We start from the raw sequence: 55,252 nt of genomic DNA, 5'->3' as shown, positions 1-55,252 counted from the left end.
GGCAAAGGTGCCGTCGTCGTTCAGGCGGCTGTTCGCCTGCGCGATGGCGTAGCGGTCCTCGATGTCGGCCGTCATGTAGATGACGTCATCGCTCACCCGGCCGCCACTGACCTTGCGGTACGGCGCCATGATGAAACCCAGGTCGTTGACCTTGGCGTAGCTGGAGAGACTGCTGATCAGACCGATGTTGGCGCCTTCCGGCGTCTCGATCGGGCAGATGCGGCCGTAGTGCGTACGGTGCACGTCGCGCACGTCGAAGCCGGCGCGCTCGCGGGTCAGACCGCCCGGCCCCAGCGCCGAGATGCGGCGCTTGTGCCGCAGGTCGGACAGCGGGTTGGTCTGGTCCTTGAACTGGCTGAGCTGGCTGCGCCCGAAAAACTCGCGCATGGCCGCCACGATCGGGCGGTTGTTGACCAGCTTGGTGGGGGTGGCCGCGTCGGGGTTGCCCAGCAGCATGCGCTCGCGCACGCCACGGGCCATGCGGCCCAGGCCCACGCGCAGCTGGTCGGCGAGCAGCTCGCCCACGGTGCGCACCCGGCGGTTGCCCAGGTGGTCGATGTCGTCCTCGCCCACCGGCACGTTGGTCTCGGTGATCACGCCGTCGTCGTCCACCGTCTGGACGTTCAACGTCTCCAGGCCGTGGTTCAGCGCCATCAGGTAGCGGATGGTGTCGATCAGGCCCGCGTCGGCGAACTTGCCGTCCTCGAAGGTCAGCAGGGTCCGCTCCTGGCGGCTGGTGCCCAGCTTGCTGTTCATCTTGAAGCGGCCCGGCTCGCCCAGGTCGTACCGCTTGGGGTCGGCCAGCAGCCCGAACAGGTACTGGATCGCCTTGTCGCGCTTCGGCGGATCACCGGGGCGCAGCACCGTGAAGAGCCGCAGCAGCGCCTCGTCGGCGTTCATGCCGGCGGTCTTGTCCTCGGGCAGCTCCACGTTCGGGTCGAACTCGGTGTACAGCGCGCGGATGGCCGCGTCATCGTAGCCGAGCACGCGCAGCAGCATGCTGACCGGGAACTTGCGCTTGTTGACCTTCATTTCCAGCACGCCCGCGTTCAGCTCCAGCTCGATCCAGGGACCGCGCTTGGGCATCGGGATGATGGCGCCGGTGTACATCTTGCGCACACCCTTGTAGCTGGAAGTGAAGTACACGCCGGGCGAACGGTGGATCTGGCTGATCACCACGCGGTCGGCGCCGTTGATGATGAAGCTGCCGTCGCCGGTCATCAGCGGCAGGTCGCCCAGGAACACCTGGTCTTCCTTGATCAGGCCGCTGTCCTTGTGAATGAGCTGCAGCTTGGCGTAGAGCGGCGCGTCGTAGGTCAGGTCCTTCTCGCGGCACTCCTCCGGGGTGTACTCCGGCTCGCCCAGGCGGTATTCGAGGTAGTCGAGCACCAGGCCGGTCGAGCGGCCCTTCTCGGTCTCGTCGATCGGGAAGATTTCGCGAAAGGCGCCCTGAAGACCGGCATTCTCGCGGGCGTCAATCGGCACGCCATCCTGCAAAAAGGTCTTGAATGAATTGACCTGCACTTCGGTCAGGTCGGGAAGCGGGATCACTTCGGTGATTTCACCGAAACGCTCAATACGTGGCTGCATGTACACCTCGCTGAACTGACTTGCTCGGGGCTTCCCTGCCTGCCATTGCCGATCCTGGGTAACAAGGCCAAGGAGGAGCCAGGGACCATCCCTGCCTCCACTACGAAAACTTAATTGTGGGTGGACTCGATCAGAAATTCCCTTGCATGAGCAGAATGCTGGACCGTACACTCCTGGACAGCCCCAGCCGAGCTGGTTCCTGTCTGCCGCCCCACGCCAGCCCATCCTGGCTGACCAAACTCAAGTATGAGGGGGAGGGGCAGAAATGTCAAGGGGAGGAGCGCAGGCCCAGTCAGATGGTCTGCGCTCCTCTCTTTGCCCTGCTGTCAGCTGGTGGGCACCACCGCCGCCCGCTCCAGCCGCTGCGCCCCAGAGCCCAGCGCCCGGACTTCCACCGTCTCGGCTCGCAGGTCCGGCGCGCTCAGCAGGCGCGTCTCACCCGGGCGCAGGTCAATAAAGTTGTCGTTCCAGCGGAGCGGCTCGCTCGCATCCAGCCACACGCCCTTGGTCGGCCGCGAGGCACTCAGCCGCACGCCCCCCTCCACCCGCTCGGCCCGCAGGTCGGCGCCGCCGTAGTCGTGGTACTTGTACGGCTCCGGAAAGTCGCTGCTGCGGCCCAGGAGCTCACCGTCCGCGCTCAGCTCCGCGAAGTAGACGAGCGTCTCCCCGGCTGCCGTCCAGACCGGCAGGTCGGTACGGCGGCCCGGCAGCGCCCGGACGGTGCGACTCTCCTGCGCCATCAGCTCACCGTCCAGGGTGTAGGCATACAGCTGCACGCTCAGGGTCCGCGCCTGAGCCAGCAGGTTGCTGACCCACACCTCAACGCCGTCCACCTGCCGGCGCAGCGCCACCGCCAGCGGGGCCAGCTCGCGGCGGATGGTGTGATAGGCGGGCTTGACGATGCCGGCCGAGTCGATGATGGCCCAGCTGGTGCCCGGCCAGCAGTCGTTGAGCTGCCACACCAGCGCCCCCGACACCGCGTAGCGGCCCGGCTGCTCGAAGCGGCTGCGGAAATCGCGGTAGGCGTAGCGCATCGCCTCGGCCTGCACGAACTGAGTGGCGTACACGTACCCGGCCAGGTCGGGGGTGGCCCTCAGGTTGTCGGCGAGGTACACCGCCAGCCGGCGGTGACCGTCGGGCGCGCTGGTGGGGCCGTGGGTGGCTTTGTTGTGATGCACCACCGTGCGGCTCTCCGGGTAGCGCTCCCCTTCCGAAAGCACCGAGAGCAGGGTGCTGAGCGCCGGCGCCGACTGCAGCCCGAACTCGCTGACGAAGCGGCCCTGGTACTGCAGGTAGTCCTGATACGGGGCCATTGGCCCGTGCCAGACCTCCCAGCTGTGGCGGTCGCCGATGGTGGGGTCGGCGGAGGTGACGCCGCCCCACGGACTGCCGGGCCAGTACAGCCGCTGCGGGTCCAGCTGGGCGCACACTTCTGGCAGGACGCCTTCATAGATGGCGCGGGCCGGGAACGCCTCCGGAGCGATGCCGGGGCCGGCCACCCCCACTGACTCGGCAATGGCGTAGTCCTCGTTGTTGCCGGCCCAGATCGCCAGCGACGGATGGTGACGTAGCCGGGTCACCGCCGCCACCGCCTCGGCCCGCACCGACGTCAGGAATTCCGGGTGCGCCGGGTACAGACCGCAGGCGAACATGAAGTCCTGCCAGACCAGCAGCCCCAGTTCGTCACAGAGGTCGTAGAACACGTCCTGCTCGTAGATGCCGCCGCCCCACACCCGGATCATGGTCAGGTTGCCGTCCCTGGCCTGCTGCAGCCGGGTCCGGTAGCGTTCTGGGGAGATGCGGTTGAGCAGCAGGTCGTCGGGAATCCAGTTGGCCCCACCGATAAAGAGCGGCTGATTGTTCACCTCGAAGGTGAAGCTGCGGCCCGGTTCACCCTGCACCGGGTCCTGCACCAACCGCAGCCGGCGCAGACCGATGCGCCGCGCAGAGTGGTCAAGCCAGGTCTCTCCGTTCAGCAGCACCACGCTGGCGGTGTAGAGCGGCTGTTCCCCCAGCCCGTTGGGGTACCACAGCTGCGGGCGGTGCACTTCGAAGAGGGTGCGCGCCTCGCTGGCCGGCACCTGTCGCGCCTCGATCAGCTGGCCATCCGGGGCACGCAGCTCGATCTGCAGTTCGCTGCCCTCCGCCTCCCCTTCCAGCGTCACCTCCACCGGCACGAAGGCCGTGGTCAGGTCCGGTGTCACCTCGGACGGCACATGCACGTCCCGGATGCGCTGGCGGAACGCCCGCAGCGTCACCGGCTGCCACGGCCCGGCGGTCAGCAGCACCGGGCCCCAGTCCCAGCCATAGTGGTACTGCGCCTTGCGGATGTACACGCGGCTCCGGTCACCGTTCCAGGCCGGCTGCACGCCATACCGGGCTTCCAGGGCATGACCGGCTTCCAGCACGTTCTCGAACAGCAGCACCAGGGTGTTGTCTCCGGCGTGCAGCCGACCGCCCACATCCACCGTCTGCGGCACGAACATGTTGTTGCTGGTGAGCAGCGGCTCACCGTTGAGCCACACGGTACACAGGGTGTCCAGGCCAGCAAAGTGCAGCTGGAGGTGCGGTTCCTTCAGCAGGGCCGAGTCGGCCGCAAAGGTCAGGCGGTAGAGCCAGTCCTGCTGGCCCACCCACTGCACCTGGGTCTCATTCTGCCCGTGGTAGGGGTCCGGAATCCGGCCCTGGGCCAGCAGGTCCTGGTGCACGCTGCCCGGCACGCTGGCCCGGGTCCAGCCGTCCTGGGCGGCAACGTCGTCACGGACGGGGCGGGACGGGTCGCGGGGCTTGAACTGCCAGTTGCTGTTCAGGGGGTGCTCAATCATAGAAGGTCCTTGCAGGTGGCCCGGTGGGGCGCGTGGCCGCTCAGCCTTTCAGGCCGGTGAAGGTGACACCCTCCACAAAGTAGCGCTGGGTGAAGAAGAACAGCACGAACAGCGGCACGGTGAAGACGGTGGCGCAGGCCATCAGCAGCGCCCACTCCTGGCCGTTGGCCGACTGGAACTGCTGCAGGCCCAGCGAGAGGGTGTACTGCGAGGGGTCGTTGAGGTACAGCAGCGGCCCCAGAAAGTCCTTCCAGGCGTTCAGGAACTGGTTCAGGAACACGACCGCCAGCGCCGGTTTGATCAGCGGAACGATGATGGTCCAGAACACCCGGAACTCGGTGCAGCCGTCGATGCGGGCCGCGTCGGCCAGCTCGTCCGGCAGGGTCCGGATGAACTGGCGCATCAGGAAGATGAAGTAGGCGTTGCCCAGGAAGGCCGGCACGATCAGCGGCAGCAGCGTGCCGGTCCAGCCGATGCTGCGGAAGATCAGGTAGGTGGGGATCATGGTCACCTGATACGGCAGCAGCATGGTGATCAGCACCAGAAAGAACACCGCCTCGCGCCCCGGCCACTTCACCTTGGAAAAGCCGTAGGCCACGATGCTGGCCGACAGCGCCGCCCCGATGGCCGAGAGGATGGCGTACAGCAGCGAGTTGCGGACGTACGACCAGAAGGGAATCTGCGACAGCGAGGTGAGGAAATTGCTCCACACCGCCGGGTGCGGCACGAAGGTGGGCGGGCTCTGGAACACCTCGGCGTCGCCCTTGAGCGCGGTGATGACCATCCAGTACAGCGGAAACGCGAAGAACAGCGTGACCACCAGCGCCACCACGAAGGCCATCACCCGCCCGGCGCGCTGGGTACGCCGGATGGAGGCGTTGGACGGCGGGGCCGACGGGGCGGTGGACGACGGGGCCGGCTCAAGAGCGGTCATAGAACACCACCTTCGCGCTGCTGCGGAACACGATCAGCGTGACGATCAGCACCGCGATGAACAGCAGCCACGCCATCGCGGAGGCGTACCCCATGTTGAAGAAGCGGAAGGCCTGCTGGAACAGGTACAGCGAATAGAACAGCGTGGAATTAACCGGCCCGCCCTCGCCGCCCGACACGATGAACGCCTCGGTGAACACCTGAAACGCGCTGATGATGCCGGTGATGCTGATAAAGAACACCACCGGCGAGATCATCGGCAGCGTCACGTTCCAGAACTTCTGCCACAGGCTGGCCCCGTCGATCTCGGCGGCCTCGTACAGCTGACGCGGCACGTCCTGCAGCGCGGCCAGCAGCAGCAGCACGCTGCCGCCCACCCCCCACTGCGCCATGATGATCAGCGCGATCTTGGACCAGCCGGGATCGCCCAGCCACGTGGGGCCCTGGATGCCGAAGAACCCCAGCACCGCGTTGAGCAACCCCACCTGCGGGTTGAAGATCCACTGCCACAGCAGCGCCGTGGCCACCGGCGGCACAATCAGCGGCACATACATCAGGGTGCGAAAGATCGGCCGGCCCGGCATCTTCTGGTTGTAGATCAGCGCCAGCGCGATGGCCAGCACCACGCCCAGCGGCACGGCAATCACGGTGTAATAAAAGGTGTTGCCGATGGACTTCAGGAACTTGGGATCATGCACCAGGTTCTGGTAGTTCTGCAGGCCCACCCACTGCGGCGCGCTCAGGATGTTGTAGCGGGTGAACGAGAAGTACAGCGACGAGAAGAACGGATACGCTGTCAGCATCAGAAAGCCGATCAGCCACGGGGCAATGAACAGCAGCCCGAGGCCCAGGTTGTTCCAGAACTTCCGGCGCCGCCGGACGCGGAGTGTGGGCACGGACGAACCGGGGGTCAACAGGGACATACAGGTGCCTCCTCGGCATGGAGCGGCCGGACGCGCCGCAGGGACGGACGCCTGTGGCCTCCGCCCCCGAACGGCTCAGCGCCCCTGGGCGGCGGCCTGATCCAGATTCTGCTGGCCCGTCTGCAGGGCTGCCTGGGCCGTTTTGGTGCCCTGCTGTACCGCTTCAAAGGCGGTGTTCAGCTCGGTCTGCAGGTTCAGGATCTGCGGCGTGACCGGCGAAGTGAATACCTTGCCGGTGAAGAGCCTGGTGGCGAGCTTCACCACCGGCTCGTTCAGCGTCTTCTGGAACTTGCTGGCGCCGGTGATCGGCGAGATGTTGTACACCGCGTCGGCGTGTTTGGCGCTCACTTCCGGCTGGCTCATGTACGCGATGAACTTCAGCGCGGCCTCCGGGTTCTTGGAGCCTTTGGGCACCAGCCAGGCATTGCTGTTGATCCAGGTGGCGTTCGGGGTGCCGCCCACCGGGTACGGAATCGGCACCACGCCATAGTTCAGGTTCGGCTTGTAGCGCTTGAGGTAGTTGCCGTGCCACTGCCCGTTGACTTCCATGGCCACCTTCTCCAGCAGGAAGGGATCCGAGCCGGACGACGTGGTGGTGGAGCCGATGCTGCTGATGAAGCGTGTAAGGTTGGCCGCCCCGTACTTCTTGACGTAGCCCTCCTCCCACTGCAGCGCCTTCAGCGTGCCGCTGTTGAGCATGTTGACCTTGCCGTCCGCGCCCACCAGCTTGCCGCCGAAAATGCCGGTGTAGGCCAGCGGCAGGCCCTGCTGCAGCCAGGGAATGAAACCGGCGCGCACCAGTTCCTTGCCCTTGTAGACGGTAAGTTTCGCGGCGGCGGCGTCCAGTTCGGCCATGGTCCTGGGCGGCTGCAGACCGGCCGCCTTGAACATGTCCTTGTTGTAATACAGCATCAGGTCGCTCGACATCTGCGGAATGCCGTAGGTCTTGCCGTCCACCTTCATGGCATTCAGCGCCGTCTGGTTGAAGGTGGCGGGCTTCAGGCCAGCCGCCGTGAAGTACGAATCGAGCGGGAGCAGGGCGCCCACATTCTGCAGCCCTGGAATCACGTCCTGGCCCCAGTACAGCACGGCGTCCGGCACCTGACCGCTGGTCACCGCGGTCAGAAATTTGCCCTGGGTGGTGCCCTGAATACCGGAGCCGGACACCAGCACCGGATTCACATGAATGTCCTTTTGCATCGCATTGAACTCGTTGGCCCGGTCCACCACCGCTTGGCCGTCCGGCGGACCCCACGGGTACCAGACGGTGATGTTGGTGACGGCGTGCGCGCTGCTGCCCAGCATCAGCGCCGTGACGAGCGTAAGACCAGACCTGTACATCTGCATACCATCCTCCGTGTGATGCCGCAGTGGCATCCGGTGCTGTTTTGTAAACTTGAAGTCACGTTACCCCTTCGTTTCCTAAACTGTCAAGGGACAGAAGTCAAAAATTTGACGCAGAGCTGATATCGCTCGCAATGAAACATCGCGAAACACGAGGGCCAGCCGGACACTTTCCAAGAATGCCCCCGGCTGCCCTTCCCGTTGTTTCTGTAACGTTCAACCTCTACACTGCGGACACGGAGGTGAATGGACATGACAGGCAGCCCTACTGTTCGTGATGTGGCCCGGCACGCAGGCGTGTCTGTGGCCACCGTGTCACGCTCACTCAACAATCAGCCGGGGATTTCTGCCGATACCCGGCAGCGGGTGCTGGATGCCGCGTCGTCCCTGGGGTACAACCTGGGCAATCTGCGCCCGGCCCGGCCCCGCCGGGTCGTGTTTCTGCATCGCCGGGAATCGCAGACGGTCAGCGACAATCCCTTCTATTCGCACGTGCTGCACGGCGTCGAGGACGCGTGCCGCGCCGAGAAGCTGGGGCTGTCGTTCTGCTCGGTGGCCCACGACGACCCGGTGCCAGAGCTGATCGCCCGCCAGGAGGCCGACGGCGTGGTGTGCGTCGGGTACTTCGAACCGCATCAGCTGCGCAGCGTGCTGGAGCTGAACGTGCCGGCCGTGCTGGTGGACCACTGGTTTCCCGGCATGACCTGCGTCAACAGCGACAACTTCGCCGGAGCGTACCTGCTGACCCGGCACCTGATCGAACTGGGCCGGCGTCGCATCGCCTTTATCAACGGGCCACTGACGCACTACAGCATCGCCCAGCGCCAGCAGGGTTACCGTCATGCCCTGTTGGCCTACGGCCTGACCCCTGACAGTGCCCTGGAGGTCCCGCGCGATCCGCTGGATGACGAGGCCGGCACCGACAGCGCCGTGCAGCGGCTGATGCGGCTGCCGCAGCCCCCCGACGCCATCGTGGCCTACAACGACGCCACGGCGCTGTCGGTGCTGCGGTCCTGCCAGCGTCTGGGCCTGTCGGTGCCCTCAGACGTGGCGGTGGTGGGCTTTGACGACCTGGCAAGTGCGGCACAATCCATCCCGCCGCTGACCACCATCCGGGTCGACAAGCAGGCGCTGGGTCGGCAGGGGGTGGAGTATCTGCTCAACCGCACGCCCGAGCCGCAACAGCTGGTGCTGCCGGTGGCTCTGGTGGTGCGTGGCAGCAGCGTTTCGCAGCCCTGAGGAAACAGAAGCGGGCAGGAAGCACATCGCTTCCTGCCCACCTGCTGACGCCTGTGCTTACACGCTGATTTCAGCGAAACGGGCGTTCTCTTGGATAAACAGCTTGCGTGGCGCCACGTCGGTGCCCATCAGGGCGTCGAAGACGCTGTTGGCGTCCACCAGGTCCTCGATGTTGACCTGCTTCAGCACGCGCTTCTCCGGGTCCATGGTGGTTTCCCACAGCTGCTCGGCGTTCATCTCGCCCAGCCCCTTGAAGCGCTGGATCTCGTACTTCTTGCCGTCGCGGTTCGCCTGGGCCACGTGACGCTTCAGCTCCTCCTCGGTGTAGAGGTAGGTGCCGCGCTTCTCCCGGCCCACCATGATGCGGTAGAGCGGCGGCTGCGCGATGTACAGGTGGCCCTGCTCGACCACCGGGCGCATGTAGCGGTAGAAGAAGGTCAGCAGCAGCGTGGCGATGTGGCCGCCGTCCATGTCGGCGTCGGTCATGATCACGATCTTGTGGTAGCGCAGGTTGCTGAGGTCGAAGTGCATGTTGTCGCCGGTGCCCTCGACGCCCGCCCCGATGGCCCCGATGAGCGAGCGGATCTCGGCGTTCTTGAGGATCTTGTTCAGCTCGGCCTTCTCGACGTTCAGGATCTTGCCGCGCAGCGGCAGGATCGCCTGGAAGCGCCGCTCCCGGCCGCCCTTGGCGCTGCCGCCTGCCGAGTTCCCCTCCACAATGAACAGCTCGCTCTCGGCCGGGTCCTGCGAGGAGCAGTCGGCCAGCTTGCCCGGCAGGTCGTCGTTCTCCAGCGGGTTGCTGCGGCGCACGATGTCGCGGGCCTTGCGGGCCGCCTCGCGGGCGCGCGCGGCCTCGGCCGCCTTCTCCACGATGATCTTGCCGACCTTGGGGTTCTCTTCCAGGAACTCCGCGAACTTCTCGCCCACCACGGCGTTCACGGCGGTCTGGGCCTCGCTGTTCAGCAGCTTGACCTTCGCCTGCGACTCGAACTGCGGCTCGGGCAGCTTGACGCTCACCACGCAGTAGATGCCTTCCAGCAGGTCGTCACCGCCCGGCACCGGGTTGCCGTTCTTGATCAGGTTCTTGTCGCGGGCGTACTTGTTCAGGATGCGGGTGTACGCCGTCTTGAAGCCGGTCAGCGGGGTGCCGCCGTCCCGGGTGCGGATCATGTTGGCGTAAGTCAGGATGTTGTCGGAGCTGTAGGTGTTGGCGTGAATGAACGCCACCTCCACCTCCACCTCGCTGTGGGTGCCGCGCATGGTGATCGGCTGGTCGTAGAGCAGCTTGGTGTCGTCGGTGACCAGGGCGCGCGCGAAGTTGGCGATGCCGCCCTGCTCGTGGAAGACCTCCAGCTTGGTCTGCCCGCCGTGCAGGTCGGCGCGCTCGTCCGCGACCACGATCTTCAGGCCGGTCAGGTAGCTCAGCTCGCGCAGACGACGGCGGATGCGGTCGTAGTCGAACTGGTTGACAAACTCGCTGAACACGGCCGGGTCCGGATGGAAGCTGACCTTGGTGGCCCAGGTGACGCTGCTGGGGGTCTTGCCCACCACCTCGAGCGGCACCGTCACGGCGCCCTTCTCGAAGCGGATGTGGTGCAGCTTGCCGTCCTTGTTGACCGTCACGTCCAGGTAGGTGCTGAGCGCGTTCACCACGCTGCTGCCCACGCCGTGCAGCCCGCCCGACACCTTGTAGGCGCCGCCGCCGAACTTGCCGCCCGCGTGCAGCTCGGTGAAGATCACCTCGATGGCGCTGCGGCCCTCGCTCTTCATCATGTCCACCGGAATGCCACGCCCGTTGTCGGTCACGGTGGCGCTGCCGTCGGCGTGCATCGTCACGGTCACTTCGCTGGCGAAGCCGCCCAGGCCCTCGTCAATGGCATTGTCAATGATCTCGGTCAGCAGCTGGTGGTAGCCGTCAATGCCCGTTCCGCCCTGCACATACATGCCGGGGCGCTTGCGAACTGCCTCGAGGCCCTTCAGGATGCTGATGCTGTCGGCGGTATAGTCAGATTGGGTCATGCCTCTCCTCGGTGACGCCCGCTGCTGCCACAGGGCAACCGGGCGCAGTGAAAACGCTGAAAACGTCGTGTAATCGGGCAGTGGTGCTGCCCCGTTCAGACAGTATAGCGTATCATAAATTTCGTAATTCATCAACTGTGTTTGTGCAATAACAGAATGAGTCCCTGCGGTTTACGGCGGCCGTCACGTCGCCCGGAACGGCAGGCGAGGATATATTAAACTGGAGCAAAATGTACAAACCGACCATTCAGGATGTAGCCAGGCGGGCCGGAGTGGGTGTCGGCACGGTGTCGCGCGTGCTCAACAACCACGTTGCGGTGCGGACCGCCACCCGAGAAGCCGTGCTCAGCGCCATTTCCGAGCTGAACTACATCCCCAATCCGCACGCGCGGCGCATTGCCGGAGGGCGCTCCTACACCATCAGCGTGCTGCTGCCGGTCATCACCACCGAGTTCTATGTGCGCCTGCTGGACGGGCTGGAGCAGGCGTTTCAGGAGGCCCGCTACGACGTGGCGATCTTCCCGCTGCTGGACCGCTCGCGGCTGGAGCGCTACCTGGGCAGCCACACCCTGGCGTATCAGGCCGACGGGCTGGTGATGACCACCTACAACCTGACGCAGCTGTTCCAGCAGCGGCAGCAGGTGGATCAGCCGATGGTGCTGGTGGACGCGCACGGTGACGACGTGGACTGCGCTTACATGGACAACGTGATGGGCGGGCACATCGCGGGCGAGTACGCCGCGGCGCTGGGCGGCAACCTGTACGCCGTGTGGGTGGAAACCGAGCTGGATCAGCTGTTCACCACCCGGGTGTTCACCGAGCGGCGCTCCGGCTTCCTGCAGGCCATTCACGACCGCAGGCTGACGGTGGCCGGCGAGTACACCAGCAGCTTCGACTCGCTGAACGCCCGCACCGTGGCCATGCAGATGCTCGACGACCTGCAGTTTCCCGCCACCATCTTCGCCTCGGCCGACCTGCTGGCCGGCGCGCTGCTGGACGAGGCCCAGGCGCGCGGCCTGACGGTGGGCGACGAGCTGAAGATCATCGGCTTCGACGACCAGCCGTGGGCGGCGCGGCGCGGCCTGACCACCCTGAACCAGCCGATCGAGGCGATGGGCTATGAGGCGGCCCAGCTGCTGCTGTCGCGGCTGGCCGGCGAGACCGGTCCGGCCCGCGCCCGGCGTTTTGAACCCCGGCTGGTGATCCGCAGCAGCACCGGCAACCGCTCGTTCCAGGACTGACGGCCGGGGCCGGCGGCTCTACACTGCAGGCACATGAAACCGGATTATGTGGTGGTGGGGGCTGGAGCCGCCGGGTGCGTGCTGACCCGGCGGCTGCTCGACGCCGGCGCGCGGGTGCTGCTGCTGGAGGCGGGCGGCCACGACCGCCACCTGTTTGTTACCGCGCCGGCCGCCTTTTCGCGGCTGTTCCGCACCCGCTTCGACTGGGCCTTTCAGACCGAGCCGCAAGCCCAGCTGAACGGCCGGCGGCTGTACTGGCCGCGTGGCCGGGTGCTGGGCGGGTCCAGCGCCATCAACGCGACCATCTATATCCGGGGTGCCCGCCAGGACTATGACGGCTGGGGAGAGGGCTGGCGCTGGGACGACGTGCTGCCGGCCTTCCGCGCCATCGAACGCCACCACGCGGGCGAGAGCGAGACGCGCGGCGGGACCGGCGAGCTTCCCGCGGGGCACCGGCCGCAGTCGCACGCGCTTTCGGAGGCGTTCGTGCAGTCGGCGGTGCACGCGCTGGGCATGCCAGCGGCCCGCAGCTTCAACGACGGGGTGCTGGACGGCGCCGGCCACTTCGAGTCCAACCACCTGCGCGGCGAGCGCTGGTCAGCGTTTCGGGCCTTCCTGCGCCCGGTGCTGCAGCATCCGCGCCTGACGGTGCTGACCGGAGCCCAGGTCCACCGCCTGCTGTGGGACGGGCGGCGGGCTTGCGGGGTACAGTTCCGGCACGACGGCCGGCTGCGCGAGGTTCAGTCGGGCGGCGTGGTGCTGGCGGCCGGCACGGTCCAGACACCGCAGCTGCTGATGCTCTCGGGCGTGGGGCCACGGGCGGAGCTAGAGCGACATGGTCTTCCAATGCGGCAGCACCTGCCGGGGGTGGGCCAGCACCTGCAGGACCACCCGGCGGTGCCGGTGATCTTCCGCAGCCGTCTGCCGAGCCTGGACGCCCAGCTGACCGACCGCGCCGCGCTGCCATACCTGCTGAACCGCAGCGGGGCGCTGACCAGCAACCTAGCCGAGGCCGGGGCCTTCGTACGCAGCGACCCGGCGCTGGCGCACCCGGACCTGCAGTTCCACTTCGGGCCGCTGTACTTCCGCCAGCATGGTTTCGTGAGAGAGCCGGGGCAGTTTTTCTCGCTGGGACCGGTGCTGGTGGCCCCCAGGTCGGTGGGCCAGATCACCCTGGCGAGCAGCGACCCGGCCGCCGCGCCGCGCATTGATCCCCGCTACCTCTCGGACCCGGCCGACCTGGAGGCGCTGAAAAACGGTATTCGGTTGGCCCGCGAGATCGCGGCGAGCGGGCCGCTGGGGCAGGCCAATGCCGGCGAACATCTGCCGGGACCGGCGGCACTGGATGGCTACGTGCGACAGGAGCTGGAGACGCTGTATCACCCCACCGGCAGCTGCCGCATGGGCGACTCGGAGCAGGACGTGGTGGACCGGCGGCTGCAGGTGCATGGCCTCCAGGGGCTGTGGGTGGCCGACGCCAGCGTCATGCCGCAGATCATCCATGCCAACACCAACGCCACCAGCATGATGATCGGGCAGCGGGCGGCCGGGCTGATCCTGGGGTCGGGGGGCGCCTGAATCGGCCGCGCCAGCTGAACTGGAGCTGACGGGCAACGGGGGGTTTCTCATGGTTCCCACACGGACTGTTCCCTGAAACACCCTAGCCTGCACCAAATGAAGCGTCACTCTGCCCTTCTGTTGACCGCGTTGGCTGTGCCCGCGATGTCCTCCGTGCTGGCGGCCCCGGCCAAGCTGGGCAATCTGCCGCTGACCGTCGAGCCCAACGCCCAACTGCTGGTGCTGAACGAGGCCGGCATCCAGAAAGCCTTTCCCAGTGGCCACCGCCCCGACGCCGTGTTCCTGAGCAACGACCGCAAGGTCAGCGTGGCCTTCGAGTGGCGCGACACCCCGTTGTCGCCCGGCGACGTGCAGCCGCTGGTGACGCAGTTTCCGGCCGTGATCCGCGCCCAGGTGCCGGGCATCAAGAGCCTCAAGGAGCAGCTGCTCACCTACAACGGCAACAGCTGGGCGCAGTTCGTGTTCGTGGCCAGCGGCAAGAACGGGGACGTGCGCCGCGAGATGCTGATCACCAGCGCCCAGAACCGCATGCTGGTGGTGACGGTCAGCAGCACCGTGGCCGATTACACCAAGAACGCCACGCCGATCAACGCGCTGACCGGCAGCCTGCGCCTGAACTGAGCACGTCAGCGTAACGGGCCAGCGACATGCTCGCTGGCCCGTCTTGCATTGCCAGACAGCTCACTTGTGGAAACCTGAATCCAGAGTATGTTGATTGAGTATATGGTTGACACCACCCTGGATACGCTCTCGCCCGGTCAGGTGGCCCATGTGGTCCGGCTGGACCCTGCCCACCCGCTGCGCCGCCGGATGCTGGAGCTGGGTTTCGTGCGCGGCGCGCGCGTGACGGTGCTGCGCCGCGCCCCGATGGGTGATCCGGTGGAACTGCGGCTCGGCAGCACCGATCTGGCGCTGCGGGCCGCCGACCTGCGGGCCGTGCAGGTGCGGCCATGACCGCCGTGGCGCCCCCGCCGCAGACGTTCCAGCACGGGCTGGACGCGTGCCTGGATACGGTGGCCCGGCTGCGCGCGGCCCGCACCCCGCGCGCCGTGATCGTGGGGAACCCCAACGTGGGCAAGACCACACTGGTCAACGGGCTGGCCGGCACCAACCTCAAGGTCGGCAACTGGTCCGGCGTGACGGTGGAGAAGCGGGAAGCCCGGCTGCAGCACCAGGGCCGCGAGGTGCAGCTGCTGGACCTGCCGGGCGCGTACTCGCTCAGCCCGCACACTCCGGAGGAGCTGATCACCCGCACCGCGCTGCTCGACGAGGCGCCGGACGTGGTGGTCAACGTGCTGGACGCCGGCAACCTGGAGCGCAACCTGTACCTGACGCTGCAGCTGATGGATTTCCGGCTGCCGGTGGTGGCCGCGCTCAACCTGGTGGACGAAGCGCGGGAGAAGGGCCTGACGGTGGACGCGCGGCAGCTGGAGCAGGCGCTGGGCATTCCGGTGGTCGAGACGGTGGCCAGCCGGGGCAAAGGGCTGGACCGGCTGCTGGGCGCCGCGCTGGAACGTGCCGAGGTGGGCCGTGGCGTGACCTACCCGCCGCAGATCGAGGCGGGCGCCACCCGGCTGATGCAGCTGATGGAGGACCTGCCGACCCTGCCGCCCCACGCGCACCGCTATCTGGCGCTGAGCCTGCTGGAAGGCGATCCCAGCATCCGGGGGCGGCTGGCCGCCACCGGCCACACGGCGCTGCTGGAGGCCGCCGACCGTGAGCTGCGGCAGCTGGATGAGGCCGGCGCCGATGCCCTGATCGAGGTGGCCGAGGCCCGCTACGCCCGCGCGGCGGAGGTGGCCCACGCGGCCATTCCGCACAGCGCCGCCCGCCGCACCCTCACCGACCGGCTGGACGCGGTGGCGCTGCATCCCTGGCTGGGCATTCCGGTGTTTCTGCTGACGGTGCTGCTGGTGTTCCGGCTGACCTTCTCGGTGGCCAGTCCCTTCGTGGACCTGATCGGTGGGCCGCTGCAGGACGTGGCGAGCGGCTGGGCGGCGTCACTGCTCAGCTGGGCACCGTACTTTGTGCGCGAACTGGTGATGGGGGCCATCATCCCCGGCGTGGGCACGGTGCTGAGCTTCCTGCCCACCCTGCTGGTGCTGTACCTGGCCATGAGCTTCCTGGAGGACAGCGGCTACATGGCCCGCGCCGCTTTTCTGGCCGACCGGATGATGCGCTCGCTCGGCCTGGACGGCCGCGCCTTCATTCCGCTGATCCTGGGCTTCGGGTGCAACGTGCCGGCCATCTACGCGACCCGCACGCTGGAACGGCGCAGCGACCGGGTGCTGGTGAGCATGATCCTGCCGTTCATGAGCTGCTCGGCACGGCTCCCGGTGTACATCATCTTCGCGGCGGCGCTGTTCCCGCGCCAGGGCAGCGCGCTGGTGTGGAGCATGTACGTGCTGGGCATGCTGGTGGCCTTCGCCTTCGCCTGGGTGCTGCGCCGCACCTCGCTGCCGGCCGAGGCGGGCGGGGTGCTGCTGGAGCTGCCCCCGTACCGGCTGCCCGCCCCACGGGTGCTGTGGAAGCACGCCTGGCGGCGCACCGCGTCGTTCGCCCGCCGGGCCCGCACCACCGTGATGGCCGCCGTGGCCGCCGTGTGGTTCCTGCTGGCGGTGCCGGCGGTGAGCGGGCAGCACTTCGCCACCGTGAAGCCGGCCGACAGCCTGTTCGGGACGGTCAGCGGCTGGCTCAGCCCGGCGTTCGCGCCGCTGGGCTTCGGCAGCTGGCAGGCCACCGGGGCGCTGCTGCCCGCCTTCGTGGCCAAGGAAGTGGTGGTCAGCACCCTGGGGCAGATCTACCTGGGCGAGCAGGCGGCCGCCCCCGCGCCGCTGGGCCTGCTGGCCGGCGTGCAGCAGGTGGCCGAGTCCAGCTGGACGGCCGTGAAGGCGGCGGTGGCGGCGCTGCCCACCACGCTGGCACTGCCGAGCCTCAGCGCCGGGGCCACCAGCGCTGACATCCAGTCGCCGCTCGCCCGGGCGCTGACCGTGGCGTTCAGTCCGGCCGCCGGCCTGTCGTATCTGGTGTTCGTGCTGCTGTACACCCCCTGCATCGCCACCGTGGGCGCGTTGCAGGCCGAACACGGCCGCCGGGTGGCCTGGACCACCGTGGCGTATCAGCTGGGCATCGCCTGGGTGGCGGCGCTGGTGGTGTATCAGGTGGCGAGGCTGCTGCTGTGACGCGGCTGGCCACCCTGCTGAATGCACTGCACCGCGAGCCGCGCACCCTGGCCGAGCTGAGCGCCGAGCTGGGCAGCAGCAGCGCCGCGCTGGAAGGCATGCTGCAGACGCTGTATGCCGGAGGGTACATTCAGGACGCCGCGCCGCAGCAGGACGGCTGCAGCTGCACCGGCTGCAGCCTCAAGAGCCTGTGCCGCAACGCCGAAGCAGACCTGCCGCCGCTGAACCTGCTGCGCCTGACTCCGCGCGGCGAACAGTACCTGAGGCGGCAGGCCACACATGTGTGACCGGCGGCTTTGCCAGGTGGCTAGAATGCAGCGATGCGACCCTTTGCTGCTTCCCTGACCACCCTGGCCCTGCTGACCGTCAGCGCCAGCCTCGCCGCCACCGCGCCCGCCCCCAGCCCGGTCATCACCAAGGCCACGCCGGAGCTGATCCTGAAGATCGTGCAGGGCGCCGGGTACACCGCCAAGCTCGACAAGAGCGGCAAGAACCCGGAGATCTCGGTCACCACCAAGACCAGCCCCATCACCCTGTACCTGAACCTGCACAACTGCAGCACGGCGAGCGGCTGCAGCGCCGCCGAGACCTACACCTACTACCCTTCAGAAGACCTCAGGACCGCCCCCACCGCGCAGGACATCGCGGACTGGAACACCGAGAACTTCACCCAGGCGTACCTCGACACCGACGATGACAACAGCGTCAACCTGGACGACCTGTATTACTTCACCGGCGGCTTCACCAAGGCCAACTTCCTGAACTGGCTGGCCGCCTTCAAGGAAGAGGCCACCGACTTCGACGCAATGCTGAACGACCTGGAGCCGGCGGCCACGCCCGCCAGCGCCCCCAGCACGCCGAGCATTCCCGCCACGCCGACGCCGAGCACCCCCAGCACCCCCTGAGGCGGCTCACGGTGCACCGGCCTCATGGACCGCTGACCTAAGCTGGACCCCGATGCTGCTCTCCCCCACCCCGTACTGCCTGAAGCTGCCCCGCCGCGTCCTGACCGGCGGGGCGCTGTGATCTCCCCGGACATCCCGGAGCGGCCGCGCGTGCTGCTGAGCCACCCGGATTTCTACGTGGTGGCCAAGCCGCCGCTGTGGCTGACCCACCGGGTGCGGGCGCGGTTTGACGTGCCGAACCTGCTGGAGTACCTGCAGGCGGAACTGGGCGAGCCGCAGCTGGCCCCGCCGCACCGCCTGGACCGCGAGACCAGCGGGGCGCAGCTGCTCAGCCGCGACCCGGAATCGGCCAGCCGCTTCTTCACGCTGTTCAAGGAGCACCTGATCCAGAAGACCTATCTGGCGCTGGTGCACGGCCATCCGGACTGGACCGGGCGGACGCTGGAGGCGCCGCTGGGCAGCCTTGGCGTGTCGGGCAGCAACGAGGTGCAGATCCGCCAGGGCGTGACGCCGGACGGCCGCCCGGCCGTGACCGACTTCCGGGTGTTGGGCCGGGGCCAGCACCCGCAGCACGGCCTGCTGAGCCTAATCGAGGCCCGGCCACGCAGCGGACGGCTGCATCAGGTGCGCGCGCACCTCTCGCACCTGGGGCTGCCGATGGTGGGCGACAAGATCTATGGCCGCGACCCGGAGGCGTTCGTGGCGTTCGTGGAGGACCGGCTGACGCCCGAGCAGCAGCGGCGGCTGATTCTGCCGCGTCAGGCGCTGCATGCCTGGCGGCTGCACTTTCCGTGGTCCGGGGCGCAGGTGCGCGCGGAGGTGCCGCTCAGCCTCGACCTGCAGACGCTGTGGGCCGGCTGCGTTCCTCTGCCGGATGCTGGCGGGAACCCCGCCGGATATGTTCTGATGCAGCCATGAATCTCCTGGTGCTGGGCGGAAGCCGCTTTGTCGGCAAACATATCGTGCTGCAGGCGCTGGAACGCGGCCACAGCGTCACCACCTTCACGCGCGGCCGGACGCCGGACGACCTGCCAGCGGCGGTGCGGCGGCTGCACGGCGACCGCAACGAGGGCCTGACGATCCCCGGCGACGAGCGGTGGGACGCCTGCATCGACGTCAGCGGTTACCTGCCACGCGCCGTGCGGGCGAGCGCCGAGGCCCTGCGGGACCGGGTCGGGCGCTACCTGTTCATCAGCACCGTGAGCGTCTACGCGCCGGGCGAGCGGGCCGTCACCACGGAGGACTCGCCCGTGATTGAGCTGGACGACCCCACCAGCGAGGACATCCAGGCGCACTACGGCGGGCTGAAGGTGCTGTGTGAGCGCGCGGTGGACGCCATCTACGGGGAGCGCGCCACCCATGTCCGGCCGCATGTGGTGGCGGGGCCGGACGATCCCACCGAGCGCTTCACCTACTGGCCGGAAGCGCTGGCGGCGGGCGGCCCGGTGCTGGCCCCCGGCGACGGCCAGGACCCGGTGCAGTACGTGGATGCCCGCGATCTGGGCGCCTTCGTGGTGACGCTGCTGGAGCAGGACCGCGGGGGCGCCTACAACGGAGTGGCGGCCTCGCGGCCCTGGCGCGCGTTCCTGGCGGAGGTGGCCGAGGGGGTGGGCGCCACCCCCGACCTGCGCTGGACGCCGGCCGAGGAACTGGAACGGCGCGGGCTCGGCTGGGCCGAGCTGCCGCTGTACGTGCCCCAGGCGCAGGACGACACCGCCCTGATGCGGGTGGACACCGCCCGCTCGCAGGCTGCCGGTCTGCGCGAACGCCCCCTGGCCGAGACGGCGGCCGACACCCTGGCCTGGAGCCGCGCCCGGCCCGCCGACCAGCGGCCGAAGCCGGTGCCGCTGGACGCCGGTTCTGCCTGAGCGCCGTTACCCGGGCAGGCTGAAGCGCAGCTCGCTGCCGCGACCCGGCTCACTCACGATCTCCAGGTCGCCGCCGGCCAGCAGGGTGCGCTCGCGCAGGCCGGCCAGCCCCAGGTGGCCCTGGGCGGCCCGTTCCCGCGCCTGCTCAGCACTGAAGCCCACCCCGTCGTCGCTGACGGTGACCGTAACCTCAGCGGCGGCGTACACCACCCGGATGGCCGCGCTGCTGGCCTGGGCATGCTTGTCGATGTTGCCCAGCGCCTCCTGCACCACCCGGAACAGCGTCAGCTCGGTGGAGGGCGGCAGCCGCCGCTCGTTGCCCTGCACCTCCACACGGGTGGGCGTGGCTGCCTGGGACGCCAGCCACTCCAGCGCCGGCAGCAGGCCCAGGTCATCCAGCACGCTGGGCCGCAGGTTGCGGGCGAAGCGGCGCACTCCCTGGATGGCCGCGTCCAGGTCGCCGCGAATGTCCTGGGCGCGCTCGCGCAGGCCGGCGTCCAGCTCGCGCGAGAGCCGGTCCACCCGCCGGGCGATGGCCACCAGCACCTGGGCGGTGTCGTCGTGCAGCTCACGGCTGATGCGGCGCCGCTCCTCCTCCTGCGCCTGGGTGAACAGCGACAGGTAGCTGCGCAGCTCCAGCTGCCGGGCGTCGGCCAGCTGGAGCGCCTCACCGCGCTGCTCGATCTCGCTGGCCAGCCGCCGCAGCTCGCTGATGTCGCGCGCCACCAGCAGCATGCCGCCGCCCCCCGACACCGCCGACAGGCGCAGCTCCAGCTGCACCTCCGCCTCCCGGCCCTGCATCTGGATGTCACAGCGCCCGCCGTCCAGCGGCGCAGCCAGGCAGCGGAGCCAGGCGTCCTGCAACGCGGCGCGCCACGGATGTGACACCAGCGCCCACATCGAGCGTCCCTCCAGCTCCCCGAGCAGGCGCTGACTGGCCGGGTTGGCGTACGTCACCACCCCCTGCGCGTCACAGGCGACGATCAGGTCGTGGGCGCTCTCCGCCAGCTGCCGGTAGCGCGCTTCTTCCCGCTCCAGGGCCAGCCGCAGCCGTTGCCGGGTCAGGGCCAGCGCGATCTGGTCGGCGAAGGCCCTCGACAGCTGCAGCACCCGGTCGCTGGGCAGCTCCTCGCCGCTGTGATCGGCGTACAGGAACCCCAGGGTGTCGTGCCCGCTGCGCAGCGGCACGATCAGCGACGAGGACGCGCCCGCCAGCGTGTGCCGCCGGCTGAGGCGCCGCGGTCCGCGGCCCAGCTGGCTCAGCAGGCCGCTCAGCTCGTCCGGGCGCGTCTCCAGCCGGTAGCCGGCCACCCGGTCCAGCGTGGAGTCCGGGGCCGGACTGAACAGCGCCAGCAGGCCGCGCTCGGCGTTCATTGCCTGCACCGCCAGCGCCACCACCTCGTCCAGGTGGGCGTCCTCGGCCTCCTCCCCGCTCTGCAGCCGGGCCACGCCGAGCAGCGCTGCCGACTCGCGCTCGCGCCGCACCTCCTCCTCGTACAGCCGGGCGTTCTCAATGGCGAGGCTCGCCTGTGCCGCGAACACCTCCGACAGCGCCAGTTCCTCGGGCGTCATCGGCAGCGGCGCCAGGAAGTACAGGCACAGCCCCCCGAACGCGTGGCCGCGCGCGCTGAGCGGCAGCCCCACCACGCCCCGGTACGGATAGCGGCCCTGGGACAGCAGCTGCCGGGTGTAGCGGCTGCCGCCGCCCAGCCGCCCCTGCGCCTGTTCGGCTGGAAAGTCGCGCACCGCCACCCGTTCGCTGCGGGCCACCGCCCGGCCGGTGATGCCCGCGCCCAGCTTGGCCCGCGAGCGCAGCACGTACTCGCTGCTCAGGCCCACTGCGCTGCGGATCGCCAGGGTGCGGCCGTCCGGCTGCAGCTCGTACACGGCGCAGGCGTCGGCCCCGAACAGGCTCTGGGCGCGTTCCAGCACAGCCTGCAGCGTGTCGCCCAGCTGCAGGCTGTGCGACAGGGCACTGCCCACCTCGCGCAGCGCCTCGGCCGCCTGCCGCTTGCGGGTCTCCTCGCCGTACAGGCGGGCGTTGTCGATGGCGAGACTCGCCTGCTCGGCCAGCGCCAGCACCACCCACAGGTCGTCGGGCGTGACGGTCATCCCGCGGCTGCGGGTATCGGCGTACAGCACGCCCAGCGGCCGGCCCCGCACGGCCAGCGGCGCGATCACGGCCGTCTCCGGGTCCAGTTCGGCCAGCCCCGCGCCCATCCGGCCGCTCTGGTCGCGCTCGCGGTCGTAGACGATCACCTCGCCCTGCCGGAACAGCCGCTCGAAACTGCTGGGACCAACCCCCACGCCGCCGCTGAAATCCGGGCCGAAGCCGTAGGTGTACACGTCGCCGGTCCGGGCCGCCTCGCCGGGCGTGGCTGACTCGCTCAGCAACCCCACGAACGCGCGCTGCCAGCCGAGCGCCTGGGCGGCCGTCTCGGCGGTGGCGGTCAGCACCCGCGGCAGTTCCAGGCTGCCGCCCATTCGCCGCACCAGCTGGGTAACCGTCTCGGACTCGCGGCCCCGGCCGCGCCGGGCCTCACGCGCCTGCACCCCCTCGAAGGCCAGGGTCAGCAGCGGCGCCAGCGCCCACAGGGCGTCCAGCTGTTCCGGCCGTGCCCCCACCGTCTCCAGCAGCAGGTCGCCCAGCGGCAGCGCGGCGTGCATGCCGTCCCAGGCCATCTGGGCGCTGTGGCGCACCTGCTGGCCCAGCTCGTCCCCGCACAGGCTCAGGCCGCGCCCCTGCTCGGCCAGCGACGCGCAGCCGCCGGACTCGGCGCTCCACAGTGAGGCGCGTGCGCCGTGCGCCTGCGCGCCGTCCATCACCAGCTCCACCAGCAGCGCCGCGAATTCGGCGACCGTGGTGGCCTGGGCCAGCACCGTCAGGGGCGGCTGCCAGGAGGGAAGCTCGGCGACCGTCATCGGTCAGTCCAGCTGGTTGGGGTTCACCCAGCCGCGTTTGATGCCGATCAGCACCGCCTCGGTGCGGCTGCCCACATCCAGCTTGGAAAAGATGTTGGCCAGATGCACCTGCACGGTGCGCGGCGAGATGTCCAGGTCACGGGCGATCTCCTTGTTGGTACGCCCGGTGGCCGCGATCCGCAGCACCTCCAGCTCACGCGGGCTGAGCGTTTCCAGCGGCGGGCTCGGCACGCTCGACTGGCTGAAGCGCTCCAGCACCTTCTTGGCCACGCTGGGATGCAGCGCGCTCTCGCCCGCCGCCACCGCCCGCACCGCGCCCAGCAACTCGTCCTCGCTGGCGTTCTTGAGCAGGTACCCGGCTGCGCCCGCCTCCAGCAGCGCGAACACGTAGGCGTCGTCGTCGTAGCTGGTCAGCACCAGCACGTTCTGCTGCGGGCGCTGGCGCTTGATCTGCCGGGTGGCTTCGATGCCGTTCATGCCCGGCATCGAGACGTCCATCAGGATCACGTCGGGGGTCAGCGCCAGCGCCTGCCGGATCGCCTCTTCCCCGCTGTCGGCCTCGCCCACCACCGAGAGGTCGGCCTCGCCGTCCAGCAGTTCGCGGGTGCCCTTGCGCACCACCGGATGGTCGTCGACCAGCAGCAGGCGGATGATACGGCCAGATTCGTGCATGACTTTCAGTCTAGCGCTCCCGGCGTGGCAAGGCCCCTCCAGTTCCGGGCAAGCCTGCCGGCTCTGCCATTTCGCGGATGTGGGGCCGGGCAGGGCAGCCCTACAGTGCGGGTATGAAAAAGTCACCCACCTTCGCCGACCGCTGCAGGACCGCTCTCCCCCTCACGTTCAGGAGCGCCGGGTGATTCACCGCTAGCCCTTCCCCGGCGCTGGAGTCCATTTGCAAGGCACTTCCCAGACCCCAGCCCGCCAATCCCACCACACGCCTCGTTTCCCTGATGACCGGCTGCGCCTGTTCACGTCCTACTACCGGCCGTACCGCGCCGTACTGGCCCTGGACCTGCTGTGCGCCGTCCTCGTTTCTGCCGCCACCCTGATCTTTCCGCTGTGCGCCGGCTACCTGACCCAGACGGTGCTGAACCGCCCGCCCGCAGAAGCGCTGCGGCTGCTGGGCTGGCTCGGCGCCTTCATGCTGCTGCTACTGGTCGTGCAGGCCGTCTGCAACAACGTGGTGGACTATCAGGGGCACCTAATGGGTACCCGCATGGAGCACGACATGCGGCGCGACCTGTTTGCCCACCTGCAGCGCCAGCCGTTCAGCTTCTACGACCGCCAGCGCACCGGCCAGCTGATGAGCCGCATCACCAACGACCTGTTCGCGGTGGGTGAGCTGGCCCACCACGGCCCCGAGGATCTGACGGTCGCGGTGCTCAAGTTTCTCGGCGCGTTCCTGATTCTGCTGACCGTGAACGCCGGCCTGACGCTGATCGTCTTCTGCTTTCTGCCGGTCATGGTGGCCTACGCGATGTACGCCAGCCGCCGGATGAATACGGCGCTGGCCGAGAGCCGCGCCCGCATCGCCGACATCAATGTGCAGGTCGAGGACACGCTCTCCGGCATCCGGGTGGTGCAGTCCTTTACCAACGAGGCCGCCGAGCAGCAGCGCTTCGACCTCCAGAACCGACGCTTCGTGGACAGCCGCCGGGCCGGTCACTGGAGCGAGGCCCTCTTCTCACAGGGCATGACGGCCTTCACCCAGCTGATGACAGTGGCGCTGCTGGTCTTCGGTGGAGTGGCCATCGTGCACGCCCGGCTGGAACCGGGCCAACTGGTCACGTACTTGCTGTACCTGGGCGCCCTGATCGACTCGGTGCAGCGCTTCATCAACATCGCGCGGCTGCTGCAGGAAGGCGTGACCGGGTTTGACCGCTTCGTGGAGCTGATGCAGGTCGCGCCGGCGCTTCAGGACCGGCCGGACGCTACGGAACTGGTGCGGGTGCGGGGCGAGGTGGAGTTCCGGAACGTGACGTTCCGCTACCGCCCCGACAGCGCGCCGGTCCTGACCCACTTCGATCTCCACATCCGGGCCGGCGAGTTCGTCGCGCTGGTGGGGCCGTCGGGCGCCGGCAAGAGCACCGTCTGCGCGCTGATTCCGCGCTTCTATGACCCGGAGGAGGGGCAGGTGCTGGTGGACGGGGTGCCGGTCCAGCAGCTGCAGCTTCAGTCGCTCAGACGCCACATCGGCGTGGTCCAGCAGGAGGTGTACCTGTTCGCCGGAACCGTGATGGACAACATCCGGTACGGGAACCTCGACGTGCCCGAGTCCCAGGTGATCGAGGCCGCGCGGCTGGCGGGCGCCCACGACTTCATCGAGGCGCTCCCGCAGGGGTACCACACCGAGCTGGGCCAGCGCGGCATCACCCTGTCCGGCGGGCAGAAGCAGCGGCTCAGCCTGGCGCGGGTGCTGGTCAAGGACCCGCCGATCCTGATTCTGGACGAGGCCACCAGCGCCCTGGACAACGAGAGCGAACAGGCGGTGCAGCACGCGCTGGAGCACTTGGCCCGCCACCGCACCACGCTGGTGATCGCCCACCGGCTGTCCACCGTCCGCAACGCCCAGCGCATCGTGGTGCTGACCCCGGACGGCATCGCCGAACAGGGCACCCACGACGAGCTGATGCGGGCGGGCGGCGTCTACGCCCACCTGCAGGCCACCCAGCTGCGGCTGTAGCCTCTCTCCGATCCACCTACACTGAGGCGCATGGAGCAGATCGCCGGCATCCTCTCGGCCATGATCACGCCCGCCGTGCTGATCAGCGCCTGCGGAACGCTGATCATGAGCACCAGCCAGCGGCTGGGCCGCAGCACCGACCGGGTGCGCAGCCTGACCCGGCGCTTCAAGGAACTGGTCAGCGAGCGCGGACAGGACGAATTGCTGGCGCGCGAGGAGAAGCGCCTGATCATCTCGCAGCTGCCGCGCATCACCCGGCGGGTCCGGCTGATTCAGCGAGCGCTGACCGCCTTCTACGCCTCGGTGGGCGTGCTGGTGCTGGCCAGCGTGCTGACCGGCAGCAGCCTGCTGCTGCACCTGGACCTGGCGGCGTGGCCGGTGGTGTTCGCGCTGCTCGGCACCGGTTTCCTGATGTTTGGGGCGATCCTGCTCACCTTCGAGGCGCAGCTGAGCTATCAGGTCACGCGGGCCGAGATGCGCTTTCTGGAACAGATGGGGCAGCACTACGCCGTCCTGTACCGAGACGAGCCGGACCCCACAGCAGACTGACCCGGCCAGTTCGGGCCGGGTCAGGGATGTGCGGGCGGTCAGGACCGCCGACGTCAGCTCTTGCTCAGGTCCTTCCAGAGCGTGCCGCCGATGAAGGAGCGCATCGGGTTGTAGGTCTCCAGCGTCAGACCCTCCAGGCCACTGCGGAAGGCGATGATGCCGGCCGCCGCGGGCACGTTGATGTAGTAGGCCTGATCGTAGGCCCGCTGACCAACCTGGCTGTACAGCGCGGCGCGCTGGTTGGCGCTGGTGATGCTGCGCGCCTGATCCAGCCACGCGTCGATCTGCGTGTCCTTGAAGTTGCTGGACGGCTGGTAGTAGCCCTTGCTGCTGTAGAAGGTGTACAGGAAGTTGTCCGGGTCGGCGTAGTCCGGGGCCCAGCCGTTGAGCAGCATCACCTCGCGGCCCGCGTTGGCGTCCTGGATCATGGTGGACCACTGCTTGGCCGTCAGGTTGACGTGGAACTTGGGGTTGATCGACTCCACGTTCTTCTTCAGGATCTCCATGGCCGTCTGAGACGCCTCGCTGCCGGTGCGGTACGACGCGTTGATGGTGAAGCCCTGGTTCCAGAGCTGGCCGCCGAACGCCTGCTGGAAGGCGTCCTTGGCCTTGGCCCAGTCGAAGCTGTAGGTCGGTACCTCGGCGTCGTAGCCGGGGAAGGTGTCGGGGAGCAGCATGGTGCGCGCCTTGCCCTTGCCCTGCTGCACGTCGCGGATGTAGGTCACGGTGTCGAAGGCGTAGTTGAAGCCCCGGCGCACGTTCACGTCGCTGAAGAAGTTGGCGGGAATGCCCTTGCCGTCCAGCTTCCCGCTGCCCAGCGCCGCCTTGTTGCCGATGTTCTCGTTCATGAAGATGGCGAAGCTGCTGGTGTTGGGCAGTTCGTCCAGCACCGTGATGCCCTTCTGGCCCTGCAGCTGCTGCTCCACGTTGGCGCGGGTACCGGCCTCGATGATGTCGGCGTCGCCCTTCAGCAGCGCCTGCTGCCGGGCGGCCAGCTCCGAGACCTTCTGGTAGAGCACGTTCTCGATTTTGGGCTTGCCGCCCCAGTACCCGTCGAACGCCTGCGCCGCCAGCGAGTTGGCGTCGCGCTTGATCATGCGGTACGCGCCGGTGCCGCTGGGGTCCTTGCTCAGCGCGCTGTCGGTCAGATCCTTGCCGACCCACTGCTGCCAGGTCGCCTCGGTGCCGTCCCATTCCCCGATCTTCTGGGCGTGCTTCATGTCCACGATGCTCTGGCCGGTGAAGGCGAGCTTGGCCAGGAACGCCGGGTCCGGCTTGGGCAGCGTGAACACCAGGGTGCTGGGGTTGCTGCACTTGACGGCCGCCGCGATCCTGGCCCAGGTGATGCTCTTGTCGTCCTTGGCGTTGCTGCCGGTCCCGAGCAGTGACTCGCTCAGGAACCAGTTGCCGCTCTCGGCGCTGTTGGTCACCAGGTTGCGGCGGAAGCTGTACTCCGCGTCTGCGCAGGTGAAGCTGTTGCCGCTGTGGAACTTGACCCCGTCGCGCAGCGCGAAGGTGTAGGTCTTGCCGTCGGCATCGGCCTTCCAGCTGGTGGCCAGCAGGCCCTTGAGCTTCGAGAGACTGCTGCCGTCGTAGGTCAGCAGCGTCTCGTAGATGTTCTCGATGAACTGGCCGGACGCGGTGTCGTAGCTGACGCCCGGGTCCAGGGTCGGGATGTCAGCGGACTCCTGAATCACGAACGTATTCGCGGTACCGGATTTGTTTCCGCAGGCCGCCAGAATCAGGGCCAGCGACGTGATAACAATCGCCTGTTTCTTCATGGTCATGCTCCCAGTGCCGGGCAGGCTCCTTTGGAACGCCGCCCAGCGTCTCTGTGTTGTTTCCGGCGCCCCCGTCCATCGCAGGCACCTCCAGCTAACTTAGTGTACTTAGTACACGTGAGTGTAGCCCCCACATGGGGTTCATCCGGATTAAATCGGACCTCACCCCGCGTCAGGCCCCGGAATTGGATGCCTGCCCCCCATGAACTTGAGTGCGGTCATGTACGGTTTCCTAATGACGATTTCCGATACGGGTTCCTTCATTCTGCGCGGGACAGCGGCGGCCGGGGCGCTGCGGCTCGTGGCGATCGACAGCACCGCCATCGTGGAGGAGGCGCGCCGCCGCCATCACCTCAGCAAGACCGCCACCGCCGCGCTGGGCCGCTCGCTGAGCGCCTCAGTGCTGCTCGCGATCCTACTGGGCAAGAAGACCGACAGCCGCGTGACGCTCCGGATTCAGGGTGACGGCCCGATCGGCTGGATCGTGGCGGAGGGCAGCGCGGACGGGCAGGTGCGCGGCTACGTGCGCGAGCCGGGCGCCGACCTGCCGGTGCGGGCCAGCGACGGGAAGCTGGACGTGGGCGGACTGGTGGGCCACGACGGTGAGCTGGCGCTGACGCGGCTGCTCGACAACGCCGAGCCGTGGACCGGCAGCGTGCCGCTGGTCAGCGGCGAGATCGCTGAGGACGTGGCCGCCTACCTGGCGAGCAGCGAGCAGATTCCCAGCGCCGTGCTGCTGGGCGTGTACGAGGAGGGCGGCCGGGTGGCCCGCAGCGGCGGCCTGATCGTGCAGGCGATGCCGGGAGCCAGCGACGAAACGCTCGCCGCCCTGGAGGCCAACATCCAGCGGATGGGGCCCATCACCGAGAATCTGCGTCAGTACTCGCTGATGGAGGTGATGCAGCGGGCGGCCCAGGGGCTGGACCTGCAGCTGGTGACCGAGGCCCAGGCGGCCCGCTTCGAGTGCCGCTGCTCGCGCGAGCGCGCGTCCGGCAGCCTGCTGTACTTCGGGGCCGCCGAACGGCAGGACATGATCCGGGAGGGCGGCCAGGAGGTGGTGTGTCACTGGTGCAACGAGCACTACCAGATCACGCCCGACGAGATTGCCGCGCTGGACGCCCAGGAAACGCACGCCCGCGCCTGAACGGGGCGGCCCGGCAGCTCAGCCCGGCTGATTCACCATATGCACCGCCACGCGGCTCAGCGCCTGATGCAACTCATCGGCGCTGGCCGCGTCAATCTGTGGGGTCTCATTCAGGGCCGCCCGCATGCAGGCCAGCCACGCTCCGGCGTGGGCCGGAGTGATGGGAAACGGCAGGTGCCGGGCGCGCAGCCGGGGATGGCCATACCGCTGGTGATACAGCGGCGGGCCGCCCAGGAACCCGGTCAGGAACGCCTCCTGCTTCTCCAGCGTGGTGGCCCACAGCGAGGAATCACGCGACCCGGGAAACAGAGGGGCCAGCAGCGGGTCCCGCGCCACCCGGGCGTAGAAATGCTCCAGCAGGGCATGCAGCCCTTCGGCCCCAATGCGCTCGTACAGCGACTGCGGACTGCCGAGGGTCAGGGGCGCGCTGGTCAGCCGGTCAGACGTCATGCCGCAGGCTAGCAGGCGGCGTGGGTTCCGCTTCCGCCGAAGCAAACAATTCGTGCTGCAGCAGGCGGGCCACCGGCGCGTAGCTGCGCCGGTGCACGGCGCTCACGCCCAACCGGTCCAGCGCCGCGCGGTGGGCCGGCGCCCCATACCCCTTGTGCGCCGCCAGACCGTAGCCGGGATGCGCCGCGTCCAGCGCCACCATCCAGCGGTCGCGCTCGGTTTTGGCCAACAGGCTGGCGGCCGCCACCGACAGGCTCAGGGCGTCGGCGCGGGCGGGGGCCAGCAGGGGCAGCGGTGTCGCGAGGCGCAGGTAATCCGTGACGAGCGCCTGGGCGGCCGGGTCCAGTCGGGCAATGGCCCGCAGCGCCGCCGCATGGGTGGCACCCAGGATGTTCAGCCGGTCAATCTCCTCCGGCTCCGCGCTCTCCACCGCCCAGGCCACCGCCACCCGCCGCACCTCGGCCGCCAGCCGCTCACGCTGCGCCGCCCCCAGCGTCTTGGAGTCGCGGAAGGGCGCACCCGTCAGGGTGGCCGGCAGGATCACCGCCGCCACCGTCACCGGCCCGGCCCAGGCCCCCCGTCCGGCCTCGTCCACGCCCGCCACCTGCAGATACCCGCGCTGCCAGTGCTGGCGCTCGAACGAGAAGTCGGGGGGCGGGACAGGCACTCGGGCAGGCACCGCCCCAGTGTAGGGCAGCCGCCCCGGCTCAGCCCTTCGGCTCGATCAGGCCGTAGTGGCCGTCCTTGCGCCGGTACACCACCGCGCAGCTGTCGCTGATGCTGCTCATAAACACGTAGAAGTCGTGGCCCAGCGCCTCCATCTGGGCGGCAGCATCCTCTGGCGTCATCGGACGCATCGCAAAACGCTTCTGCCGCACGATTTCTGGGCGGAACTCGGCCACATCGTCGCCACTGCTGTCGGCCACTGCGACCACACTGTCGGGCACGGCCTCGGTGTCCAGCTCACGCTGCTTGAGGTAGCGGGTCTTGAACTTGCGCAGCTGCCGTTCCAGCACGTCCGAGGCGCGGTCGATGGCCGCGTACATGTCGGAGTGGTGTTCCTCGGCCCGGATGATGCCGTGCGGCACGTTCAGCTGCACCTCTACCCGGTTGCGCCTGTCCGCGTCGCGCACGTCGCGCACCGTCAGTGTCACGCGCGCGTCCGTGATCTGCGGACTGAACCGGTCCAGTCGCGTCAGCTTGCTCTCCACATAGTCCCGCAGCGCTTCGGTCACTTCGACATTGCGTCCGGCCAGCTTGTAGATATGCACCCTTCCACCCCTTCAGCAGTTGTGTCCCCGGAGCGGGTCTCGTACAAAGGTCCGTTTCCGGTGGCTCAGTGTATAGGGATGATCATGAGCGTGTCAGGTGAATTGAGCACGGCAGCCGACCACGAAAAAGGTGCATAGTGGAAAGGGTGAGCCGCCTGCCGCCAGCGCCGGGCGCTACACTTCAGGCATGAGCAGAGCGAAGAACGTCTGGGTGCCCGCCGTCGTGACCGTGGCCGCCGTTGGCGCGGCGGCCGGAGCGGTGGCGGCGAGCCGACGCCGGGAGGACGTGCAGGGCTTTTTCGTGCGCCAGACGCTGGAACGTCCGGCCGCCAGCCGCAGCCATGCGGAGCTGCGTCAGGCGCTGGAGCGCAGCGGCCCCCAGCTGACCGCCCGGGTCACCCGGGCCGGCGACAGCGACCACAACCGCCGGGTGCTGCGGCACATCATCGGCATTGAGCGCTGGGGCACCTCGCGGCTGGAACACCTGATCAGCGGCAGCCCACTGCTCGAACTGGACAGCCACCGCAGCTACCTGCCGGAGGAAGACAGCAGCTGGGACGCGCTGCTGCAGGCGTTCTCCACCACCCGCGCCCGCACCATCGACGCCGCAAGGCGACTGGAGCAGCGCCCGCCCGCCCCCGGCACCACCCTGCCGCACAACGGTCTGGGCGACCTGTCGGAGAAAGGCTGGCTGCGCTACCTGACGCTGCACGCCGATCTGGAAAGCCGCAAGGTGCGGGGACGCCACGAACCCCCCGCGCTGGGCGAAGCGCAGCCAGCCTGAACACGGCTAAACCGACGCGGCGCTCGCGGGGCACGGGCGCCGTCATCACCGGGTCTTCCCTGCCCCGAAGCATGGACCAGACTACAGCCGGGCAGGGGCCGGGCCGGGCAGACTGGGCCATGCCCCGTTCACCTGCCCTGCTGCTGTGCGCCGCGCTGTTCGTGGGGGCCGGAACCCTGCATCTGGCGACCCCCGAACCATTTGAGCGCATCGTTCCGGCCTGGGTGCCTTCCGCCCGCGCCGCCGTGCTGCTGAGCGGGGTGGCGGAACTGCTGGGTGGCCTGGGGCTGCTGCTGCCCGCCACCCGCCCGGCCGCCCGCTGGGGCCTGGGCCTGCTGCTGGTGGCGGTGTTTCCGGCCAACGTGGAGATGGCGCAGCACGCGCAGCGCTTTCCTGTGCCGGCTTGGGTGTTGTGGGCGCGGCTGCCGCTGCAACCGCTGCTGCTGTGGTGGGTCTGGCAGGTCGGCCGGGCCGCCCCACCGGCCCCGCGCGCTCAGCGGCGGTAAGGCAATCCCTCCCGAGCTTCCTCCACTGGCAACCAGGAAGCGGTCCAGGCTCACCACGCCGGAACGCCCCCGGACCGGCAGCCGCGCCCCGCGACTGGGCCGGTATAAGCTGGGCAGATGTCCGCCTCTGCTCTGTTTCTGGCGATCCAGGCCAACGATGCGGCCACCGTCACCGACCTGGTGGAAGCGTTGCCGGACCTGCTCACCGCCCGCAGCCCCAGCGGACTGACGCCGCTGCTGTTCGCCGCCTATTATCAGCGGCCCCAGATGGCGCAGCTGTTGATGGACCTGGGCGCGCCGGTCTCGGCGCATGAAGCGGCCGCCTGTGGCGCGGGCCCACGGCTGCGCGAGCAGCTGATGTCGCACCCGGAGCTGCTGCATCAGGACAGCCCGGACGGCTTCTCCCTGCTCGGGCTGTGCGCCTTCTTTGGCCACACCGATCTGGCCGCCGAGCTGATCGGGCTGGGGGCCAGCGTGGACCGGCCGAGCCAGAACACCATGCAGGTCCGGCCACTGCATTCCGCCGCCGCCGGCAACCACACCGAGCTCGCCGAGCTGCTGCTGGCGCACGGTGCCGACGTGGATGCCCGGCAGCACGGCGGCTTCACCCCATTGATGGCGGCGGCCCAGAACGGCAACCTGGAGCTGGTGCGCGTGTTGCTGGACCGGGGCGCAGACCCGCTGATGCAGACCGAGGACGGCCGCGACGCCCTGTCGCTCGCCAGCGAGGAAGGGCACACGGCAGTGGTGCAGCTTCTGACCGAGCTCAACCCCCGTTAAGCACCAGCTGCGGACGCCTTGAGGGTCGTTTCAGCCTGCACATCTGCCGCACCCGGCAGACTGAAGGGTACAGGAGGTCCACATGACCGAAGACCCGAATGCCAAACTCGCGACCCGTGACCCGAATGCCATGGCTCAGCAGCCGAAGGACGCCGACTACGCTGGGGCCGAGCCGGACGAGCAGCTGGGCACCGGCGAGTCCGACCTGCTGGTGGCCGGCGCCGGCATGAGCGTGAACAGCCCGGCGGGCGCGATGGTGACGCGCGAGCAGGACCGTGACCCCAACCCCGGGTACACGCCGCCCAGCAAAATGGTCCCGCCTCACCCGACCGACGGCGCCGCCGACCTGCAGGAAGGGTCGCCGCTGGAATCGGAACTGGAGCACGGCCCCGGCCGGAGCGACCACCCGTGACCGGCACGGACGACCGGGGCGTTCCGAGCGGCAACACCGACAGTACGCTGCAGGACAGCACGCTGGGCACCACTGGCGGCGCGCCGGACGGCACCCGCCCCAGTGGCGTGCCCGCGCCGGCCGATCAGGGCGGGCTGGGCAGCACCATCGGCAGCGCGAGCGACCAGCCGGAGGTGGACGTGTCGCTGCAGGACCGGGCCGGCCAGCCGCGCGCCGAGGACCGCAGCGCCGTGCATGACGTTGCCCACCCGGACGGCCTGCCGGGCCAGGGCGAAGACCCGCAGTAGCGGCTAGAGCGGCTGCACGTACACCACCCCGTCCTCGACGCGGGTGGTGTACATCTGAACCGGCTTGACGGCTGGCAGGGTGCGGGCCTTGCCGCTGCTCAGCTCGAACTGGGCACCGTGCTTCTCGCAGGTGATGCGGCCCCGGCTGACCTCGCCGCCCAGCAGCGGAAAGTCCTTGTGGCTGCAGTTGTTCCGCAGCGCGTAGTACTGCCCCTCGAAACACACCACCACCACGCTGCGCCCGTCTACCTGAACCTCCGTCTGGCTGCCCTCCGGCAGCCCCGCCACCTCGCCGACCCTCACCGCATCACTCATTCGGGGAGTCTAGCCCGAGACACGGCACCCGCTCCGCCGCCGGACGGGCTCCACAGTGTTTCACCTGCGCATAGAAGGCCGGAAAATCGCCGCCGAGCCGCTGAAGCAGGGCCAGGAACGCCGGCACATGGTCGGCATAGGCAGCTACCGAGCCGAGCAGGGCATTGTTGAGGCCATTGGGGGTGTCCTCGAACCAGGGGTCGTAGCCGGCATACCCGTTCCAGCTGGCCTTCAGCGCGGCGTACTCGGCCCGCACCGCGTCCAGCACCTGCCGTTTGCGCCCCTCTTTCCAGGCGTCCGGCTGCGTGGCAGCGTACACCGTGGCCAGCCGGTCGCGGGCGCTCAGGAGCAGGGCATTGACCTGCGTCGAGCGCTGCTGGGCCGCGCTGCGGTCCTCGGGCGGAAGGCCACGGGCCGCGCGGTAGCGCGCCGAGCCGGCTGTTTCTACCGCCACCGCGAAGGACTCATTGAAGTCGGCGTCGCCCGGCACATAGATGACCGCGTGGGCCAGCTCATGGATGATGGTGCGGATCAGCTCGTCTTCGCCCTGGGCCAGCAGCGTGGACGGCACCGGGTCCGGGAGGCGCCCCAGGGTGCTGTAGGCGCTGACGCCGCCCACCGACACGTCGTCGCCCCGCCCGCGGAGCCGTGCGGCCTCCTGCTCGGCTGCGGCCTGCGAGAAGTAGCCCCGGTACGGCACGCAGCCCACCACCGGAAAACAGCTGGTGTTGAGCGTCACCGAGAATGGCGGCGCGTCGAAGACGTTCCAGACCAGAAAGGGCCGGCCCAGGTCCGCGTAGCTGCGAAAGGCACGGGTGTCGGGCAGGCCCAGGTCCGACACGGCATAGGCACGCACGTCCTGCACCCGCAGCAGCCGGGTCCGCACCAGCGGCGGCGTGGCCGGATCGGCCAGCACCTCCGGGATCGGCCGGGCGACCCGCAGCAGGTTCAGCTGCCCCAGGGCCGCCTGTCCCAGATACCGCACCGGGCCACAGCCGCACAGGGCCACCACGCCCAGCAGCGCCAGCGCCCCGAGTGCCGCCCGCTTCATGTCAGCCTTCTCCCACCGGCACCCGCCGTCCCTGGTGTGCCGACGCCAGCAGCGCGTCGAGCGCCTGCGCCTGCGCCACCGCGTCCTGCTGGGGCGGGTACAGGGCCGGCTCCTCGCCTGCGGCCACCCGCTGAAAGTGCTGCACCATCAGGGCATAGCCGTTAGCCCCCGGGATGGTGCGCTCCTCTCCGTTGACGGTCATGCGGCTGAGCTTGGGGTGGTTGTCGTAAGGGCTGTCCATCTGCAGCGTGCCCTCGCTCCCGATCAATTGCAGCGACTGGTGATGCTTCCACTCGAACCCGCAGCTGAGGGAGGCCAGCGGCCCGTGTTCGCCGTAGTCCAGCACCCCGCTGAGCGTCAGGTCGATGCCGCCCTCCGACCAGTGGGCACGGGCGCTGGCCGCCTGCGGTTCGCCGAGCAGCAGCCGCATCAGGCTCAGCACGTACACGCCCACGTCGTAGAGCGCGCCGCCGCCCTGTTCCGGATGCCAGCGGAAGTCCTGCGGATTGCTCAGCGTGAAGCCGTAGGCCCCCTGGGCCTGCCGGATCTCGCCCAGTTCGCCCGCCCGGACCAGCCGCACCAGTTCCTGGGCACCCGGCGCGAAGCGGTAGGCCAGCGCTTCCAGCAGCACGCGGCCCTGCTCGCCCGCCACCCGCGCGAGTTCGGCCGCCTCGGTGGCGTTCAGGGTCATCGGTTTCTCGGTCAGGACGTGCCGCCCGGCCTCCAGCATCCGGCGCGACCACGGCAGATGCAGGTCGTTGGGGAGCGGGTTGTAGACCGCGTCCAGGTCGGCGTGCTGCAGGTCCTCGTAGCGGCCGACCTGCGGAATGTCCCACTCGCGCGCGAAGGCCTCGCCGCGCGCCTGATCGCGGCAGCCGACCATGACCACTTCGCCGCCCGCCTCACGGATTGCCGGTATCAGCGCGCGCGCAATGCGCGCCGCGCCCAGAATGCCCCAGGTGAATGCCATACGGCAGGCTAATACAGATCCGGTGCAAGAGGCCTACAGCGGACGCACCAGCACCGCGTCTCCGGCATGCATCTGGGTCCTCAGCATCAGCTCCGGCGGCAGCAGCAGCAGGGCGGCAGCGCTGGCACTGCCCACCACCGGCACGCTGTGCACCTCGCCCACCGTGTCGCGGACCGCCACGTGCGAGACGTGCTTGCCGACATCCTCCCGCCAGCGGCGCAGGATGCTTTCGTTGACGACGCCCACACCCTGAACCTCGTGGGTCATGGCCACCGTGAGCCGCGCCACCCGGGAGCGGCGCGCCACCAGCAGGCCCAGGCGCGCCAGCCGGCCCAGCAGCTGGCGCGCCTGCGGGTCCTGGCTCAGCTGCGACAGCGGTGTGCCGGCCGCGACCTCGCGCAGCACGTTCTCCTCGCGCAGCGACCACGACATGCGGGCCACCCGTTCCGGCGCGGCGATGCGGGCCGGGCCCTGCAGCACCAGGTCCGGGACCGGCAGGCTGGCCAGGGCCTCCAGCGCCACGTCCTCCATCTGGTGGTCCATCAGCGGGGCCGGATGCAACAGATTCTCGTCAAAGTTGAAGTGCCCGCGCGGGTCGCTCAACAGCGCCACCAGCGCCGGCACGCCCACCAGCTCCCCGAACTGCAGGTGCATGATGCGCCCGTCACGCAGCCAGGCCTGGAATTCGTGTTCGCGGAAGACCCGCAGGACGCCGGTCCGGCGGCCCTCGGCCAGCATGACGAGCAGTTCCAGAAAGTCAAAGGTTTCAAGGGTCGCGGTGGTCTTGGTCATGGGTCCAGGGAAAGCGGGTCGAGCCAAAGATGATGCTGGCCTGCGCAGACGCGTCCGGCCAGTCCCGGAGGCTTTAGTTCTGTCACACTTTGCCGTGGCCCACAACCCACCGGCCCAATGGGGGTGGCCGTGCGACAGGTGGCCACTACCCGCGCAGCAGGTGGCTGAAGTCCTGACTGTCCAGCGTGGGCAGGTCCTGCAGGCTGAGCAACCCGAATTCCATCAGGAAGCGCTCGGTGGTGCCGTACAGCAGCGGCTGGCCCACCGCCTCGGAGCGGCCCACCACCTTGACCAGTTCGCGCTCCTGCAGCGTCAGCACGGTGCTGGCGCTGCCGCCGCGCATCGCCTCGATCTCTGCGCGCGTGACCGGCTGGCGGTAAGCGATCACCGCCAGCACCTCCAGCGCCGCCCCCGACAGGGCCGGCAGCGGCCGGGGGGCCAGGATCGGGGCCAGCTGCTGGGCCAGCGCGGACGGCACCACCAGCCGGAAGCCGCCCGCCACCGCCTCGACCCGGAATCCAGCCCCGACCTGCTGCAGGGCCGTGTCATAGCCCTGCACCAGCGCGGCGGTCGCTTCCGCGTCCACTCCGAGCAGCTCCGCTAGTTCGGCCACGGTCAACGGTCGGCCCGCCGCCAGCAGCGCCGCACCCAGCAGTTCGTGGCGCGCTCGCTGCTCGGGCGTGACCGCTGTGGCCGCCGGCATCAGCGCAGCTCCGGCAGTGGCGGCAGCAGCGACCCGCGCCGCACCACCACCCCGCTGCGGGTGTCGATGACGGTGCTGGCCAGGCCGGCGACCGTTCCCACGTCATCTTCAATGCCAAACAGCAGGTCCGCCAGCCCGTACTGCTGCGCCTGAGCCGCCCTCACAGCGGGAGGTGCGCCACTGGGATTCAGACTGGTGGTGACCAGCACCCCGCCCGCGGCCTGCAGCAATGCCTGGGCCAGCGGATGGTCCGGCACCCGCAGGCCAACCACGCCGTCCGGGGCCAGGTCCGGCGGGCAGCCGGGCCGCGCACGGGCCAGCAGCGTCAACGGTCCCGGCCACCACGCCGTCAGCCGCTCAAACAGCGGCTGGTCCGGCGCCACCCACTCGCGGGCCAGCTCCGCGTCCTGACACGACAGCTGCACCGGCTTGAGCGGGTCGCGGCCTTTGCGCTGGTACAGGCGTTCCAGCGCCTCCGGATGACCCGGCAACACCGCCAGGCCCCAGACGGTCTCGGACGGGTAGCCGACCACCTGGCCGGCCTGAAGTGCCTGCAGCGCCGCCGTCAGGGCATCCTGGGCTGAAGTTTGGATCTGGATCATGGGGCACCGTGGAGATGCGAAATTGCGTAAGCAACTTGCAAGACGCCCTCATTATACTGACTCGCATGGCCGTGTTTGAATATCGCGTTCGGGACCGCAGCGGGAAAATCATGAGCTCGCAGCTGGAGGCCGACAGTCTGGCTGCGGTGCGCGACAACCTGCGCTCCAAGGGCCTGATGATCGTCGAGATCAAGGCGGCCAAGACCGGCCTGAATGCCGACATCAAGATTCCGTTCCTCTCGGACCGCCCGCCGGGCCTCAAGCAGGTGGCGATCTTCTCGAAGCAGATGGCCACCCTGATCAACGCGGGTGTGCCGCTGGTCCAGTCGCTGTCCATCATGCAGCGCCAGCTGGAGGACAAGAGCTTCCAGACGGTGCTCAAGGCTGTCCGCACTGACGTGGAGTCCGGCACGCCGCTGTCGGAGGCCATCGCCAAGCACCCCAAGGTGTTCTCCCGGCTGTACATCAACCTGATCCGTGCCGGCGAGACCTCCGGCACGCTTGACGCGATCATGGAACGCATTAGCGATTTCCAGGAGAAGGAACTGGCGCTCAAGGGCAAGCTCAAGAGCGCCCTGACCTACCCGGTCATCGTGCTGGTGTTCGCTGTCGCCATCACCTACTTCCTGCTCACCACCATCGTGCCGCAGTTCGGCGGCATCCTGACCCAGCTGGGCGCGCCGCTGCCGTTGATCACGCGCGGCCTGATGGCCACCGCCGACTTCCTGCAGCACAAGAGCTGGGTCATCGTGCTGGTGGTGGCGGCCGTGGTAGTGGCCTACCGGCAGTACTACAAGACCCCCAAGGGCCGCCTGATCATCGACACCCTCAAGCTGCGGCTGCCGGTGATGGGCGCGCTGCTCAAGCGCAGCGCCATCGCGTCGTTCACCCGCACCTTCGGCCTGCTGCTCGCCAGCGGCGTGAACATCATCGAGAGCCTGGAAATCACCAAGGGCACTGCCGACAACGCCGTGATCGAAAACGCCATTGAGAATGCCCGCAACGTGGTGATGGTGGGCGAGCAGATGAGCGGATCGCTGGCCGCCAGCAACATCTTCCCGCCGATGGTGGTCTCCATGGTCTCGATCGGTGAGGAAACCGGTGGCCTGGACACCATGCTCGGCAAGGTCGCCGACTTCTACGAGCGCGAGGTGGACGAAGCCGTCGAGGGCCTCACGGCCGCCATTGAGCCGGTAATGATCGTGTTCCTGGGCGCCATCGTGGGCCTGATCGTGGCGGGCATGTTCCTGCCGATGTTCGCGATCATCGGTCAGCTCAGCAAGTAACAGAAAGCAGCGCTTGCAAGGACCGGGCCACCCGGTCTTTTCTCTTTGCCTTCATGACGGCTGACCAACGCTCCTGAGGGCCACTCCAGGCGGCACCACGTGGTCAGTACCGCGGACACAGTCCAAACCCAACAAGCTCACCACCGCATCGTCCAAGAAGAACTGGGTGCATAGCATCCACACTGCGCCAGTCGGTGCTGGGGCCGACAGTGGGCCGAGTCGACGCGTCAGAAGCCCCGAGGCAGTCTCCCCTATGCCGGTGGTCAGGATCTTGGTGGCCCAGAACAGCGCGGTTACCCCCCGACACCTTAGTGAGCAGCGGGCATCGGGTCACTGCCCCATCCTGCCGGGACCTCTCCTAAAAACTCAATCCAGCAGCGTCGTCAGTGGCTCCAGCGCGTCCGGCACGAAGCGCACGCCGGTGGCATGCAGCAGCCGCCGGGCCAGTCGCAGAACCGGCAACGCGGCCAGCGGGACCAGGGTGGCGCCCGCCTGCCGAGCGGCCGCCCCTGCCCGCCCGGTGAGGTCCAGCACCGCATGAAACGGTTGCAGCAGACCTGCCGGCACGCTGCCGGCGGTCAGCACGATCAGATCGGCGCGTTCCGCCAGGCCGGGCAGCGCCGGGTCCGAGCGCGACACCGCGCCCAGCAGCAGGCCGGCTGGGACCTCGCGGCCCAGCTGTTCGGCCAGCGGCCGCGTGCTGGCCGCCAGCGTGACGCTGCTGAGGCCCAGCCGGGTCAGCGTCACGCCCACCTGCAGATCGGCGCCCACGCCCAGCAGCAGCGCCCTGGCGCCGCGCACCGGGTAGCCGCTCTGCTCCAGCGCGTCCAGCAGCGCGTCCGGCAGGGTGTAGGTAGCCTGAACGCCCCCGGCGAAGGCCAGCGCGTCGGCGAGGCCGGCCCGGCGCGCCGCGCTGTCCGGCTCTGCATGGCCCAGCAACTCCGCCTGCAGGGTCGGATGCACCAGCGCTCCGCTGTAGCGCAGGGTGGCGCACGCCTCTAGCACGTCCGGCAGCGGACCGGGCGGCACCGTGACGGCCGTGAGGCCCAGGTCCCTCAGGCTCCGTCCCACCTGCGGCGGGTACCCGAACAGCGCGAGCGGCGTGTCATGGGCCACACTCACGCAGGCCGCCGGTTACAGCACATCATCGGCACTGCCGCGCCTCCTGAGGTTGTTGCGGGTCTTGCGCGTCCGCAGCGCCCGGGTGATCAGCGGCGCCAGCGGACTGAGCGGCAGGCTGTAGGCCGGGTACCACACCCTCGTCCCGCCGAAATTCTCCTTCATGCGGTAGATACCGAAGCTGTGCTTCTCCTCGTCCAGCCGGCGCGGAATGCCCCAGAAGTCAAACAGCTGGTAGCCGCGCGCCCGGGCGTCCAGCATCGCCCCCCAGTAGAAGGCGGTGGGCGCCTTGACGTCCTTGCGCGGCTCACCCGTCTCGGTGGGCCGGTCGTCCCGGACGCTGCCGCCGAACAGGTAATACGTGCCCGCGCCCATCGTCAGGAAGAAGCCGCCCGCCAGCGCCCGGCCCTCGTGGCGGGCCAGCACCACGTAAGCCTCGCCGCCGTAGCGGCTGCCCTCCTGCAGCATCGTCTCGTAGTAGCGGCGCGGAAAGGCGCCCAGCTGGGCCCGCTCGTTGGTGGCCGTGAAGATGTCCCAGAAGTCCTGGAACTGGTCGTCGCGGCCCACCGTCACCCCGAACTTCTGGGCGGCCCGCACGTTGCGCCGGGCCATGCTGTGCAGACCCGCGAACAGCGTGTCCTCCGGCTGACTCAGGTCGCTGATGATGGTATGTTCCGGCTGCTCGGCCTCGGCGCGCTGCCAGCGACCGTGGCTGGCCGGAATGTCCGTCTCCTGCAGCGGCACGGGCGGCTCGATCTTGACCAGCACGTCGGTCGGCCGCGCCGCCTGACGGATCACCCCGGCCAGTTCCGGCAGCAGGTCCAGCGACTCGAGCGCCGGGCCGCGCGGGGCGTAGAGGGTGCTGAACCCCGGCACCAGGGTCTTGCGGAGCAGCTGCAGCGCCCCCACGGTGCGGCCGCCGTCGCGGATCAGGTATCGGAGCGGCTGCTGGCCCAGGACGCGCCGGGCCTCGCCGTAGCCCCAGCCCTGCAGGGCGCTGGTGATGGGCAACGAGCGCACAGCGTCGTCATAGAGATGGGCATCCTGGGTGGCTTCAAGGCGCAACGGCACGGGCAGGATTGTAGCGTGTTGCAGAGCTGAACGCGGAGCGGCCCTGGCTCAGCCCATGTTCACCGCCCGCCGGGAGACAGTACGGTAGAGTGGGCGGGTGAAAACAATCTTCCTGACCCTGGCCCTCGTCGCCGGCGGGGCCGTGCTGGCCCAGACCACGCCGAGCACCCCGGCGGCACCGGCCCAGACCGCGCCCAGCACGCCTGCCGCGCCGGCCCAGACCCCCAGCACCCCGGCACAGGACCCGGCCACCACGGTGGGGACGGTCGGCAGCGAGACGGTCACGCTGGGCCAGTTTGAGGCGTACTTCCGCGAGGCGGTGGCGCGCACCGTGAACGGTCAGGGCGTGCCGCTCTCCGACGACGTGCTGCCGTACTTCAACCAGTACCGGCCGCAGCTGCTCGATCAGCTGGTGCGGGAGCGCGCGGTGCTGCAGCTGGCGGCCAAGGCGGGCGTGCAGGCTGACCCCGCCAAGGTGGACGCCGACGTGGCCCAGGCGCGTCAGGGCTTCACCGACGACACCGAGTTCACCAGCGCCCTGCAGGCCAGCGGCTACGCCAACGAGGCCGCCTTCCGCAGCTCGCTGACCAGCAGCGCGGTGTACAGCAACTTTCTGGACACCCTGAAGGGCCGCTTCACTTTCGGCGACGCGGTGGTGGCCGGCTACTACAACCTGCACAAGGCCGACTTCACCAAGAAGGCCGAGGCCTGCGCCAAGCACATCCTGGTGCCGACCCAGGCCGAAGCCAACACCGTGGTGACGCAGCTCAAGGGCGGCAGCAGCTTCGAGGACCTCGCCAAGCAGAAGTCCAAGGACCCCGGCAGCGCGGCGCAGGGCGGCGACCTGGGGTGCCTGGCGCCCGGTGAGACGGTGGCCGCCTTCGACAAGGCCGCCTTCACCGGCCCGCTCAACACCCCGCAGGTGGTGCAGACCGAATTCGGCTGGCACGTGCTGCTGGTCAGCAGCCGCACGGCCGCCGGCCTCGCGCCGCTGGCCGACGTGCAGGCGGGCATCCGCGATCAGCTGGGCCGCGAGGCCGCCCAGAAGTACCTGGACGCCCAGGTCAGGAAGATCCGCATCACCACCGTGCCGGACGTGGTCAAGCTCGACACGCCCGCCGAGGACACCGAGACGCCCAGCACGCCGAGCACCCCCAGTACGCCCAGCACCCCCTGAGGAGAGGCGCCCAATGCAGCGGGACAGGGAAAACCCCTGTCCCGCTGCGCTTGCTAGACTCGCGGTGTGGCGCGCAAGGTCAACCCGATCCAGGACCGTCAGCGCCGCGCCGGCCTGGAGCAGGCCGCCTACCTGGCCATCTTCGAGCAGGGGTACGCGGGCGTGACGCTCTCGGACATCGCGCGGCAGGCCGGGGTCAGCAAGGGCACGCTGGTCTACCACTTCGGCAGCAAGGAGGGCCTGCTGGCGGCCGTGATGCGCCGCTTCGTGCGGACCATCGCGGTGGCGACCCGCCGGGCACTGCGGCAGGCGGTGACGCCCCAGGCCAAGCTGGAAGCCTACGTCGAGAACCAGTTCTACGGGCTGGCCAACACCCGGCGCTTCTACACGGTTTACCTGGACTTCCTGGCGGCCAGCACCCGCGACCCGGCGCTGATGCAGGTGCAGCGCGCCTTTGTGGACGAGACGCACCGGCTGGACCTGGCGCTGGCGCGGCTGCCGGGCGAGGCGGGCGCCGATGACCGGGCGTGGCAGCTGCGGGCCATGGTGGACGGGCTGAGCGTGCGTTTTCTGTCGGACCCGGACCCGGACCTGGAGCGCTATCGCCGCCTGTGTCTGCACGGCCTCACGGCCCTGCTGCAGCTGGATGAGCGCGCCGGCTGACGGCCCTTCACACCCGGCAAAGATGCGGCTCCAGGGCGACAAACGCCCCTGGGGGCCTGTGCTAGCCTGACACATATGAAGAACACGTTCGCCGTCTCGATGACCGTGCTGCTGGCGCTGACGCTGGGCGGGAGCATCCTGGGCTACCGGATCGCCACCCGCGAGGAGCAGCCGGCCGCCTCCATCTCGTCGGCTGCCAGTGAGGCCTCCAAGGAAACGTCCAACGAGCCGGCCACCGCACCGGTGTCGCCCGACACCACCACCGCCAGCAACACCCAGGCTCCGGCCGACGCCAGCGGCAACCAGACCGAAGGCGCCAGCAGCGGCGCGGGCACCGGCAAGGCCCCCACCGCGCCCACCGACGGCACGTCGGTCGGGCAGCAGCCGAGCGGACAGAACAGCCAGGCGGTCGGGAACGCCGAGCAGGGACGCGCGGTGTTCGCGTCGGCCAGCTGTGCCGGCTGCCACGGCGCCAACGGAGGCGGCGGCATCGGCCCGGCGCTCAACGTGGCCGACGGCCCCAAGAGCTGGACGCTCGATCAGTTCCAGCTCGCGCTGCGCGAGCGCCAGGCGCCGGACCGCAAGCTCAACCCCCCGATGCCGCAGTTCAGCCCGGATCAGGTCAGCGACGCCGACGTCGCCAACCTGCTGGCCTACATCAAGACCCTGAACTGAGCGCCGGATGCTGCGGCTGCTGACCACCGCGCCGCTACCGGACCTGTGCCCGCACGCCACGCTGCTGAACCCGGTCGCTGAGGACCCGGCCAGTCTGCACGGCGCCGCGGGCCTTCTGCTGCCGCATGACGGCGGCCCGGTGGCCGATGTGCAGGATCGCCCGGACCGCTGGGCGCTGCTGCAGCTCGCCTCCAGGGCGCTGCGGATGCAGCTGCCGGTGCTGGGCTGGGGCAGTGGCGCGGCGCTGCTGGGCCGGGCCGCGGGCGGCCGGGTGGGGGCGGCCCGCCTGGATGGTGAGGTCATCTGGACCCGGTTGACCCTGACTGTTCAGCTGGACGGCGAGCTGTGCCTGGAAGCCCCGACCCTGAGCACCGAGAGCCAGCTGAACGGACTACCGGTGCTGTGGCGGCTGGGACCATCCTGGGGGTTTGCTGGGACTGAGTTGCCTCCGGCGGTGCTAGCCCGGTTCTTGGAGACGCTGCCCGCTGTCTCGCCACAGCCGGCCAGCCTGCTGGAGGCCATCGGCGGGCCGGACGTGCTGGCCGCCCTGCTGGACGACTTCTACCGGCGCTGCCGTCAGGACACGCTGCTGGGACCGGTGTTCGCCCGGCACGTCCATGACTGGCCGGACCACCTGCGCCGGGTGCAGGGCTTCTGGCGGATGGTCCTGGGAGACGGCCCGCACTGGCGCGGCGACCTGAATGCCGCGCACCGCGACCTGGGCCTGAGCGCCGCCCACCTGGAACGCTGGCTGGCCCTGTTTGCCGAAGCGGCCCACGCGCAGCTGTCGCCCCGGCTGGCCGACGAACTCCACCGCCGCGCTGTGCGGATGGGTGCCCGCCTGGGCCGTCCGGCCGCCCAGCGCTCCGGGGAACCTTCCTCACCTGCCGGACGTACCCTGACACCATGAACCTTCCTTTTCTGCCCCGCTCCGGTGCCGATTCGCTGCCCAAGGGCGTCAGTAAGCCCACCTGGGTGGTGCTGGACATCGCCGGTGACTATCCGGCGCTGAATCCCGGCACTCCGCTGGCCGCCCTGCTGTCGCGGCAGGAGACGCTGGAAGCGCTGACCGCCCGGCTGGAGCGTCTGGCCGACGCCAGCTGGCTGCACGGCGTGTTGCTGCGCTTCGGGCAGTACAGCGGCGGGCTCAGCACCTCGGCCTCGCTGCGTGCCGCCTTCCAGCGGCTCAGCCAGCACAAGCGCACCGTGGCGTGGCTGCCCACCATCAGCATGCCGGCGCTGCTGGCCGCGTCCGGCGCGCAGGAGGTGGCGGCCCCCGAGTCGGCCGAGATCAACGTGCTGGGTCTGGGCATGGAGATCACCTACCTGGGCGAACTGCTGCGCAAGCACGGCATCGCCTTCGAGAACCTGCGGATCCGCGAGTACAAGTCGGCGCTGACCCGCTTCAGTGACGCCGAGATGGACCCCTACAACCGCGAGCAGCTGACCGCGCTGCTCGACAGCATGGAGCGGCAGTGGGTGCAGGAGCTGGCCGAGGCCAGAGGCGTGAGCGAGCCACAGGCCCAGGCGTGGCTGGACCGCCCGCTCAGCTCGGCGGCGGCGGCGCAGCAGGCCGGGATGCTGGACCGGGTCGCGTACGAGGACGAGCTGATCGGCCCGGCGTCCCGGCCGCTGGAGGCGGTGCTGGACCTGCTGAAGCCGGCGGCTCAGGGTGGACGCAAGGGGGGCCGGGTGGCCATCGTGCCGGTCATCGGCAATATCGTGACCGGCAAGTCCCGCAACAATCCGCTGCCGCTGCTGGGCGGCCGCACCGCCGGGTCGGACACGGTGGTGGCCGCCCTCAAGCGGGCCAAGCAGGACAAACAGACCCGCGCCATCGTGCTGTACGTGGATTCGGGCGGCGGCTCCGCCCTGGCCTCGGACCTGATCTGGCGTGAGGTCCGGACCAGCGAGAAGCCGGTGGTGGCGGTGATGGGCGCGGTGGCCGCCTCGGGTGGGTACTACGTGCTGGCCCACGCCCAGCAGGTGATCGCCAGTCCCTACACCATCACCGGCAGCATCGGGGTGGTGAGTGGCAAGCCGGTGCTGGAGGAGTTCAACCGCCGGCAGGGGCTGAATCCGGAAGGCGTGGCCCGCCGTGATCAGGCCCTGATGTACAGCGGCGCGCGGCCCTTCAATGACACAGAGCGCGGCTATGTGGAGCGCAGCATCATGGAGGTCTACGACCGCTTCACCCTGCGGGTGGCCGAGGGACGTGGCCTGACCCAGACGCGGGTAGACGAATTGGGGCGCGGGCGCATCTGGAGCGGCGCCGACGCGCTGGAACTGGGCCTGGTGGACGGCCTGGGCGACCTGCAGACCGGCATCGAGCGCGCCTGTGAGCTGGCGGGGCTCCCCTACGACGCGCCCACCTGGACCGCCACGCCGGCCCGCCACGGCCCGCTGCCGGAATTTGCCCAGCAGGCGGCCGATCAGGCGGCCCAGCTGAGCTTTCAGCTGCCGCGCCCCCAGGAACGGGTGCTGATGTGGCTGGACACCGAGCTGACCATCCGCTAAGTTTGGGGCCGCCCGGCTGCTCCGAACCTGTAAGATCAGTCACCTATGCCCACACGTTACGACGGCACGCCAGAGGAACGGGCTGCACTGGACGCCTACATCAAGGTCTGGCGGGCCGCCCACGCGGTGGAGGTCCAGGCCAACCGGCATCTGGCGGCCCACCGCCTCACCATCAGCCAGTTCGGCGTGCTGGAGGTGCTGCACCATCTCGGCCCGCTCAGCCAGCGTCAGTTGGCCGAGAAGATCCTGCGCAGCAGCGGCAACCTGACCATGGTGATCGACAACCTCGAACGAGACGGGCTGGTGCGCCGCACCCGCGATCTGCGTGACCGGCGGATTATGACCGTGTCGCTGACTGAGCGGGGTGAGCAGCTGATCGTGTCGCTGCTGCCGGCTCACGTGGCCGGTATCGTGCAGGTGTTCTCCGGCCTCACGCCGCAGGAACTCGCCACACTGGCCGCCCTGTCCCGGAAACTGGGCCACTCGCTGACCACGCCCGCCGCCACGCCTCAAGGTAAGGCGTGACACACAACCGCTTCACATCAAACGGCCTAATGCCGGCATGACACAGCCAGTTCAGGGACTGCACCACGTCACCGTAATGGCCTCCGACCCGCAGCGCAACATCGACTTCTACAGCGTGCTGCTGGGCCAGCGGCTGGTCAAGGTGACGGTCAACTTCGACGATCCCGGCACCTATCACCTGTACTACGGCGACGAGGTGGGCAGCCCCGGCACGGTCATGACCCACTTTCCCTGGCCGCATGCGGAACGGGGCCGGCGCGGCAACGGCGAGGCGGTGGGCACCGCCTACAGCGTGGGCCGGGCCAGCCTGGACTTCTGGCGCGAGCGGCTGGCGCACCTGAACGCGCAGCAGACCGAACGTTTCGGACAGCCGGTGCTGACGGTGGAAGACCCGGACGGGACCTGGGTGGATCTGGTGGCTGACGACGGGCTGAACGTGCCGCAGCCGTGGGCCGACGCACCGGTGCCGGCAGAGCATGCCCTGCGCGGCTTTCACAGCGTGACGCTGTGGGTGGAGAGCGCCGATTCGGTCCGCGACCTGCTGGTGGGACAGCTGGGCTTCACGGAGGTGGGCCGCGAGCCGGACCCTCATGGGCTGCGGGTGCGCTTTCAGGGCGCGGGCGCCGGAGTGGGGCTGTATGTGGACGCGGTGGAACGGCCCGGCCAGCCAAAGGGACAGTTCGGGGCCGGCAGCATTCATCACGTGGCGCTGCGGACCGTGGACGACGCGGAGCAGGCCGAGTACCTGACGCAACTGCGGGCGGCCGGCTACCCGGCGACGCCGGTGCAGGACCGCCAGTACTTTCACAGCATCTACTTCCGCGAGCCGGGCGGCGTGCTGTTTGAGATCGCCACCGACGCCCCCGGGTTCCCGGACGACGAACCGGTGGCTGAGTTGGGGCAGCACCTGCGCCTGCCGCGCTGGTTTGAAGGTCACCGCGAGGCCATCGAGCGGCGGCTGCCGCGCATCGTCAACCGCGAATCGGGCAGCGTGCTGGGCGGCGGTCAGACCGGCGAGGGCCAGCCGGTCACGTTCCGCGACCCGGACCTGCGGCAGTCGGGGCGGGCCCCGCACCACACCCGGGTGGCGCTGGTGCTGGTGCACGGCCGGGGCGGCACCGCCGCCGACATCCTGCAGCTGAGCGAGCAGTGGAACATGTCGGTGTACGCGGTGCTGGCCCCGCAGGCGAGCGGCAACAGCTGGTATCCGCAGAGCTTCCTGGCCCCGCTGGAGCAGAACCAGCCGCAGCTGGATCAGGCGCTGGAGCGGCTGGACACCCTGCTCTCGGACCTGGAGCGGGCCGGCATTCCACCGGCCCACGTGATGCTGGGCGGCTTCTCCCAGGGGGCCTGCCTGGTGAGCGAGTACGTGGCGCGCCATCCGCAGCGCTACGGCGGCGTGTTCGTGTACAGCGGGGCCCTGCTGACCCTGGACCACCACGGCGACCTGCAAGGCACCCCGGTCTTTATGGGCAACAGCGACCACGACCCGCACATTCCGGACGAGCGCTTCCAGGCGAGCGCGGAAGTGTTCCGGAGCCTGGGCGCCCGGATGGACGCCCGCATCTATCCGGGCCTGGGCCACACCATCCACCAGGACGAGCTGGACGCGGTGGGCCGCCTGATGCAGCGGCTGAGCCTGGAGAGCGTGTAGCCGTTAGCTGCGCACCCCGCCCAGCACGCTGAGCAGCGCGTTCTGAAGTGTCGCATTGTCCTCAGGCCGCCGCACCGAGATGCGCAGGGTATCGGTCAGGCCCAGGTCGCTGCACTCGCGCACCCGCAGGCCCCGGTCCAGCAGCGCCTGCGCCACGCGCGCTGCGTCAGGCAGCTGCACCGTCAGGAAAGGGGTGCCGTGGTGCTCCACCCGGCCCACCCGCGCCAGCGCCCGGGCCAGCTCGCGGGCATCCTCGTCCACCAGCGGCAGCGTCTCATTGAGGTGCGTCTGCGCCTGCGGCAGCGCGGCCAGAACCGCGGCGGTGGCGGCGGGCAGCAGCCACGCGGGCGCCAGATTCCACAGGGCGGTGGCCGTCTCCAGCGCCGCCACCGCGTAGGCGGGCCGCAGTCCCGGCAGGCCATGGGCCCGGCCCGGCGACGACACCGTGACCAGATGCGAATGCAGCGGCGGCATCCGTAGCCCAACAAACGGCGCGTAGGTCTGATCCAGCACCAGCAGGGTGTCGTTCGCCTGACAGGCCACCAGCAGCTGCCCCAGCACCTCATCCGTGTAGGTATGGCCGGTGGGGTTGTGCGGGTGGCCCACGTAGACGAGCTGCACGTCCGACCGGAGCGCTGCGGCCAGTTCGGCCGGCGGCAGCGGTTCCAGGGTGCCGCCCGCCAGCTGTACGGCCCTCGTGAACTCACGGCTGGCGGCTCCGGCGCTCAGCGCCCGCCCGCCCTGCGGCAGGTACCCGCGCACAATGCGGTGCAGCAGTTCAGGCCCGCCCAGCCCCGGCACCACCGAGGCCGGCTTGACCCCGTGCAGGCGGGCCAGCGCGTTGCGCGCCTCGCGATACTGCGGGTCCGGAAAGCGGGCCTGATCGGCGGTCTGAACGGCCCGCATCAGCAGCGGATTGGGACCGTAGGGGTTGGTGGTGACGCTGAAATCCAGCCGGACGAAGGCGGTGCTGTCCAGGCCGCCCGGCTGGGCCGGCGGCAGGGTCGGATGGAGTGGTACGGGCATGCAGGCTCCCTCTGAGGCAGTGAGGCGCGGTCCGGGGGCCGGCGGCCGGGGGGCGGCCAGCCCAGCTCAGCACAGACCCCGGAGGACGGCGCAACGCAGCAGAGGGGGGTCAGGGTCAGCCGATGATGCGGGGCACCCAGGCCGGTCCAGCCCGACGGGCCAGCGACCTGGATGCGCGGTACCTGTCCCGGCTGATCCACCCTTAGTCTAAAGGATCAGACAATGGAGTGGAGCTTCTGCCTTCAGCGGCCGGCTTCCAGCTCGGCGTACTTGCGGCGCAGCGCCTCAGCGCTGGCCAGCGGCACCATGCTCCCGATCTCGCCCCGGTAGCTGGCGATCTCCTTGGCCATGCTGCTCGAGACGTAGCTCCAGCGGGTGGCCGCCATGATGAAGACCGTCTCCACCTCGCCCAGCTGCCGGTTGAGGTGCGCGATCTGCAGCTCGTATTCGTAGTCGCTGACCGCCCTCAGGCCGCGCACGATGATGCCCTTGCCCTGCTGACGCATGTAGTCCACCAGCAGGCCGCTGAAGCTGTCCACGCTGACGTTCGGAAGCTGGGCGGTGGCCTCATGCAGGATCGCCAGCCGTTCCTCCAGGCTGAACAGATGGCGGCCCTGCTTGCGGGCGTTGTGCATTACCGTCACCGTGACGTGATCGAAGATCTTGGCCGCGCGGGTCAGCACGTCCATGTGCCCGTTGGTGATCGGGTCGAAGCTTCCGGGAAAGACGGCGTTCATGCTCGTGAATCCTACCGGATCAGGCGGGGTCGCGGGTGTACAGGCTCAGCACGTTGCTGCCGTAGCGCCGACGCTCCAGCGTGTAGCCGCGCTCCTCCGGCAGCTCCACCTGGGTGGGGTGCTGCGCCACCAGCAGGCCGCCCGGCACCACCGGGAAGAGCCGCAGCAGCCGTACTGTCAGCGCCGGAATGTCCTGGCCGTAGGGCGGATCGCTGAACACCACGTCGAAGGTGCCGAGCTTTGGCAGCAGGGCCAGCGCGTCGCCGGCCAGGATCTGCGGACGCAGGCCCAGGGCGCGGGCATTGCCGGTCAGGGTCCGCACTGCCGCGGCGTCCCGCTCGGTCACCGTGACGGTGTAGCCGCGGCTGGCCGCCTCCAGGGCGATGGCGCCGCTGCCGCCGTGCAGGTCCAGGAAGCGCCCCTCCGGCTGCCGCACCGCCAGCAGATCAAATAGGCTCTTGCGGACCCGCACCCCACTGGGCCGGGCACTGTCCGGCACTGAGAAGGTCCGGCCCTTGGCCACGCCACCAAGAATGCGCAGGCTCACCCGCCGTCACCCCGTTCAGCACGTCTCACCGCTGCAGGCTAGCAAAAGACGCGGGCCGGCAGCGCTGCCGGCCCGTGCCCACCCGTGGGCCTACTTGATGGCGGTGCAGGCCACGCCGTCGTCGGCGGGCGTGCCCTCGGCGTCGGAGGCGGTGTGGACGTTGATGTAGGTGGCGTCCGCGATGGCGCTGGTCATCACCGAGCCGCTGAGCGTCAGCATGCCGGTGGCGTCGCTCTGTCCCACCATCTTGCTGGCCATGATCGGCGCGCCTTTGCTGAGGCACGGGGCCGCGTCGGCCGTGCCCTGCAGGTGGTAGTGGCCCACGTAGTAGGTGTTGGCCGCCAGCCCCGTCAGCTTGACGGTGGTCATCGTGTTCATGGCGTCCTTGGTGACGCTGGCGGTGCCGGAGGCCGTGACGCCGACCGGCGCCGTGGTCTGAGGCCCGAATTGATACGACATGGGCGTGCCCATCATCATGGCGCACGAAGAGAGCGTGGCGGCACCGAGCGTCATCAGCAGGAGCTTCTTCATGGTGTTCCTCATTTCTGCCGGGAAGGCTGGCCCGATTCAAAACGGTCCCCGTCGCAGGGACTGTCGCAAGTCATGCACAATCAAGGGGGAGTAAAGGCGCTGCCCGTCATCTGGGGGCGCTGCCCTGGAGGAGACATGTCCCACGTTCCACCCGTGATGTCCGGCCCACCCGTCCTGCCGGGTGAGCAACCCCCGGCCTGGCTGCAGGACCGCTTTGCCCTGCAGCGGGCCGCCCGCTGGACGGTGGCGCGCTCCAGCGTGGCCGAACGGCGGGCCCTGCTGCAGCGGCTGTACTCCGCCATCAAGGCGCAGCGGGGACCGCTGGCAGCCGCCCTGGCCCGTGACCTGGGCAAAAGCCGTGCGGAGGCCGAGTTGTCGGAGTTGCGACCGGTGCTGGACGAACTGCGCCACCTGCGCCACCACCTGGCCGGCTGGATGCGCCCGCAACGGGTGGCCACGCCGCCCATTCTGGCCGGCAGCCGCAGCGAGATTCAGTCTCAGCCGCAGGGGCAGGTGCTGGTGATGAGTCCCTGGAATTACCCCTTCTACCTGGCGATAATGCCGGTAGTGGGCGCGCTGGCCGCCGGCAACACCGTGATGCTCAAGCCCAGCGAGAAGGCGCCGCACACCGCACAGGCCCTGCAGCGGCTGCTGGAAGGCGTGGTGCCGCCCACGCTAGTGAGCGTGGTGCAGGGGGACGCAGCGGTGGCCCAGGCGCTGCTGGAGCTGCCCTTCGATCACTTCTTCTACACCGGTGGCGCCCGGGTGGGCCGGCTGGTGATGGAGGCCGCCGCCCGGCATCACGCGCGGGTGACGCTGGAACTCGGCGGAAAATCGCCGGCGGTGGTGGACGCCACGGCCGACCTGCCGCTGGCCGCCCGCCGCATCGCGTGGTCCAAGTTCGTGAACGCCGGGCAGACCTGCGTGGCGCCCGATTACGTGTTGGTGCACGAGTCGGTGGAGGAACAGCTGCTGTTGCAGCTGGACGGCGAGATTGGGCGGCTGTTCGGCGGCCCGGCGTGGCAGCGGCACGGTCCCGACTACGCCCGGATCGTGGACGGCCCCGCGGTGGAGCGGCTGGACCGGCTGTGCCGGGAAAGCGTGGCGCAGGGGGCACGGGTGGTCACGGGCGGCCAGTTCGACGTGGCCGGACGCTTTGTGGCGCCCACGCTGCTGGCGGACGTGCGCCCGGACATGCCGCTGATGCAGGAGGAGATCTTCGGGCCGCTGCTGCCGGTGCTGGGCTACCGCACGCTGGATCAGGCGGTGGCACAGGTGCAGGGGCAGCAGCCGCTGGCGCTGTACGTGTTCAGCCGCGACGAGGGGGCGGTGCAGCGCTTCGAGCAGGACACCACCAGCGGCGGCCTGGTGGTGAACGGCGCCCTGATTCACCTGAGCAACCCCAATCTGCCGTTCGGGGGGGTGGGGACCAGCGGTCTGGGCGGCTATCACGGGCTGCACAGCTTCCGTACCTTCAGCCATCAGCGGGCGGTGGTGCGCGAGCCGCGCGTGAGCCCGGTGGCGCTGGTGTACCCGCCCTACGGCCGGCTGGCCCACCGGCTGAGCGCCTGGGCGCTGCGGCGTCTGGGCCACTGATGGACCACGCTGGCTGCGCGGCGGCCATTACGGCGGGCGGCCAGTCGCGGCGCTACGGCAGCGACAAGGCGCTGGCCCGCTTTGAAGGCCAGACCCTGCTGGAACGGGTGGCGCTGAGCCTGGCCTGGGCCTCACCCCGGCTGCTGGTGGCGCCGCCCGGACGCTACCGGCTGGCTGGCTGGCAGGCGACCGGCGACCTGAGACCTGGGCAGGGACCGCTGGCGGGCCTGGAGGCGGCGCTGAGCGCTGCCCCGGACGGCTGGCTGGCCTTTGCGGCGGTGGACCTGCCGCACCTGACGCCCGGCTACTGGCGGACCCTGACGGAGCAGCGGCAGCCGGGCGCGCTGGCGGTGTGCGGGCAGGACGAGGCGGGCCGGTCCCAGCCGCTGGCCGCCCTCTATCACACCAGCGCTCTGCCGGTGGTGCGCCGCCTGCTGGACGCCGAGGAGCGGCGGATGTCGGCGCTGCTGGAACAGCTGCCCACCATTCAGCTGCCGTGGGCCACGCTGGCCTTCTGCGGCCCGCAGTTGTACCGGAATGCCAACCGCCCGGAAGACCTGCTCGGCTGAGCCCTGATTCTCCGAAAGGTTGCGTAAACTCCGCGTGACATGGCGGGTGGCACACTGAGCCCAGACCCTTCAGGAGGCCTTCCATGAACATGCGTGCCCGGATCATCCTGCCTGCCCTCATCCTGAGCGCCGCCGCCAGCCCGGCCGCAGCCCAGACCTTCAACGCCAGCGTGGGCGCCAGCCTGTCGAGCTACAGCAGCGGCTTTGCGCTGCACGCCGGGCTTACGGCCCGCAACGTCACCGTGCTCGCCGGCTACGGCCTGGATGCCCGGCTGTCGGCCGATCTCGGCCGCGGCACCACCCTCAACCTTGACGGCCTGCTCAACTACCCCACCACGACGCTCACCTTCTACGGCGGCCCCGGCCTGGCATTGGGATTTGGCGGTGCCAGCGGCTTCTCGGTGGCCCCGACCCTCACCGCCGGTGTGGACCTGCCGCTCAACGGTCAGCTTGGCCTGTATGCCGAAGGCGTCTACCGTTTCCCTGGGAGCGTCGGCGCCCGGGCAGGGCTGACCTACGCCTTCTGACCCGGCGGACCGTACGCAGAGCTGATGATTCAAAGCTGACGCTTAGCTGTCCGCTCCCTCAAGCATTTCAGGGAAAAGAAGATGAGAGGCTCTCATCGTCATGAGGGACAGTGACAGTCATGAAGACGCTCATTGCACTCACGGCCGCCTCGGCCCTTGCCACCGCCGGTGCTCAGGCCGTCAGCCCCAACTTCAACACCATTGACCTGGGCCTCTCGGCCGGCTACCAGGGTGGCCTCAGCGGTGGCGTGTCGGTTCACGCCCGCAACGTAATCGGGGCGTTCGGTCTGAGGATCGGTGCCGACATCACCAAGGTGAACGACGCTCTTAATGACAGTGCTGCCTTCGGCCCGACCGGCACCTGGGGAGACTACAAGAACAGCGCGAATGCCACCGAGTCGGGGCGCAGCACCACCATCGGTGTGGACGCCACCTATGAGCTGGGCGACATCGCACCTGGCATCAGTACCTACGCTTATGCGGGCCCCCGCTACAACATGTACAGCGCCACCGCTGACTTTGGCAGCAGCGGCAAGACCACTTACACCACCAACCAGCTGGGCCTTGGTGCAGGCGCGGTGGCAGGCTATGCCATCGGCAACGGCCTGACCCTGACCGGCGACCTGGGAGTGGACTATTACTTTCCCAGCAGCATCAATAGCAATGATGGCGCGGGCAACACCGACACCTTCGCCCGGGGTGAGGCGGGCTACGCCGAGGCTGACGCGCTGGTCAACCAGCCACGCACTGTGCTGAAGGCCAAGCTCGGCATCGCCTACCGCTTCTGATTTGAATGCGTCGGGGGGCCAGCCTGCGGGCTGGCCTCCTTGCTGTGTTCCAGCAGGGAGCGCAACTGCTCAAAGCCGGCCACCACCCGCGGAAAACCCAGATAGGGAATGCAGAACAGCAGCGTCTCGCGCAACTCGGCTTCAGTAGCCCCGGCCAGCAGGGCGCCGCGCAGGTGGGTCCGCAATTCGGCCGGACTGCCCAGCGACACCAGCAGCGCGCAGGCGAGCAGCTCCCGGGTCCGCAGCTCCAGGCCGGGCCGCTCGTAGACGGTGTCGTAGGCGAACTCACGGATGTAGCGGGCCAGATCCGGGTCCAGGCGGGTCAGTCGCTCAAAGATCCGGTCGTGCTGCGACCCGAACACCTGCTCGCGGGCACTTGGGGATTCATCACTCACCGCACCAGCCTCGCGTCATCCTTCTCGGCCATCATGTACAGGAAAGCGTCCACATACTGAGGATCGAACTGCCGGCCTGCCTGCAGCCGGATCTCGGCCAGCGCCCGTTCCTTGCTCCAGGCGGGCTTGTAGGGCCGCACGCTGATCAGCGCGTCATAGACGTCCACGATGCTGAACACCCGCGCCGTGGCGGGAATGTC

56 protein-coding genes (2 of these 56 only partly in view) are annotated in these 55,252 nt (G+C 69.2%); 30 read left to right on the top strand and 26 right to left on the bottom strand.

Going from position 1 to position 55,252, the window contains the following annotated elements; all coding sequences use genetic code 11:
* From ABOD76_RS14885 to ABOD76_RS14865, 5 genes are all read right to left on the bottom strand, one after another.
* Positions 1-1,590 carry the beginning of a DNA-directed RNA polymerase subunit beta gene (locus ABOD76_RS14885; RefSeq protein ID WP_350242752.1) on the bottom strand. It extends 1,863 nt beyond the left edge of the window, so only the first 1,590 of its 3,453 coding nucleotides appear in the window; it begins with the start codon at positions 1,588-1,590; its stop codon lies beyond the left edge, outside the window.
* A gap of 326 nt (positions 1,591-1,916) precedes the next feature.
* Entirely contained in the window at positions 1,917-4,415 is a 2,499-nt protein-coding gene (locus tag ABOD76_RS14880; protein ID WP_350242751.1) for a beta-mannosidase, read from the bottom strand.
* 40 nt (positions 4,416-4,455) lie between these two features.
* Positions 4,456-5,349 (bottom strand): carbohydrate ABC transporter permease, encoded by an 894-nt coding sequence (locus ABOD76_RS14875; protein ID WP_350242750.1) that lies wholly within the window; start codon positions 5,347-5,349, stop codon positions 4,456-4,458.
* The gene (locus tag ABOD76_RS14870) at positions 5,336-6,271 is read right to left on the bottom strand and encodes a carbohydrate ABC transporter permease (RefSeq protein ID WP_350242749.1); all 936 of its coding nucleotides are present in this window, start codon (positions 6,269-6,271) and stop codon (positions 5,336-5,338) included. The genes ABOD76_RS14875 and ABOD76_RS14870 overlap by 14 nt, the downstream gene beginning before the upstream one ends.
* A 75-nt stretch (positions 6,272-6,346) precedes the next feature.
* Positions 6,347-7,618 carry an ABC transporter substrate-binding protein gene (locus ABOD76_RS14865; RefSeq protein WP_350242748.1) on the bottom strand — a complete coding sequence of 424 codons (1,272 nt, stop codon included), beginning with the start codon at positions 7,616-7,618 and terminating at the stop codon, positions 6,347-6,349.
* Between the two features lie 309 nt (positions 7,619-7,927).
* On the opposite strand from ABOD76_RS14865, the gene ABOD76_RS14860 reads away from it, so the two are divergent.
* Complete coding sequence (locus ABOD76_RS14860) at positions 7,928-8,854, top strand: LacI family DNA-binding transcriptional regulator (protein WP_350242747.1); 927 nt, start codon at positions 7,928-7,930, stop codon at positions 8,852-8,854.
* A gap of 57 nt (positions 8,855-8,911) precedes the next feature.
* On the opposite strand, the gene ABOD76_RS14855 is transcribed toward ABOD76_RS14860, so the two are convergent.
* Positions 8,912-10,873, bottom strand: a complete 1,962-nt coding sequence (locus ABOD76_RS14855) for a DNA topoisomerase subunit B (RefSeq protein WP_350242746.1) — start codon at positions 10,871-10,873, stop codon at positions 8,912-8,914.
* A 230-nt stretch (positions 10,874-11,103) separates the two neighbouring features.
* Here ABOD76_RS14855 and ABOD76_RS14850 point away from each other — a divergent pair, with 230 nt between their 5' ends.
* The 9 genes from ABOD76_RS14850 (at position 11,104) to ABOD76_RS14810 (ending at position 19,647) form a co-directional block, all read left to right on the top strand.
* Positions 11,104-12,114 (top strand): LacI family DNA-binding transcriptional regulator, encoded by a 1,011-nt coding sequence (locus ABOD76_RS14850; protein WP_350242745.1) that lies wholly within the window; start codon positions 11,104-11,106, stop codon positions 12,112-12,114.
* Positions 12,115-12,147: 33 nt separating this feature from the next.
* Positions 12,148-13,692 carry a GMC family oxidoreductase gene (locus ABOD76_RS14845; RefSeq protein ID WP_350242744.1) on the top strand — a complete coding sequence of 515 codons (1,545 nt, stop codon included), beginning with the start codon at positions 12,148-12,150 and terminating at the stop codon, positions 13,690-13,692.
* A gap of 144 nt (positions 13,693-13,836) precedes the next feature.
* A complete protein-coding gene (locus ABOD76_RS14840) occupies positions 13,837-14,313 on the top strand; it encodes a hypothetical protein (protein WP_350242743.1) in 477 nt (158 codons plus the stop codon).
* 102 nt (positions 14,314-14,415) lie between these two features.
* Positions 14,416-14,646, top strand: coding sequence for a FeoA family protein (locus ABOD76_RS14835; protein ID WP_350242742.1), 231 nt, complete (start codon positions 14,416-14,418; stop codon positions 14,644-14,646).
* Positions 14,643-16,874: a ferrous iron transport protein B gene (gene feoB, locus ABOD76_RS14830; RefSeq protein WP_350242741.1), complete on the top strand. Its 2,232-nt coding sequence runs from the start codon at positions 14,643-14,645 to the stop codon at positions 16,872-16,874. The genes ABOD76_RS14835 and feoB overlap by 4 nt, the downstream gene beginning before the upstream one ends.
* Positions 16,871-17,161 (top strand): helix-turn-helix domain-containing protein, encoded by a 291-nt coding sequence (locus tag ABOD76_RS14825; RefSeq protein ID WP_350242740.1) that lies wholly within the window; start codon positions 16,871-16,873, stop codon positions 17,159-17,161. The genes feoB and ABOD76_RS14825 overlap by 4 nt, the downstream gene beginning before the upstream one ends.
* A 33-nt stretch (positions 17,162-17,194) precedes the next feature.
* Complete coding sequence (locus tag ABOD76_RS14820; protein WP_350242739.1) at positions 17,195-17,779, top strand: YbjN domain-containing protein; 585 nt, start codon at positions 17,195-17,197, stop codon at positions 17,777-17,779.
* 117 nt (positions 17,780-17,896) lie between these two features.
* Positions 17,897-18,697 (top strand): RluA family pseudouridine synthase, encoded by an 801-nt coding sequence (locus ABOD76_RS14815; protein WP_350242738.1) that lies wholly within the window; start codon positions 17,897-17,899, stop codon positions 18,695-18,697.
* Entirely contained in the window at positions 18,694-19,647 is a 954-nt protein-coding gene (locus ABOD76_RS14810; RefSeq protein ID WP_350242737.1) for an NAD-dependent epimerase/dehydratase family protein, read from the top strand. Before ABOD76_RS14815 ends, ABOD76_RS14810 begins: the two co-directional genes overlap by 4 nt.
* A gap of 6 nt (positions 19,648-19,653) precedes the next feature.
* Here the strand turns inward: ABOD76_RS14810 and ABOD76_RS14805 are convergent, their stop codons facing one another.
* Positions 19,654-22,569, bottom strand: coding sequence for a GAF domain-containing protein (locus ABOD76_RS14805; protein WP_350242736.1), 2,916 nt, complete (start codon positions 22,567-22,569; stop codon positions 19,654-19,656).
* 3 nt (positions 22,570-22,572) lie between these two features.
* On the bottom strand, positions 22,573-23,241 hold the full coding sequence (locus ABOD76_RS14800; RefSeq protein WP_350242735.1) for a response regulator transcription factor: 669 nt from the start codon (positions 23,239-23,241) through the stop codon (positions 22,573-22,575).
* A 220-nt stretch (positions 23,242-23,461) separates the two neighbouring features.
* Between ABOD76_RS14800 and ABOD76_RS14795 the strand changes: the two genes are divergently transcribed.
* Complete coding sequence (locus ABOD76_RS14795; protein WP_350242734.1) at positions 23,462-25,252, top strand: ABC transporter ATP-binding protein; 1,791 nt, start codon at positions 23,462-23,464, stop codon at positions 25,250-25,252.
* Positions 25,253-25,282: 30 nt separating this feature from the next.
* A complete protein-coding gene (locus ABOD76_RS14790; protein ID WP_350242733.1) occupies positions 25,283-25,801 on the top strand; it encodes a DUF2721 domain-containing protein in 519 nt (172 codons plus the stop codon).
* 53 nt (positions 25,802-25,854) lie between these two features.
* Here the strand turns inward: ABOD76_RS14790 and ABOD76_RS14785 are convergent, their stop codons facing one another.
* Positions 25,855-27,582: an ABC transporter substrate-binding protein gene (locus tag ABOD76_RS14785; protein WP_350242732.1), complete on the bottom strand. Its 1,728-nt coding sequence runs from the start codon at positions 27,580-27,582 to the stop codon at positions 25,855-25,857.
* A 235-nt stretch (positions 27,583-27,817) separates the two neighbouring features.
* Here ABOD76_RS14785 and hslO point away from each other — a divergent pair, with 235 nt between their 5' ends.
* Positions 27,818-28,726, top strand: a complete 909-nt coding sequence (gene hslO / locus ABOD76_RS14780) for an Hsp33 family molecular chaperone HslO (RefSeq protein WP_350242731.1) — start codon at positions 27,818-27,820, stop codon at positions 28,724-28,726.
* A gap of 18 nt (positions 28,727-28,744) precedes the next feature.
* On the opposite strand, the gene ABOD76_RS14775 is transcribed toward hslO, so the two are convergent.
* The 3 genes from ABOD76_RS14775 to hpf are packed head-to-tail and all read right to left on the bottom strand — an operon-like array spanning position 28,745 to position 30,447.
* Positions 28,745-29,176: a globin gene (locus tag ABOD76_RS14775; RefSeq protein WP_350242730.1), complete on the bottom strand. Its 432-nt coding sequence runs from the start codon at positions 29,174-29,176 to the stop codon at positions 28,745-28,747.
* A complete protein-coding gene (locus tag ABOD76_RS14770; protein WP_350242729.1) occupies positions 29,166-29,855 on the bottom strand; it encodes a ribonuclease HII in 690 nt (229 codons plus the stop codon). The genes ABOD76_RS14775 and ABOD76_RS14770 overlap by 11 nt, the downstream gene beginning before the upstream one ends.
* 28 nt (positions 29,856-29,883) lie before the next feature.
* Complete coding sequence (gene hpf, locus ABOD76_RS14765; protein ID WP_350242728.1) at positions 29,884-30,447, bottom strand: ribosome hibernation-promoting factor, HPF/YfiA family; 564 nt, start codon at positions 30,445-30,447, stop codon at positions 29,884-29,886.
* Between the two features lie 187 nt (positions 30,448-30,634).
* Between hpf and ABOD76_RS14760 the strand changes: the two genes are divergently transcribed.
* From ABOD76_RS14760 to ABOD76_RS14740, 5 genes are all read left to right on the top strand, one after another.
* A complete protein-coding gene (locus ABOD76_RS14760) occupies positions 30,635-31,231 on the top strand; it encodes a DinB family protein (RefSeq protein WP_350242727.1) in 597 nt (198 codons plus the stop codon).
* 119 nt (positions 31,232-31,350) lie between these two features.
* Positions 31,351-31,737: a DoxX family protein gene (locus ABOD76_RS14755; protein ID WP_350242726.1), complete on the top strand. Its 387-nt coding sequence runs from the start codon at positions 31,351-31,353 to the stop codon at positions 31,735-31,737.
* Between the two features lie 117 nt (positions 31,738-31,854).
* Positions 31,855-32,517: an ankyrin repeat domain-containing protein gene (locus ABOD76_RS14750; protein ID WP_350242725.1), complete on the top strand. Its 663-nt coding sequence runs from the start codon at positions 31,855-31,857 to the stop codon at positions 32,515-32,517.
* 82 nt (positions 32,518-32,599) lie between these two features.
* Positions 32,600-32,929, top strand: a complete 330-nt coding sequence (locus ABOD76_RS14745; protein WP_350242724.1) for a hypothetical protein — start codon at positions 32,600-32,602, stop codon at positions 32,927-32,929.
* Positions 32,926-33,216, top strand: coding sequence for a hypothetical protein (locus ABOD76_RS14740; RefSeq protein WP_350242723.1), 291 nt, complete (start codon positions 32,926-32,928; stop codon positions 33,214-33,216). The genes ABOD76_RS14745 and ABOD76_RS14740 overlap by 4 nt, the downstream gene beginning before the upstream one ends.
* A gap of 3 nt (positions 33,217-33,219) precedes the next feature.
* On the opposite strand, the gene ABOD76_RS14735 is transcribed toward ABOD76_RS14740, so the two are convergent.
* The 6 genes from ABOD76_RS14735 to ABOD76_RS14710 all read right to left on the bottom strand — a co-directional run bounded on the left by ABOD76_RS14735 (position 33,220) and on the right by ABOD76_RS14710 (position 37,649).
* Complete coding sequence (locus ABOD76_RS14735; protein WP_350242722.1) at positions 33,220-33,531, bottom strand: Rieske (2Fe-2S) protein; 312 nt, start codon at positions 33,529-33,531, stop codon at positions 33,220-33,222.
* Positions 33,524-34,582: an aminopeptidase gene (locus tag ABOD76_RS14730; RefSeq protein ID WP_350242721.1), complete on the bottom strand. Its 1,059-nt coding sequence runs from the start codon at positions 34,580-34,582 to the stop codon at positions 33,524-33,526. The genes ABOD76_RS14735 and ABOD76_RS14730 overlap by 8 nt, the downstream gene beginning before the upstream one ends.
* Position 34,583: 1 nt before the next feature.
* The gene (locus ABOD76_RS14725) at positions 34,584-35,552 is read right to left on the bottom strand and encodes a Gfo/Idh/MocA family protein (protein WP_350242720.1); all 969 of its coding nucleotides are present in this window, start codon (positions 35,550-35,552) and stop codon (positions 34,584-34,586) included.
* A gap of 33 nt (positions 35,553-35,585) precedes the next feature.
* Positions 35,586-36,344 carry a DUF4388 domain-containing protein gene (locus ABOD76_RS14720; RefSeq protein ID WP_350242719.1) on the bottom strand — a complete coding sequence of 253 codons (759 nt, stop codon included), beginning with the start codon at positions 36,342-36,344 and terminating at the stop codon, positions 35,586-35,588.
* 145 nt (positions 36,345-36,489) lie between these two features.
* Entirely contained in the window at positions 36,490-37,047 is a 558-nt protein-coding gene (gene scpB / locus ABOD76_RS14715; RefSeq protein ID WP_350242718.1) for an SMC-Scp complex subunit ScpB, read from the bottom strand.
* Complete coding sequence (locus ABOD76_RS14710) at positions 37,047-37,649, bottom strand: L-threonylcarbamoyladenylate synthase (protein WP_350242717.1); 603 nt, start codon at positions 37,647-37,649, stop codon at positions 37,047-37,049. The genes scpB and ABOD76_RS14710 overlap by 1 nt, the downstream gene beginning before the upstream one ends.
* 65 nt (positions 37,650-37,714) lie before the next feature.
* Here ABOD76_RS14710 and ABOD76_RS14705 point away from each other — a divergent pair, with 65 nt between their 5' ends.
* Positions 37,715-38,935: a type II secretion system F family protein gene (locus ABOD76_RS14705; protein ID WP_350242716.1), complete on the top strand. Its 1,221-nt coding sequence runs from the start codon at positions 37,715-37,717 to the stop codon at positions 38,933-38,935.
* Between the two features lie 366 nt (positions 38,936-39,301).
* Here the strand turns inward: ABOD76_RS14705 and ABOD76_RS14700 are convergent, their stop codons facing one another.
* Positions 39,302-40,057, bottom strand: coding sequence for a shikimate dehydrogenase (locus tag ABOD76_RS14700; RefSeq protein ID WP_350242715.1), 756 nt, complete (start codon positions 40,055-40,057; stop codon positions 39,302-39,304).
* A gap of 12 nt (positions 40,058-40,069) precedes the next feature.
* Positions 40,070-41,125 carry a lipid II:glycine glycyltransferase FemX gene (locus ABOD76_RS14695; RefSeq protein WP_350242714.1) on the bottom strand — a complete coding sequence of 352 codons (1,056 nt, stop codon included), beginning with the start codon at positions 41,123-41,125 and terminating at the stop codon, positions 40,070-40,072.
* Between the two features lie 97 nt (positions 41,126-41,222).
* On the opposite strand from ABOD76_RS14695, the gene ABOD76_RS14690 reads away from it, so the two are divergent.
* The 7 genes from ABOD76_RS14690 (at position 41,223) to ABOD76_RS14660 (ending at position 48,336) form a co-directional block, all read left to right on the top strand.
* Positions 41,223-42,302 (top strand): peptidylprolyl isomerase, encoded by a 1,080-nt coding sequence (locus ABOD76_RS14690; protein ID WP_350242713.1) that lies wholly within the window; start codon positions 41,223-41,225, stop codon positions 42,300-42,302.
* A 66-nt stretch (positions 42,303-42,368) separates the two neighbouring features.
* Positions 42,369-42,965, top strand: coding sequence for a TetR family transcriptional regulator C-terminal domain-containing protein (locus ABOD76_RS14685; RefSeq protein WP_350242712.1), 597 nt, complete (start codon positions 42,369-42,371; stop codon positions 42,963-42,965).
* A 75-nt stretch (positions 42,966-43,040) separates the two neighbouring features.
* A complete protein-coding gene (locus ABOD76_RS14680) occupies positions 43,041-43,640 on the top strand; it encodes a c-type cytochrome (protein WP_350242711.1) in 600 nt (199 codons plus the stop codon).
* A 7-nt stretch (positions 43,641-43,647) separates the two neighbouring features.
* Entirely contained in the window at positions 43,648-44,550 is a 903-nt protein-coding gene (locus ABOD76_RS14675; RefSeq protein WP_350242710.1) for a globin, read from the top strand.
* Positions 44,547-46,157 carry a S49 family peptidase gene (locus ABOD76_RS14670; protein WP_350242709.1) on the top strand — a complete coding sequence of 537 codons (1,611 nt, stop codon included), beginning with the start codon at positions 44,547-44,549 and terminating at the stop codon, positions 46,155-46,157. Before ABOD76_RS14675 ends, ABOD76_RS14670 begins: the two co-directional genes overlap by 4 nt.
* A 45-nt stretch (positions 46,158-46,202) precedes the next feature.
* Positions 46,203-46,682 carry a MarR family winged helix-turn-helix transcriptional regulator gene (locus tag ABOD76_RS14665; protein WP_350242708.1) on the top strand — a complete coding sequence of 160 codons (480 nt, stop codon included), beginning with the start codon at positions 46,203-46,205 and terminating at the stop codon, positions 46,680-46,682.
* Between the two features lie 37 nt (positions 46,683-46,719).
* On the top strand, positions 46,720-48,336 hold the full coding sequence (locus ABOD76_RS14660) for a VOC family protein (protein WP_350242707.1): 1,617 nt from the start codon (positions 46,720-46,722) through the stop codon (positions 48,334-48,336).
* 3 nt (positions 48,337-48,339) lie between these two features.
* Here ABOD76_RS14660 and ABOD76_RS14655 read toward each other — a convergent pair whose 3' ends face one another.
* From ABOD76_RS14655 to ABOD76_RS14640, 4 genes are all read right to left on the bottom strand, one after another.
* Entirely contained in the window at positions 48,340-49,362 is a 1,023-nt protein-coding gene (locus ABOD76_RS14655) for an aminotransferase class I/II-fold pyridoxal phosphate-dependent enzyme (protein WP_350242706.1), read from the bottom strand.
* A 242-nt stretch (positions 49,363-49,604) separates the two neighbouring features.
* On the bottom strand, positions 49,605-50,099 hold the full coding sequence (coaD, locus tag ABOD76_RS14650; RefSeq protein WP_350242705.1) for a pantetheine-phosphate adenylyltransferase: 495 nt from the start codon (positions 50,097-50,099) through the stop codon (positions 49,605-49,607).
* Positions 50,100-50,118: 19 nt separating this feature from the next.
* Positions 50,119-50,646: an RsmD family RNA methyltransferase gene (locus ABOD76_RS14645; RefSeq protein WP_350242704.1), complete on the bottom strand. Its 528-nt coding sequence runs from the start codon at positions 50,644-50,646 to the stop codon at positions 50,119-50,121.
* Positions 50,647-50,736: 90 nt separating this feature from the next.
* Entirely contained in the window at positions 50,737-51,177 is a 441-nt protein-coding gene (locus ABOD76_RS14640) for a superoxide dismutase (protein WP_350242703.1), read from the bottom strand.
* Between the two features lie 135 nt (positions 51,178-51,312).
* On the opposite strand from ABOD76_RS14640, the gene ABOD76_RS14635 reads away from it, so the two are divergent.
* From ABOD76_RS14635 to ABOD76_RS14620, 4 genes are all read left to right on the top strand, one after another.
* Entirely contained in the window at positions 51,313-52,773 is a 1,461-nt protein-coding gene (locus ABOD76_RS14635) for an aldehyde dehydrogenase family protein (RefSeq protein ID WP_350242702.1), read from the top strand.
* Entirely contained in the window at positions 52,773-53,342 is a 570-nt protein-coding gene (gene mobA, locus ABOD76_RS14630) for a molybdenum cofactor guanylyltransferase (protein WP_350242701.1), read from the top strand. The genes ABOD76_RS14635 and mobA overlap by 1 nt, the downstream gene beginning before the upstream one ends.
* A gap of 83 nt (positions 53,343-53,425) precedes the next feature.
* Positions 53,426-53,869, top strand: coding sequence for a hypothetical protein (locus tag ABOD76_RS14625; protein ID WP_350242700.1), 444 nt, complete (start codon positions 53,426-53,428; stop codon positions 53,867-53,869).
* A 119-nt stretch (positions 53,870-53,988) separates the two neighbouring features.
* Positions 53,989-54,657 (top strand): hypothetical protein, encoded by a 669-nt coding sequence (locus ABOD76_RS14620; protein ID WP_350242699.1) that lies wholly within the window; start codon positions 53,989-53,991, stop codon positions 54,655-54,657.
* Here the strand turns inward: ABOD76_RS14620 and ABOD76_RS14615 are convergent.
* Positions 54,645-55,052, bottom strand: a complete 408-nt coding sequence (locus ABOD76_RS14615) for a carboxymuconolactone decarboxylase family protein (RefSeq protein WP_350242698.1) — start codon at positions 55,050-55,052, stop codon at positions 54,645-54,647. The two genes, ABOD76_RS14620 and ABOD76_RS14615, sit on opposite strands and share 13 nt — an antisense overlap.
* On the bottom strand, positions 55,049-55,252 hold the final stretch of the coding sequence (locus ABOD76_RS14610) for an HD-GYP domain-containing protein (protein WP_350242697.1). The gene runs 1,143 nt beyond the window's last position; the window shows 204 of its 1,347 coding nt (coding positions 1,144-1,347); its start codon lies off the right edge, out of view — the gene reads right to left on this strand; the stop codon is at positions 55,049-55,051. The genes ABOD76_RS14615 and ABOD76_RS14610 overlap by 4 nt, the downstream gene beginning before the upstream one ends.

Source organism: Deinococcus sonorensis KR-87 (assembly GCF_040256395.1).
GTDB lineage: Bacteria > Deinococcota > Deinococci > Deinococcales > Deinococcaceae > Deinococcus > Deinococcus sonorensis.
This window is presented reverse-complemented; position numbering and strand designations above follow the sequence as displayed.

Coding starts and splice junctions, on each gene's coding strand:
- ABOD76_RS14880 (WP_350242751.1), bottom strand. CDS start 4,415: ATGATTGAGCACCCCCTGAACAGCAACTGGCAGTTCAAGCCCCGCGAC.
- ABOD76_RS14875 (WP_350242750.1), bottom strand. CDS start 5,349: ATGACCGCTCTTGAGCCGGCCCCGTCGTCCACCGCCCCGTCGGCCCCG.
- ABOD76_RS14870 (WP_350242749.1), bottom strand. CDS start 6,271: ATGTCCCTGTTGACCCCCGGTTCGTCCGTGCCCACACTCCGCGTCCGG.
- ABOD76_RS14865 (WP_350242748.1), bottom strand. CDS start 7,618: ATGCAGATGTACAGGTCTGGTCTTACGCTCGTCACGGCGCTGATGCTG.
- ABOD76_RS14855 (WP_350242746.1), bottom strand. CDS start 10,873: ATGACCCAATCTGACTATACCGCCGACAGCATCAGCATCCTGAAGGGC.
- ABOD76_RS14850 (WP_350242745.1), top strand. CDS start 11,104: ATGTACAAACCGACCATTCAGGATGTAGCCAGGCGGGCCGGAGTGGGT.
- ABOD76_RS14845 (WP_350242744.1), top strand. CDS start 12,148: ATGAAACCGGATTATGTGGTGGTGGGGGCTGGAGCCGCCGGGTGCGTG.
- ABOD76_RS14840 (WP_350242743.1), top strand. CDS start 13,837: ATGTCCTCCGTGCTGGCGGCCCCGGCCAAGCTGGGCAATCTGCCGCTG.
- ABOD76_RS14835 (WP_350242742.1), top strand. CDS start 14,416: ATGGTTGACACCACCCTGGATACGCTCTCGCCCGGTCAGGTGGCCCAT.
- feoB (WP_350242741.1), top strand. CDS start 14,643: ATGACCGCCGTGGCGCCCCCGCCGCAGACGTTCCAGCACGGGCTGGAC.
- ABOD76_RS14820 (WP_350242739.1), top strand. CDS start 17,195: ATGCGACCCTTTGCTGCTTCCCTGACCACCCTGGCCCTGCTGACCGTC.
- ABOD76_RS14810 (WP_350242737.1), top strand. CDS start 18,694: ATGAATCTCCTGGTGCTGGGCGGAAGCCGCTTTGTCGGCAAACATATC.
- ABOD76_RS14805 (WP_350242736.1), bottom strand. CDS start 22,569: ATGACGGTCGCCGAGCTTCCCTCCTGGCAGCCGCCCCTGACGGTGCTG.
- ABOD76_RS14800 (WP_350242735.1), bottom strand. CDS start 23,241: ATGCACGAATCTGGCCGTATCATCCGCCTGCTGCTGGTCGACGACCAT.
- ABOD76_RS14790 (WP_350242733.1), top strand. CDS start 25,283: ATGGAGCAGATCGCCGGCATCCTCTCGGCCATGATCACGCCCGCCGTG.
- ABOD76_RS14785 (WP_350242732.1), bottom strand. CDS start 27,582: ATGAAGAAACAGGCGATTGTTATCACGTCGCTGGCCCTGATTCTGGCG.
- hslO (WP_350242731.1), top strand. CDS start 27,818: ATGACGATTTCCGATACGGGTTCCTTCATTCTGCGCGGGACAGCGGCG.
- ABOD76_RS14775 (WP_350242730.1), bottom strand. CDS start 29,176: ATGACGTCTGACCGGCTGACCAGCGCGCCCCTGACCCTCGGCAGTCCG.
- ABOD76_RS14760 (WP_350242727.1), top strand. CDS start 30,635: ATGAGCAGAGCGAAGAACGTCTGGGTGCCCGCCGTCGTGACCGTGGCC.
- ABOD76_RS14755 (WP_350242726.1), top strand. CDS start 31,351: ATGCCCCGTTCACCTGCCCTGCTGCTGTGCGCCGCGCTGTTCGTGGGG.
- ABOD76_RS14750 (WP_350242725.1), top strand. CDS start 31,855: ATGTCCGCCTCTGCTCTGTTTCTGGCGATCCAGGCCAACGATGCGGCC.
- ABOD76_RS14745 (WP_350242724.1), top strand. CDS start 32,600: ATGACCGAAGACCCGAATGCCAAACTCGCGACCCGTGACCCGAATGCC.
- ABOD76_RS14735 (WP_350242722.1), bottom strand. CDS start 33,531: ATGAGTGATGCGGTGAGGGTCGGCGAGGTGGCGGGGCTGCCGGAGGGC.
- ABOD76_RS14730 (WP_350242721.1), bottom strand. CDS start 34,582: ATGAAGCGGGCGGCACTCGGGGCGCTGGCGCTGCTGGGCGTGGTGGCC.
- ABOD76_RS14725 (WP_350242720.1), bottom strand. CDS start 35,552: ATGGCATTCACCTGGGGCATTCTGGGCGCGGCGCGCATTGCGCGCGCG.
- ABOD76_RS14720 (WP_350242719.1), bottom strand. CDS start 36,344: ATGACCAAGACCACCGCGACCCTTGAAACCTTTGACTTTCTGGAACTG.
- scpB (WP_350242718.1), bottom strand. CDS start 37,047: ATGCCGGCGGCCACAGCGGTCACGCCCGAGCAGCGAGCGCGCCACGAA.
- ABOD76_RS14710 (WP_350242717.1), bottom strand. CDS start 37,649: ATGATCCAGATCCAAACTTCAGCCCAGGATGCCCTGACGGCGGCGCTG.
- ABOD76_RS14705 (WP_350242716.1), top strand. CDS start 37,715: ATGGCCGTGTTTGAATATCGCGTTCGGGACCGCAGCGGGAAAATCATG.
- ABOD76_RS14680 (WP_350242711.1), top strand. CDS start 43,041: ATGAAGAACACGTTCGCCGTCTCGATGACCGTGCTGCTGGCGCTGACG.
- ABOD76_RS14675 (WP_350242710.1), top strand. CDS start 43,648: ATGCTGCGGCTGCTGACCACCGCGCCGCTACCGGACCTGTGCCCGCAC.
- ABOD76_RS14670 (WP_350242709.1), top strand. CDS start 44,547: ATGAACCTTCCTTTTCTGCCCCGCTCCGGTGCCGATTCGCTGCCCAAG.
- ABOD76_RS14665 (WP_350242708.1), top strand. CDS start 46,203: ATGCCCACACGTTACGACGGCACGCCAGAGGAACGGGCTGCACTGGAC.
- ABOD76_RS14660 (WP_350242707.1), top strand. CDS start 46,720: ATGACACAGCCAGTTCAGGGACTGCACCACGTCACCGTAATGGCCTCC.
- ABOD76_RS14655 (WP_350242706.1), bottom strand. CDS start 49,362: ATGCCCGTACCACTCCATCCGACCCTGCCGCCGGCCCAGCCGGGCGGC.
- coaD (WP_350242705.1), bottom strand. CDS start 50,099: ATGAACGCCGTCTTTCCCGGAAGCTTCGACCCGATCACCAACGGGCAC.
- ABOD76_RS14640 (WP_350242703.1), bottom strand. CDS start 51,177: ATGAAGAAGCTCCTGCTGATGACGCTCGGTGCCGCCACGCTCTCTTCG.
- ABOD76_RS14635 (WP_350242702.1), top strand. CDS start 51,313: ATGTCCCACGTTCCACCCGTGATGTCCGGCCCACCCGTCCTGCCGGGT.
- mobA (WP_350242701.1), top strand. CDS start 52,773: ATGGACCACGCTGGCTGCGCGGCGGCCATTACGGCGGGCGGCCAGTCG.
- ABOD76_RS14625 (WP_350242700.1), top strand. CDS start 53,426: ATGAACATGCGTGCCCGGATCATCCTGCCTGCCCTCATCCTGAGCGCC.
- ABOD76_RS14620 (WP_350242699.1), top strand. CDS start 53,989: ATGAAGACGCTCATTGCACTCACGGCCGCCTCGGCCCTTGCCACCGCC.